The sequence below is a fragment of the Psychrobacter sp. PSi21 genome (assembly GCF_054960615.1).
The window spans coordinates 114,977-172,647 of sequence record NZ_JBHNYR010000005.1; the positions used below are offsets into that span (position 1 = coordinate 114,977).

A 57,671-nucleotide genomic window follows, 5' to 3' on the forward strand; every position below is an offset into this window, starting at 1 on the left:
CAATACCCACCGCGTAATCACAATGCATGAGCAAGGCTTCGATAATAAACGTACCCGAACCGCACATGGGATCGACCAGCGCATCATAATGCGGCGTGCCGTTGGCATTTTTTTGATGCCAGCCGCTGCTATATAGTAGCGCGGCGGCCAAGTTTTCTTTGAGCGGCGCGTCAGTCATGGCAACGCGGTAGCCACGGCGGTGCAAACTGGTACCGGACAAATCCAGATACAGCTCCGCTTGCTTGTCATTGACGGTGGCAAAAATAGCAAAGTCAGGATGCTTGCTGTCCACGTTAGGACGGCTTTCGTAGACTTCGTTAAAAGTGTCCGCGATCGCATCTTTGATACGCAGCATAGCAAACTGCTGGCTGACCGCCACGCGCTTATCGACAGACAAGCGGATGGCAAAGGTCTGCTCTAAGTCAAACTGCTGCGTCCAATCGACAGATTTTGCCAAACCGTACAGCTGCTCGGCCACATCGTATTCGGCATTGATGTTTTTGCGTTTGATCAGCATCAATACCCGTGAGGCCACGCGCGACCACAAGCAAATGGTATACAAATCACGTAGCGAGCCTGTGACAGTCAATCGCCCCGTACTTTTGATTTCGCTGTTGATGCCAAAGCTGGTCAGCTCGGTTTGTAGCGGTGCTTCCAAACCATCGGCACAAGTGACGATAAGATCCAGTGACAAGTCAGCCGAAGCTGCGGTCGATGTTGGGGCGGGTGATGCGGTCTGTTCGGTCATACAAATACCTGTGGTCAATAAGCCAGTCAAATAGCAAAATAGAAGCGTTAACCGATAATTTTAACATAATTCGGCTGTGCGTGGTCTAAAGCACGCCTCAGTCATTGGTATAGTGGATGCTTTATAAAAAGTCCGTTTGGTGATGCGCGCACCTGTATTATTTATCGGACTTTTGGATCACTTCCATGGTGGTGGCAAAAGGTTTGGTCTCAAAAGGATAATCGACGTCTTTTGGCATCAACAAGCGCATGTGCGGATAAGGCGTGGAAATATCGGCAGCATCCAAAGCGTATTTGATATTTTCATTGAGGCTTTCTTTGATTTTGGGCATACGGGCGACAGAGGCGGGTTTGACCCAAAAACGCACGATGAAAAACACCCCATATTCCCCAATCTCGGTAATCGTCGCTGAGGTCTCAGGGCGACTGAGTACCGCTTCGGTGTCCTCTAATACCTGCAAAATAACGGTACGTGCCACTTCCACATCCGCTTCAAAAGCAATACGGACACGGATATCAAAACGAACAAAGTTTTTGGCAGTTAGGTTAATCACCTCGGAGGAAGCCACATTAGAGTTGGGGATAATAACGGTGATGTTGTCGCGAGTTAAGATGTGGGTGGTGCGCAGCGAGATCAGTACCACGCGACCTTCGCGATCATTGATGTTGATCCAGTCGCCGACCTGAAAGGATTGCTCTAGCAAAATGGTGATGCCCGCGATAAAGTTGGCCAGCGTCGATTGTGCCGCAAAACCCACCGCCAAACCGACAATACCAAGACCTGCCACCAAAGACACAATATCAAAACCAAATTGCGCCATCACACTGGCCAGACCCAACACCAAGATCAGCACCGATAAAATGTTTTTGAGTAGCTGCTCGATAGAGGCGCTTAAGCCATAATGCTGCAGGACGCGGTGGATGATTTGCCCAGAAGAGGTCCACAATACATAATAAACCCCTGCCCAAATACTGGCCTTAGCCGTGGCCTTGACGGTATCGGGTTCAATATTAATCTGACTCATGACCGCAATCAGACTGGCCACAATCCAAATATAGCGTAAGGCAGAGCGGGCGATTTTTGCGCGCCGATCATTAAAGTGTAGACGGGTGTGATTGTGCTTTAAGATATAGTTGGCAAGCCAATAAAAAAAGCCCAAAATGGCCAGCAATATCAAAATTTTGATACTCGTACTGACCAGCTCAACCGCATGGGACTTCCAATCGCGCGAGTCTTCTTCGATGGAACCGCCAATAGCAAGGTACAGGCTGGTATGCAAATCACGAATAATCTCTTGAAAAAAATCAGTAATACCAGCCAGTGCCATTGTCTCGTCCATATCTTAAAAAACCCATGATACGCCAAACGCACGCCATTAGGCAGACATTTACCCTACAATCTTACGAGCGCTTGGTAACCAATGACGTCTGATATCTATAACGTATTAGAGACACACTCTAGCTCTGATGGCGAATATCAAGCTTGTCTTGCGCATCACGCAGTGCAGTACGTAGCCCTTCTAAAATAGTAGGGTGATAAAAAGGCGTCTCAAGCAAAGTCTTGATGCTCATCTCGTTGGTCACAGCGATGGCCAGAATATGAGCCATATATTCAGCATCTGGTGCGACCATACTTGCGCCCAAGATTTTATCCGTCTCTTTGCACGCATAAATGTGCAGCAAACCGCAGTTGACACCCATGATACGGCTGCGGCCTTGGTTATCAAAGCTGACCTCACCGATGACATAAGGTTGCTCGGCGTTTTCAATGTCATTTATTGACATACCGACATTTGCCACTTGCGGCTCACAAAACACAATCGATAGCGGAATCGAAGGTGGGCGTAAGTAAGTATCGGTTTGATCGCCGCGTACCGCATGACCCGCGCTAAAGCCTTCATCGCTGGCCACATGCAGCAGTGGTAGATGCACATTGGCATCACCGATGATATAAACGTCCAAATCCGCGATTTTACCAGTGTTTTTGTTAAGCTTTTGCGGACGGTTTTTATCATCCAGCTCAACGCCTAGATTTTCAATACCCAAATCAGCAATGTTGTTGCGGCGTCCAGTGGCGACCAACACGTAGTCACCCTCCCAGCACTGCGTACAGTCGTTGTTATCTTGGTAATGGATAACAGCTGCTATCCCTTTTTCGTTGGCCGTTGTGTTCATAGACTCAATACGGCTACCAAGCTGTAAGTCCAGCTCTTGGCTCAGGCAAGCAATCGCTTTGTTATTGATGGCCTCATCTTGGAGTCCACCCACGCGATTGACACGGTTAAATAAGGTGACCGCCACACCCAAACGGGCAAAAGCCTGTGCCAACTCAAGGCCGATAGCACCTGCACCAACCACCGCCATTGAGGCAGGCAAGTCAGGCAACCCAAAAATCGTATCTGAGGTCAACAGCGTGTCGCCAAGACCTTCAGCCCACGCCTCAGGTACGTGAGGGGCGCTGCCTGTGGCGACAATGATTTTGTCTGCTTGGATGCGCTCATCATTCACCTCAATGATGCTTTGCGTATTGATATGAGCGCGTCCTGATATTTTGTGCGCCTCAGGCCAACTTTCGACCTCTTCGGTCACATAACTGACAAAGTGGTCGCGCTCAGCCCGTACTCGCTGCATCACTTGTGCGCCATCAATGTTGACCTCGGCATGGATACCAAACGCATCAGAGTTTTTGGCATCGTGCGCGCGCGCGGCAGCAGCAATGACAAGCTTGCTCGGCATACAGCCAATCGTCGCGCAAGTGGTGGTCCAAAAGCCTTCATTAATGATGACCACGTCATCGGTGGACTTTCTGGCTTGGCGATACGCATTTTGTCCTGCTGTGCCTGCACCGATGACAGCGACGGCGACATGGCGCGTGATGGATGGGTCGTCTTGCTGAGTGTTGTTGGTCATAGTGGTCTCAAAAAATAGGCAAAAAAATAGGCACAAAGGCTGGTGACAGCGTGTAATGATGATGCCGTTTTATATTCATGGCGGCTTTATAATAGAGGTGTGCGCCATTCAATGTCTGTATTGCTGTGCGGCTGACAGTCTGTCAACCGCACGAAGCGTTGCGGGTTGCAAGCAGCGATTATTTGGTCGATAGCGTGTCAAACAAGCGCTCAGTATAGCCTTTGGCTTTGAGGTTGCGCTGAGCATGAGTAAGGGTACCGTCTTTATCAAAGACAAAGGTTGAGCGCACCAACCCCAGTGTGGTTTTGCCGTACATGTTTTTTTCACGAATGACATCAAAGTACTGGCACAGCTTTTCGTCTTCGTCACTGATGAGTGATATTTGCAAATCATATTTGTCGATAAAGGCTTTGTGCGATTCAACACTGTCGCGCGAGACGCCAATAACATGATAACCCAAGGTATCAAAGTTATTGATCTCTTCGGTAAACTCGGTGGCTTGTATGGTGCAGCCCGGCGTGTCATCTTTGGGATAAAAGTAAAGGATCAGGCCTTTACTGCTTTCGCGGTTCAGCGTCGAGAGCATGATGTCATCACTGATAAAGTGACCGTCGAGCTTGCGCACCATGGTAACAGGGAAGTCAGGTAAGGCTAGGGTTTCGGTGGTTGGTTTGGCCATGAGGCATTCCTTTTTGGCATCAATATTATTGATATGATTTTAATGGTGAAAGTATCAGTTTACACTTTGGCGAACTATTGGCAACTCCACGACACAAAAAAAGACTGACAAGGGTCAGTCTTTTTCATTTCTCAAACAGGGAGTAACCGTTACGATGATCTAGGCTGGTTTTTGCGGCTTTTTCAAGTCCAAGCCAACGGTACATTGCTGTAAATCTTTTTGCATCGCTTTGACATAAGATAGAGAGGAAGGGTCTTTGTTGCTTTTTGCGTAGCTTTCGATTTCCCACATCTGGCCGATGGTCATTTTGCTGCGGACACCAATGGTGCAGGTACACAGTTTTGTGGCAGTGTTTTTATCTGCTACTTTATATTTGACCGCACCAGACACACAGCTGTTGATGTTGTCTTGTTTAATGTCGGCGGCATTGGCTTGCGGCATAACAGCAAAACCGATTAAGGCTAAAGGGAGTAGGCGTAAAAACTTCATAAAGATCCTCTAATATGGGAAAAGCGAGATGTATCAATGGTATATGAGGTCAGCATCTGTCTGCATATGAGTGTCATAGGGCAATACAAAACATGCTGACATAAGCGTACCTACCATAGCAATTCTGACGAACAAAAAACATCGCCAGCATGCTGTATTGATGCAAGTAAATGTTACGCTTATGTATAACCCCAGCAGTTTTTGGTGTCGTCGTTACGACTGATAATGGGTCGGATCGGTAACTCCTGCTTGGGCAAAGCCTTGACGACGCAAGGTGCAGCTGTCGCAAATGCCGCACGCACGACCTTTGGCATCGGCCTTGTAGCAAGAAATGGTTTGACCATAGTCGACGCCCAAGCTAACGCCGAGCGCAATGGTTTGTGCTTTTGATAACTGCTGCAAAGGTGTTTGGATGCTCAAATGATGACCTGTCACGCCTGCTTTGGTGGCCAGATTGGCCATGTGCTCAAATGCCGCGATATATTCAGGGCGGCAATCGGGATAGCCTGAGTAGTCCACGGAGCTGACCCCGATCACGATATGATTGGCATCAGTGACTTCGGCAACCGCAAGGGCATAGGATAAAAAGATGGTATTGCGTGCAGGGACGTAGGTGTTGGGAATGGCGTTATTGTCGACTTCATCGTGCTCACTGGTAGGGAATTTGTCCGCATTGCCATCAGGTACAATCATGCTGTGATCGGTAAGCGAGGAGCCGCCCAGCTGCGCAATATCGATATCGATGATGCGGTGGTTGACCCCTGCGGTATCAGCAATCGTTTTTGCAGCGACCAATTCACTGTTGTGACGCTGACCATAGTTAAAGCTAACAGCAGTGACGCTGGCATAACGTGCCTTGGCCCAGTACAGGCAGGTGACCGAATCGAGGCCACCAGAGAGCAGTACGACAGCATTCTGCGTGTGCGTACTTGCGCCATCAGACTGAGAAGCTGTATCGGCAGCGGGTTGTGGTGTAACGTTCGTCATCGTATGCCCTGTCATCAAGTTACCAAAAACCGCCATTTTAACAAAATTGCCGCTATTACAAAACCTAAGACCCGCCCATCAAAGCGCCATAAGCTGCCTGTCTGGTCATTATCAGCAGCATTGTAGACGCGGGGAGATAATATAAATGTATCTTTTCAATCTGTTAGCAAATTTTGATATAATCAGCGCTGCTTGTAAGCCGCTGATTTGCGCCGCCTGTGTTGCGTGTACAGCCACCTTACATCCCCATTATCGTATCGACATTGAGTAACTTATGACCGCAGCCTCTTTATTTGTGCCTTCATCGGACAGCACTGCCAGCCCAACCGACCCAGAACACCAAAAAACCGCCAGCGATACGCCGCTCACTAGCGAGGAGACGGTTGCTGCTGCCGATACTGCACATTTTCGCAAACTACAAAAAAAGCTGCGCAAACAGGTATCATGGGCGATACGCGACTTCAATATGATCGAAGATGGTGACGTGGTCATGGTGTGCGTGTCAGGTGGCAAAGACAGCTACACCTTGCTGGATATTTTGTTGCTACTTAAGCGTATTGCGCCCATTCACTTTGATGTGGTCGCGGTCAATCTTGATCAAAAGCAGCCGGGCTATCCAGAAGACGTGTTGCCAAACTATCTCAATGAGCAAGGCATCGCGCATTATATTTTAGAAAAAGATACCTATAGTATTGTCAAAAGCGTGGTACCAGAGGGTAAAACTTATTGCTCCGCCTGTTCGCGACTACGCCGCGGTTCGTTATATGGATTTGCCAAGCAGATTGGTGCAACCAAAATTGCCTTAGGTCACCACCGCGATGATATGCTGGCGACTTTTTTCCTTAACCTCTTTCATGGCGGCGCGCTCAAATCCATGCCGCCAAAACTACTGAGCGATGACAAACAAAACCTGCTGATCCGTCCACTCGCTTATGTCGAAGAAAAAGACATCATCGAATACGCCAAACTCAGGGACTTCCCTATCATTCCTTGTAATTTATGCGGCTCTCAAACCAACTTACAACGAGCCATCATTAATGACATGCTGCGTGAGTGGGATGACGCGCACCCGCAGCGTTTGGCTTCTATATTCAAGGCCATGCAAAACGTCGCACCCTCGCAACTGGCTGATCGCGAGCTGTTTGACTTTGAAACGCTCACGCTGGATCGCGATGACAATGAGCGCTTGTTTGAAGGCGATAACATCCAAGCAGGGCAGGCGGGTAGCCTTGCCGATATTGGCCTACCAACTGCACCGCAGACGCAAACCTTTAATCCAAAATTTGCTGATCCGTCTGCGCAAAATAATAGCCATGCTGACGATAGCGGCGCTACCAACAAAATCCCGACCGTCAATCCGATGATTTAAAGGTGCGGGTCTAAAGATACCAAACGGTCGTCAATAGTACGACAAGGTAGCAATCAAAAAAACCAGCCCATCAGTTATCATAGGCTGGTTTTTTTTATGCATATAAGCGAATGCTATGGTTTAAGAGTCATTGGCAAAGACTTGTAGCGGATCAAAGCTGACCTCGGCGCGTGGCAATTTTGCCACATCTTGCATGCGCCAGTCATCTTTACCATCATGACTGACTTGTAAATAGTACTTTGCCTTGACCGAATCCAGATCAACCGTGGTACGGTATTCATTACCCTGAACGTGTTTGAGTACCGCATCACGGTCTTTGTGAATATCGGTTGCATGAGAGATGGACAAATCTAGCGTATCTGGATACACCAGCGGCTCACCGTTTAGCAGCTTGCCTGATTGTAAGCTTTGCTGTGGATAATTGAGATGAAAAACCACGTCACCATTATCCAAAAACTGCATATCTCCGTGCAAGTCCAAATCATAAGTGAGCTTGTCACGTGACACATCATGATAGAGGGTTTTACCATCCATGTACCAATCATCACGTACCACGCTATCACGAATCTGGTACGAGTAATACACAAACCAAATGCAAGCAACGACCACGAATGTTGGCATGCCAATGACAAAGATAATCACCATGTAGTTTTTGTACCATGGCTGACTGTCTTGATGTTTAAAATCTGGTGAAGACGTCTTTGTAGACATAAAATACCCGTTTAACCTGTCGATCAAGTCGTACAGCAGTGTATCAGTGCTGGCATCAATAACTGTCCAGTATATATCACTGATTTTGCTGCTGTTTATCCTTGGTAAATAACTATAGCCATTATAAAGCAAGCTTGTGATGATGGCTAATGTGCAACATCATATTTACTGACCTTGCGTGGTAAAGACATTCTGCTTGCTGACCTTGTATTGACCATCTTCACTCGTCACAGTGAGCGTGATGGGTGTCTGACCTGAAGGGGCAACAGCAGGATCGCCATAGATACTCACTGGCATATCAAAATTTTCACCTGCATCAAGGGGTACTTTATCAAAGCGTGTCTGTAAGCTCAGACCCTCTTGCGGCTCCAGTGTGATGGTATACGAATGTGCATCTTGCGTCTTGTTGGTCAGTTTGACAATATAGCTGTTTTCAATCATCCCTTGTGCGTTCATAGAAGACAACTGATTACGATCACGGCGAATGTCAATTTCAAGTGGCACGCGATCAACCAAAGCATAAATCATACCGCCGCACAATATGGACAGCAGCGCCAAATAAGCAAACAGACGCGGGCGCAGTAGCTTACTTTTTTGCTTTTCGGCCAGCTGGTGTTCTGTTGTATAGCGAATCAAGCCACGTGGATAGCCGACTTTGTCCATGATTTCATTACACGCATCAATACAGGCCGCGCACTGGATACAACCCACTTGCAGGCCGTCCCGAATGTCAATCCCTGTTGGGCAGACCTGCACGCACATCGTACATTCGATACAATCGCCCAAGTTGTCAGGGTGGGTGCCTTTTTTGCGTGCGCCGCGTGGCTCGCCGCGCTCGTAGTCATACGAGACGATCAGCGTATCTTTGTCAAACATCACACTTTGAAAGCGGCCATAAGGACAGATTTGTACACACATCTGCTCACGCATATAACCAGCATTGGCGTAAGTGGCAAAGGTAAAAATAAACATTGCCACCCATACCCACGTTGGCCAATCAGGAAGGGGTAAAAAGCCCATCATCTGCCAGCTGCCATAGAGCGATTCTGTACCAGCCACATAACTGACAAACGTGGCGGCAGTGATGAGGGATAACACAAACCAGATAAAATAAATAAGACCGCGTTTGAATATCTTGCTTCCACTCATTGGCGCTTTATCAAACTTGACCCGCTTGTTACGATCACCAATCACCCATTTTTCCACATGCTGATATAGATGCGTCCAAATGGTTTGTGGACACGCATAGCCACACCATACTCGCCCTGCATAAACGGTTACCATAAACAAGGCGAATGCCGCAATGATGGCAAAAATGGCGATAAAGTAAAAATCTTGGGTTAAGAAGGTGACGCCAAAGATATAGTAATGCTGCGAGGGGACATCAAACCAAATGGCTTGCCTGTCATTGTAACGTAGCCATGGCAAGATCAAGAACAAGGCCAAAAAAAAGTACATGCTGATCACGCGAATATTCTGATAAAAGCCAGTCACAAAACGCGGGTGAATGCGTTTTTTATCGGCGTTCAGATCAACTTGATGTACAGGAATTTTATTGGGTGATTGTGCTGACATAAACGTGCCTCTTCAAAAAAAGATTCAGTCTGCTGGCATGAGTAACAAACATTTTTGAGTAAAAAAACGCGTGGACTTACTATGTTATCAATGTCAGTAAATAAAAAATAAATGATCGTAAGGAGTCGTAAGGATAAGTTGGAAAAACAAAAAGGGAGAACTGTTATCACAGCCCTCCCTCTACTACTTATCATCCTATGATATTGCGACTGACGCTAAAGGTTTGCAACTAAATGCTTAGTTTGCCGACGCTTCAGCATCAGTAGTGGCTACTGCCTGCATGGCTGCTGGCTGGCCAGTCTTGTCTGATAATGAGTAGACATAGGCGGCGAGGAGCATGATCCGCTCGTTACCCAGCTTGGTCTCCCACTCAGGCATCACACCAGCACGACCGTAGCGTAGTGTCTCACGGATAGTCTCGCGATCACCACCATACAGCCAGATATTATCAGTGAGGTTAGGTGCGCCTGCTGAGATCATACCTTTACCCTCAGGGCCGTGGCATAGTACACAGTTGGTTGGCTCATGGAAGATACGATCACCTTGAGCAACCATGGTTTGATCAAGCTCGTAGTCGTTTTGGTTGCCAGACATTGACAAGACGTATTCAGCAACGGCGCGTATACCATCTTCACCGATCTGATCACGCCATGCAGCCATACCGCCAACACGGCCATTATGTAGCGTGGTCAAAATGTTCTTAGGCTCGCCACCATACAGCCAGTCATTATCGGTTAGGTTAGGATAGCCAGGTGCGCCCTTAGCGTTTGAACCATGACAGACCGCACAGTTTTGCAAAAACAAACGGCTACCAATTTTTAGTGCATTAGGGTCTTGAGACAGCTTTTGCACGTAAGGGCCAAGGTCAGCCACTTTCATATCAATTTGTTCTTGCAAGTTTGCTGGTGGATTGTCACTACGACGTAAAGTCGTTTGTAGTTCATCCAGCTCATGCAGTGTGGCTGTCGCCCCTGCCGCATTGGCATTGACCAAGATATCGTCTTCAAAGTTCTTAGTAAAGACAGCGTTGTTCTTCTCAAGATCACTATATAGCTCGTTCTCTGAAGTCCAAGGCACGGTTTCACCATCGACTTCTTCTGTAGCAAGTCCGTCCCAATGATCGGGAAATATTGCAGGATAAAATACCCAGTAAGCGACACCCCAAACGATGGTGCCAAAAAAGATCATTACCCACCACTTAGGTAACGACTTATCATATTCTTGAATACCATCGTAGGTATGTCCTGTCGTGCCATCTTCTTCTAGGGTCGGTTTGTATTTGAGAACAAATAGCAAAACACCAAGAATGAAAAGCCAACAGCAAATACTGATTACAGTAATCCAAGACATCCAAAAAAATGTCATCGTTCATCCTTATTGCGCTGCTTGTCAGACGAGGATTCAATCATCTCGTCATCAAGCGCAAGTTGTGCATCTTCTTCGAAGCGTTTTTTGTTTTTTGGCGAATACGCCCACCATGCAACACCTATAAAAGCAATAAAAGCAGAAACAGTCGCAATTGTTTGTAGTTCACCAATGCCCATTAGCGCTGTCCTTCCATTGCGGTACCTAGCTGTTGAAGATAGGCAACCAGAGCATCAAGCTCAGTGGCACCCATCACCGCATCAGGAGCGCCTTCGATTTGTTCTTCAGTGTACGGCACACCAAAACGATCGCGGAATAGACGCATTTTGGCTTGGATTTTTTCACCATCAACTTCGTTGGTTGCAAGCCACGGGAAACCAGGCATCACTGATTCTGGCACCAATGAACGCGGGGCGATCAAATGCTGTTTTTGCCAGTCTTCAGAGTAGCGGCCGCCAACACGTGCCAGATCAGGTCCAGTACGTTTTGAGCCCCACAAGAAAGGGTGATCCCATGCAGACTCAGCAGCGCGTGAATACGGCCCATAACGCTCAACCTCAGCACGTAGAGGGCGTACCATTTGCGTATGACAAACGTGGCACCCTTCACGGATATAAATATCACGACCTTCAAACTCAAGGGCCGTCCAAGGTTCCATTGAGGGCAGGGGCGTATTCACGCCGCCTTCTTCAGGGGCATTTTGATCATATATCAACGGTACGATTTCAACCAGCGTTGCAAAGCTAATTGCGATAACGATAAAGATGACCAACAAGCCTGTATTTTTTTCAATAATTTCATGCGGTGTACCAGCCATGATTGCTCCTTATACGTTAGCTGTCTGTGGTGCATCAACACTAGATTTATGATCAGTCGGATCAGCGCTATCGACAGGCTTACCTTCTGGCATCTTAATCGTGCGGTAGCAGTTGTAGGCCATAACAAACATACCTGATACATAGAGTAGACCACCAAACGCACGGCCAATATAAGGACCATGTGAGAATGCTACGGTATCTACAAAGCTATATACCAAAGTACCATCTGGGTTGGTGGCTTGCCACATCATGCCTTGGCCAATACCTGAAATCCACATGGATACGATATAAAACACGGTACCAGCTGTCGCAAGCCAAAAATGCGTAGTGATCAAACTGATAGAGTACATCTTAGGTTTGTTGTAGACACGAGGTAACAAGACATATAGTGAACCGATAGTGATCATACCAACCCAGCCAAGTGCGCCTGAGTGTACGTGACCGACTGTCCAGTCTGTGTTGTGCGACAAGGCGTTAACCGTCTTAATCGACATCATTGGGCCTTCGAAGGTAGACATAGCGTAGAACGACAATGCCACAATCATAAAGCGAATGATCGGATCGGTACGCAATTTATCCCAGCTGCCTGATAGTGTCAAGACACCGTTAATCATACCGCCCCAAGAGGGTGCGAATAGGATAATAGAGAAGACCATCGCTAGAGACTGTGTCCAATCGGGTAGCGCTGAATAATGCAAATGGTGACCACCAGCCCACATATAAGCGGCAATCAGTGCCCAAAAGTGAACGATAGACAAGCGGTAAGAATAAACAGGACGACCGATCTGTACTGGGACAAAGTAATACATCATGCCCAAGAAGGCAGCTGTCAGATAGAAGCCAACCGCGTTGTGACCGTACCACCACTGCACCATGGCATCGGTTGCACCACCAAATAGCGAGTAAGACTTAAAGGCACTGACTGGAATGGCCATGCTGTTAACGATATGTAGTAAGGCAATCGTAATAATAAACGCGGCAAAAAACCAGTTGGCCACATAGATATGTGAGGTTTTACGTTTGATGAGTGTGCCAAAAAATACGATGGCATAAGATACCCATACCAGTGCAATCAAAAGATCGATTGGCCACTCAAGCTCTGCATACTCTTTAGAAGAAGTTAAACCTAGTGGCAGTGTGATGACCGCAGATACGATAACCGCTTGCCAACCCCAAAAGGTAAACCACGCCAAATAAGGGGCAAATAGACGTGTCTTACAGGTACGCTGAACAATGTAATAAGAGGTTGCGAACAGGGCACAGCCACCAAACGCAAAAATGACCGCATTGGTATGTAGCGGTCTTAAACGACTAAATGTCAGCCATGGAATATCAAAGTTCAATGCTGGCCATGCCAACTGTGAAGCAATGAACACCCCAAGACTCATGCCGACGATGCCCCATACGACAGTCATGACAGTAAAAAATCGAATAATAGTGATTTCGTATTCACGGTCAATAGAGGCAAATGCTGTGTTTTGTAAACTCATTGGATGATTCCTTTACAGCCCGAATTATCAACAGAATTAACCAACGCACCGCCATATTTATGCTATAAACAATAATGATATGATTTTAAACACGAATCACATCCAGCATCCTATGGTTGCGGTACACGCTGCTATCAGCCTCTTACTACCGTAACGGTTTATTAACTATCAGGTTGTCTCTTGTAGGCCCATTGGTGCCCAAAAAAACACCAAGCAAAATAATGCAAGTACAAGTTTGCGATAGCAAGACAATTGATATATCGTTAAGGTGAACAAGAAAAACGCCGTCTTTTTGCATCGAGTCTCTACCCTAGGTCAGATATGATGGCAAAACGCTGACATCAAATTGCAGAGCAAAATGACCTGATTGTAATAGAAAGGTGCTAGCGGCGGCTGACAAAAAACATGTTTACGTAACGTTTGGTTAAAACTCCCGACTCTGTTTAAGGTATTGTAACGCAATCTTAATCAAATATCATCAGAACTCTGCGCCAAAATACAAACTCTTTAGTAAATAACGCGGCCCAACCTGACCCCTCACGTCATTAAAAAATCATGCTAAGCGGCCTTAATCAGACAAATGCCAAGGCTTGAAGCAGCCGACATATGCGCCTTTAGATGATGCTATCCCTTTGCAGGGACATCAGTCATAAGATAAGTATCCGTCACCGATGTGACCATAATACTTAACAGGTCTGACTTATCATAACAAATACTGTGAACATATCAACACAATATGTAAGGAATTAAATGTTGATGGTCAGGCACCTGTAACAGACCACCAAACGACGCTTTGATATGGCCGATGGTCAACCTATCAAAACCCTCATCGAAAGATAATAAATTGTTACCATTTGCCAAATAGCGGCAGGTTTGGGTTTCACTTCTATTAAAAGCACGCCATAATAACGCGCAGTAGCATTTATGCCTGCTCAATTATAATCATCAGATTTGAGGAATATTATTATGGCCGTTTTTTTAACCGATGAGTGGTTTCAAGAAGTCGATCAACTGGCAAACGAAGCGGGCGAGCTGAACTTGCCACCTGCGCTTGCTAACATGATTGTGAATCTAAAAGTTAATGATAGCGAACAAGATGTTGAAGCCAATTTTGCTAACGGCTTACTCAATCGTGGTCTTAACCCTAATGCGACGACTACGTTGCTGCTTGATCGTGATGTGTTGCAGTCCATCATTACCGACTTTGATACCAATGAAATCATGGGTGCCTTTATGAGCGGTAAAATACGTGTAGAAGGTGACATGTCTCAGTTGATGGCGCTACAAACGGCGCGCCCAAGTCCAGAACAAAAAGAATTGTTTAAGCGTATTCGTTCAATGACAACGATGGCATAATAATATCTATTGATTTGTGATGATGGCGCTAGCCAATTTAGCCATCATCAAGTCATAAAAAGCCCCTAATCGTAGTTAGGGGCTTTTTTTAGCGCATGACTTTTTTTGCTGATAAGTGGTCGGACAAACCATCAGCTGGCTTTTGACACGGTATCTTGATTTTCTTTATAGATGGCGGCTTGTAGCCAGATGTTGGCTTGGATATAATCGTTAACCTCGATATTTTGAGTCACATTGTCTTTGCGTGCGCCAAGACGAACCACAAAGGGGGTCGCATCCTGCTCGCGCAGTACCACCACATCAAACAAAATGATCGGCTGACCATTAAAGCTGGTTTCTTGTTTGCCCAGAACTTGGCCTTGGCACCATGCCTCGTCTTCTTGTCCTAAGGTATCGCCAAACAAATAGGCGCACATGTGACCTAGATTGATCTCAACAGGCGCCATTTGCGCGTCGGTTTCTGGTTGCCAGTTTTTAATTTGTTCTTGCAAGTCTTCAGGGACTTGACCATCGTTGGCCGCGACAATGTCATTAAAGGCGCGGTGATAGCGAATGGCTTCTTGATCTTCAATAACGATAATTTCTGACTGCTCGCTCAAGCTGATCTCGTGTGCCCAGCCGCTAAAGTTAACAAAATAAGAGGCATTTTGCTGATACAAATGACGGTTGGTGGTATAGAGCTGATCGAACGCATAAATGATGCTGCCATCAGCGGTGCGCAGACGCAAAACGGCATCTTGTGACTGCTCGTTGACAATCATGCGCTCAATAGTGCAAGTGAGACCATAAGGGCCATCAACGCAAGGATAAGCGTTAATAAAGCATTCCGGTTTGCCATCTTTCATCGCCAGCACTTGGTTGATATGACAAGGCTGGTTTTCTGATAGTAGCAGGCGGTTATCTTGGGCGCTCGTATTGGTGTTTAGACCTTTTGGCATGGTCGCCTGATCAATCATTTGTTGCAACCACTGGGGTACATCACGGCCCATGTCGTCTGTCAAAATACGCCAGTGATCAGCATGGCCCGCTGTCTGCTCATTGGTTAGGGTAACTTTGGTAGGGGCTTGTACGTTTTTGTACTGATAGTTGATAGTCATGAATATACTCAAACTCAAGTCAGCTATGACGTCTGGGCGCTAAGCGCTTGTTGCTCACTGTCGCCATTTATGTGATAAATCACTAACATAAGCACATATCAAAGCAATACTTATATGCAAAGTACCATGCTAAGGTATGCCGCAACGAGGAACCAAACGACAAGGATGGGTTAATAACAGTTGTCCTTTGCCTATAATATATAGGTATGGCGGTGAGCAATAGCAAGCCCTGCCCAAAAAAATAATAACACAGCTTGGATATTTGCTAGAAAATACAGGCGGTTTTTGCTAATGATTGGCACATGTTAGGCAAATTGTGTCAAACTATCCACTTTTTGACAGCCAGTGTGGCAGGTCTAAAACCATATTTGTGAGTTGATATTGCCAGCTTTGGCATTTGCCACAGTTCTTTTTATAGGCTGGTGATTGAGTATCTGCTATCGCTCATGGATAAGATAAAGAGTTTGAATATGTTTCGTCCCTTAGCATTATTTATCGGCTTACGCTACACCCGAGCAGAGCGCAGTAATCGCTTTATCTCCTTCATATCCTTAATCTCGATGATTGGCTTGACCCTTGGGGTGGCGGTACTGATTACCGTCTTATCAGTGATGAATGGCTTTGATCGAGAATTAAAAACCCGTATTTTGGGTATGGTGCCACAAGCAACCATCACGTCAGCGGAGGTTATCGGCGATTGGCAGCTGTTGGCTGATCGTATCGTCGAAGATGACCCTGAGGTGGTCGCCGTCGCGCCTTTTATTCAGCTCCAAGGCATGCTGACTTCTAATGGGCAGGTGGCTGGTATTATGGTCACTGGTATTGAGCCTGACTATGAGAAAAAAGTCTCTATTATCAATCAGCATATGACCCAAGGCAGTATTGATACGCTTCAAAGTGGTGATTTTAGTATTGTGCTGGGCGAGGGGATGGTACAGTCACTTGGGCTACAGATTGGTGATAAGGTGACGCTGGTGTTACCAGAAGCCTCGCCCTCTCCTGCTGGCGTGATACCAAGGTTTAAACGTTTTACCTTGACGGGCGTGTTTAGCATCAGCCCTGAAGTCGATAGTTTGATGGCGTTTATTCCAATGAATGATGCGGCCAAACTGCTGCGCCTGCCAGATGGGGCACAGGGTATTCGTATGAAGCTTGATGATATCTTTAATGCGCCAATGGCAGCACAAAAAGCAGCAGCACTGGCACCAGCGCAACTATATCCTAATGATTGGACACAAACCCATGGCAATCTGTTTGGCGCGATTCAGATGGAAAAAGCGATGGTCGGTCTGCTGTTGTTTTTAATCATTTTGGTTGCCGCGTTTAACATTGTTTCAAGTTTGGTGATGCTGGTTACCGATAAAAAGGCAGACATTGCCATTTTAAAGACCTTTGGTGCGTCGCCGCGTTTGATTACGCAAGTGTTTATGGTGCAAGGTTTGGTTATTGGCGTGATTGGTACGGTTGCAGGAACCATATTGGGAGTGATTTTTGCGCTGAGCATCAGTGATATCTTAGGCTTTATCAACCAAAGCTTTGGCTTGCATTTGTTCGATGCTTATTTTATCAACTATCTACCGTCGCAGCTGCGGGCGCTTGATGTGATACTGATCACAGGTGCCTCATTTACGCTCAGCTTTTTGGCGACCATTTACCCTGCACGCCGTGCTGCTAAAATCCAGCCAGCACAAACGCTGCGTTACGAATAGTCGTGAGGCCGAGCGCAATACAAGTCAACGAATGATAAAAGTATGAATCAAGGAAGCGGTATGGCTGCCATTTTAGAAGCAAATAACGTCAGTAAAATATATGATGAAGGTGCGGTACGTACGCAAGTATTGACGGGGTTGGATTTGACGGTCAACGCAGGCGAGCGTATCGCTATTGTGGGCACCAGTGGCTCAGGTAAAAGTACGCTCTTGCACTTGCTTGGGGGGTTGGATACCCCAAGTAGCGGCGAGGTGTGGTTACACGGGCAGTGCCTTAACAATATGAATGAAACTGAGCGCGGCGCCATGCGCAATCGATACTTGGGATTTATTTATCAGTTTCACCATCTGTTATCTGAGTTCACAGCGGTTGAAAACGTGGCGATGCCGTTACTGATGCGTCCGAAAGTGTCACCAAAAGAGGCCCGTATCGAAGCGACCACGTTGCTTGAAAATGTGGGTTTGGGTCACCGTTTAAACCACCGTCCAGGTGAGCTATCAGGTGGTGAGCGTCAACGTGTGGCCATTGCTCGGGCACTGGTGACCAAGCCCTCACTCATCTTGGCGGATGAGCCGACGGGTAACTTGGATTATGATAATGCACAAAGTGTGTTTGGACTGCTCTCTGAGCTACAAAGCACCATGCAAACCGCGCTTTTGATGGTGACTCATGATCGTAGTTTGGCTGCGCTGGCTGATCGGCAGCTGCTATTACGTAATGGGCACTGGGAGGCGTATTAGGTCTTTTTTACGCTAAGAGTAGATACTGAAATTTGAGTTATGGGGCGTCAGTCGACTTTGTTTTTGAGTCGTGCTGGCGCTTTTGCCATGTGGTGATGGTCTTGTAACGCCAGATAGCCTTAAACGCAAGGCCACAGATGATGCTTGAGATGATGGCCAGTATGGTCAGACCCAGACAAAACGCCGTTAACGATACTGCGCCGCGATAGGTAATAAAGGGGTTGGGCCCATTGGTGAAAACCCATAAGCTAAAAGAGGCCAGCATTTGGCCAATCAAGCGAAAGCTGATCATGGGTACATCAATAATAAGGGCGCCAATATAGTAGCCTGCATAAAACAACGGTAGGGTGGTTAAGGGATTGGTAATCCACGTCAGGCCAAGTGCCATGGGTACGTTGGCACGAAAAATCAGCGCGCCAATCAAGGCCAGCAGCATCTGCCCTGGCAGCGGAAAAAAAGCACTAAGCACCCCGATATAAACGGCTTTGTTCAGACTGTGACGATTAAAGTGCCACAAGCGGGCATCGACCAGATGCGGCGCAAACAATCTTAACAAGCGGCTTTCTAAAACTTTTTCAGGTGTGGGCAGTAGGTTTTTAAGACGTTTTTTGGGCACAGGGTCGCCTTTTAGCATTAACTACAGGACGCTCAACCTATAGTAAGCGCCGCTGTGTCACAACATCAGTAAAAGAAACTATCGACACTTTTAGGTAGCGATAACAGTCACAATATAGGGCGCATGGTAGGGGTAATATGAGCACAAAGCCATGCTATTACCACCGTCGCGATACGTGCAATTAGTATAGGGCAATCACGTTTAGAATGCTATCGTTAGCCATTTTGCTGTTATCGATGCTGTTATTATGTTATAAAACGAATGTTTGTTAATAAGGGTGTCAACTGGTTCGTTGAATACCAGTCTGGTGCCTTTCTATTTAGATCGTTTTAGTCGTAAAATAGGACGGATAGCAAGAGTGTACTGGTTGGTCGGTAGCTTAATAGTAGTGATCATGATGGGTGTACTGGCAACTGCTGAAACGACGACAGTGCCCGTAAGTTCACTATTGGGTCTTGATGCGGCGTTAATGATGCTGCCTTTTTTGTTGATATTAATCGCGGCCTGTTTATATTGGCTACTCGCGCGTGGGCAGCAAAAGGCATCACGCGCTCGGTTTGGCCGTGATACCTTGCTTATTGGCACTATGCTTTTACTGATTGTGGGTAGCGGCTGGCAGGCTCTAAACCATCATGCCAAGCGAGAGCAAAGCCGTATTCAAGCGCCGATACGAGTACAAGCACTGGTGACGATCAAGGGCATTAGTGATAGTGTCTATGATACGAACATGAATAGTGGCTATCGCCAAGTGGCGGTGCTCAGTCACATCACGCCTTTGATATCCAAACAGACCGCTCAAGACTTAGATCAACACACGCTTGCGCAGCATATGGCACAAACCGCTGATGGTGTTACGGATCATACCTATCGTGTTCTGTTAAATGCTTATCCAAAAAGCAATCAGGCGTCTGACTCTGAGCCAGGCGATCCGTGGTCAGCGCTCAATCAACTACAGCCTAATGAGCAGCGGCTGATGACATTGGCGCTAAAACCACTGAGCAACGCCCAAGTGGTGCATGACAATCAATCAGGATTTGACAGTTATCGCTGGCTGCGTGGTCGTGGCCTTGACGGTACGGCTGATATTTTGGCCTTTGCTACCACAACTAAACAGCTACCAAATCGTGCTACGCTCACGGTTATCCAGCGCTTGCGCGTTAAGATCGACCAGTGGCGTTGGCAACTGCGTCAGCACTTTTATCAAGATTGGACACAAAAGACCGCTGCAGAGCAGCAGGCAGTAGCTGTTACGCTCAGTTTGTTGACCGGTGATCGCAGTTTGATCAGTCGAGAGACAAAGGACTTATACCAGTTGGCGGGTATTTCACATTTATTGGCCATCTCGGGCACCCATGTTTTGTTCTTAGCGATCCTATTGGCAGGGGCAGCAGTGCTGCTGTGCAATAAGCGCTGTCCGCAGTTGTATCGTTATATACCGCGCTGGCAATTACGCTGGTGGGTGATGGTAAGCGCGGCGCTGATATATGCGCTATTTACGGGGTTTGATGTGCCCGCCGCCCGTACGGCGTGGATGCTCATTGCAATTGGTCTGGTGAGGTTGACCTTACTGCCGATCAGTACAATGCGAGTATTGATTGCGCTGGCGGTGATGATGGCATGGCTTGACCCGTATGTGTTGTGGCAGGCGGGTTACTGGCTGTCTTTTGTCGCGGTGGCATTGCTGCTTAAATATGATACTGCCTACGAATCTCAGCCTGCTGTCAGTCGACCGCCTCAGCAACCAATCACCGCATCTGAATCGTTATCGGCGACAACGATAATGGCTCGGTTGGGCGCGATATTCTGGCGGGTGGTCAAGCTGCAGTGTTGGCTGTTTATTGCTTTGTTACCCATCACCTTATTGCTGTTTGGTAAAGTGTCGCTATGGGGGTTGGTGGTCAATATATTTGCAATCGGGCTGTTTGGTTGGGTGATTGTACCGCTTAATTTGTTGGCGGGGCTGTTATATATCGTATTGCCAGCGGCGGCGGATATGGTTTGGTTGCTGGTCAGCGCTTTGGTGGCGGCACTGCATAAGCTGCTTATATCATTGACCGCCACAACGTCAATGGATGGCGCATGGCTTTATACGCCAGTGACCACAGGACTACTGCTGATCGCATTTTTGGCATTATTGCCGTGGCTGATACCACGCGGCGTGATCAGTCGCTGGTTGACTGTGCCGCCGCTGGCACTTCTGATGATGAGTGTGTACGCCAAGCAGCAACATACGGCGTTAACCCCCACGCTCTATATACTGCCAACGGGTGATCGCCAATTAAGCGCGGCCTTGTTGCAGTATCCGATTGATGACGAGACTGAAAACACCGCGCAAGCAGATAAGGTCAGCTGGCTGTTTTTGACTGATCATAGGCTTAAGGCGTCGCGCAGAACCCCCAGTCACCTAACCGCACTGCAGCTGTCAAAGACACTTATTCAGCAGCTGCGCACTTTATCTACCGATCAGTTAGATGGCATTGTGGTACAAAGCAGTATTCCCAGCAGGATGACACATAACAGTAAGAATGCTCAGAAAAAATCGCCGCAGTACCACCGTGACCTGATGTTACCTGTGACGGCTATGTACATCAGCCAGCACTTGCCAACGCATAAATACTGGCAGGCAGGCGATTATGAACGTTTAGCTGAAGTTTCTGTGGCGAACACGCCCAGCACTGCGATCATCACGCCGCAGCCTTGTGAGCAAGGCAAACGCTGGCAGTTGGACAATCAAGCACTGTCTGTGCAGGCAGTCACTGGCTGGCGGCAGATTGATGATGCCAAGGTTTGGGATTGCGCGCTGAGTATTGATAGCGACCAGCCGATACAAGTGGTACGCTATGATGCCAGCAAGCCGTTACAGCCTGCGCCAATCGCTTATCAAGTATCAACGGTTGACAATGAGTCAGAAGAAAAAGGCCAATCGCGACTGCTGCTTGATGTGGCTACCCATGAGTATGGCTGGCAACTGTGGTCATTGTTGTGCGATGCAGATCCAAGCCTTATAGGCGCGCCACATACAATAGGTCAAACGACTTGGCTCAGTCACAGCCAGTCTGCTGTGCCCGCGACCATATTGCGCCAATATGACGTAAACAAAGTGGGCACTTATGATGACAAGCCACTTGCTGGTGCACAAACGGTCAGCCTGCCGCCTTAAACGCACAGATAAAAGTAAAGATTTCACCGTTTCACTATTGAACCGTAACCCAAATAGCACCATACTTGACGCAGTGTGCGTAGCAGCCCGCCAAATCGCGGCTGACGCCCTGTTTTTTTGATTTTTCTTGTTTTAGTTTGTCTCTAACTTAGGAAGTGATATGCCCAATTGGCCACCAGACCCTAACAAACGTCCTGATCATACAACGCCGCAACCTGCACCAATACAGCAAAGCCCTCAAAACCAGCCCAGCGGACAAGAATGGCGTCTTATTGAAAAGACCTTGTTGGCCAGTGTGCAAGAGCAGCGCCGCGCACGGCGCTGGAGCATTTTTTTTAAACTCTTGACCTTTGGCTATATTTTATTAATATTTTTGACGCTAGGGCGCAGTTGCAGTGATAAAACTCCGACAGGGATTGATGGCGTCGATACCAGTATGCCGCATTTAGCAGTGGTTGAGCTCCAAGGAGTCATCAGTAACGATGATCCAGCGAATGCTTATGATGTTAACAGAGCCTTGACCCGTGCATTTGAAAATCCTAACTCTGAAGCAGTGGCGCTGAATATCAATTCGCCCGGTGGTTCACCGGTACAGTCGGATGAGATATGGCAAAACATGATGGATCTACGTAAGCAGTATCCTGATAAAAAGCTGTATGCAGTTATCGGTGATATTGGTGCGTCTGGCGCGTATTATATTGCCTCTGCGGCTGATGAAATTTATGTTAATCCATCAAGCTTGGTTGGCTCTATTGGTGTCATTATGCCCAGTTATAATGTTGAGGGATTAATGGATAAAGTCGGCGTGAAAGACCGTACCATCACTGCTGGCGAGTATAAAGATATTTTAAGCTTAACGCGTCCGTTGACCGAGTATGAGGAAAAACACGTTAAAGGAGTACTGGCCAACACACACAAGCACTTTATCAATGCAGTTAAAGAAGGCCGCGGTGATCGCCTCAAAAATCCTGAGCAAAACAAACTGTTCTCTGGATTGTTTTGGACAGGTGAGCAATCAATTGAGCTTGGCTTAGCAGATAAAAATGGCAGCATCACCAGCTTAGAAAAAGAGCTTAAACTGGACAATGTGATTAATTATACGCCTAGTGATCCGTTCCAGATGTTTATGGATCGCTTTGCGGTCAAGATGGGTGCAGGCTTGGGGTCGAGCATGAGCCTTGATTTGTTGCCAAAAGAGGATGGTAATGCAGAAATGCGTTAATCCTGTCGGCGTGTGACCTGTGTTAATGACTGTATGGTACCCAAAAGACTGAGCCGAACTGCTCAGTCTTTTTTTATGACAGCTCATTAATATATAGTTGTTATATTATGATGATGCCACTTGGTCATATCAATCTGACCGCACATGCACTGCTGCATTGCATTATTGTCCGTACTAGACTCATGATGACGCCTAGCGATGAGTCCCTGTCATGATGACTTGATGTCATACTGCCGCCAGTTTTTGAGCCATTATTGTGTGTCTTGTTTTTTTTACTGTGAGAATCTGTCATGAATCCAATCTGTATGCAAACCTTTGCCGCGTTGCCTGTTTCTCAAACAACACAAAAGCCAGTGCTGCATTTTGCTCATGCTAATGGCATACCAAGTGCCGTATATGATGCGTTTTTTGCAGGTTTGGAGGCATTGTTTACCATTGAGTATATCGATATGCTGGGCGTGCATCCGCAGTATCCCGTTGATAACCATTGGTGCAGCTTGACACAACAAGTGGTGGACAGTGTGGCGGCAACCTGTGAGCGTCATGGAGTCGCGCAGGTAGTGGCGGTAGGGCATTCACTGGGCGCACTGTGTACTTTGCAAGCGATGTACCAGCAGCCTGATTATTTTAACCAAGCGGTACTGCTAGATCCGCCGTGGATTTATGGTAAGACCAGTTTGGTTTGGCATTTGGCAAAAGTCACGGACAAGCTACCACTGATGAACCATCGATTGATGGACAAGCTGTCGCCTGCTGGTATCTCAAAGCATCGACGCGATGTGTGGGACAGTCGCCAAGATGCGGCTGAAAAACTGCGCCCTAAAGGGTTTTTTAAGGATTTTGATGACCGTAGCTTTCAAGGCTACCTACAGCATGGCTTGCATAAACGCGCTGATGGCAAGGTAACCCTTGCTATCCCTAAAGACGTAGAGGTGTCTGTCTTTCGCACCAATCCATCGCTATATTGGCTGACCCCGCAGCAAGCACCGACACCGCCCGTGACCTTGATAATTGGGGAAGACAGTCTCTTTTTGCAGCGGGAATTTCCGCAGCAAGTCCAAGCGCGTTTGGGTATTGCCTATCAGACGCACAAAGGGGGTCATATGTTTCCGCTAGAATATCCAGACTCGGTAGCTGCGCGTGTTTTGGCGGTGATCGCACAGCAGTTACCAACCGCCCAAACCGTGTGAACAATTTTTTATACCGACCGCCGCTATTTGTAGTACAGTAGTTTGGTTTGCGGCGTGCCCTCTGGTGTCGCTTTTTTATCATCACCATAGTGATTACTGATGCCTAAATCTGTACAAACCATACATTGCCCTACCGACGCTGATACTACCTTGCCTCGTCCACTATTTTCGCGTGCTGGAGTCGTGGTGCTGACTGTTGGCGTGGTAGCGGCTTTTTTTATCAGTCAACTGCTTGGCGTTTACCTTGCAGGAAAGCTGGTCTTAGCTGATGCCAGCACCATGACGGTCGGTGACATATTCTTTTTTGGTAGTACCCAAGGCACGGTGGTGAGTGGGTCGGTGATCATCAGCGCATCTTTTATGAGCTTACTGACGGTTGCACTGGTGCGAATCAGAGGTGGCACGGTCGTCCAGTATTTGGCACTCAAGCCATTCTCAGTTAGGGCGGCGCTGGGTTTACTTGGGATATGGCTGCTGTTTATGATTGGCAGTGAGGCATTGACGTATTGGCTGGGCAAAACGCCACTGGACTTTGTAGACCCGCTGTATCAGTCGGTCAGCTCGGTATGGCTGCTGATTGCGGTTATGGTGATTGTTGCGCCTCTTTATGAAGAGCTGATTTTTCGCGGACTGCTGTGGTCGGCGATAGCAGAGCAGTTTGTCGATGCTAAACGCGGCATACTGGTGGCCAGTTTGGTCACCAGCGTCATTTTTGCACTGATTCATATGCAGTATGGTATGTATGAGATCAGCACCATCATTGTGCTGGCACTGATATTTTGTTATGCCCGTATCAAATCAGGATCGCTGATACTGCCGATGCTACTGCATGTCTTAAATAATGGCGTCGCCATGTGGCAGTACCTCTCACAAGCGGCCTAATTTTTGCGTTTGCGAGCATTACGCGTCAGGATTGAGTGTCAATACCTCGCTTGCTGCACGTTCAATGTCTGCTACTGTCAGCTGCGGTTTGCCGCTTAACGCTTGTCGCCATTTGCGCGCGCCCGTGAGACCTTGGAACAAGCCTAGATAGTGCCGCGCCATAGTGGATAACGGCTCACCTTGCGCTACTTGCTGACGTAAATAAGGATACAATTGCGCCAAAATTTCTGAGCGCCTAGGGACAGCCTGTCCCCATAATGCGTTGGCCTCAGCCAGCAGATAAGGCGTGTGATAAAATGCGCGCCCAATCATCACGCCATCGACGTGTTGTAAGTGGCTTTTGATATCTTTGATGCTGCCAATACCACCATTAATCTCGATCTGAAGCGCAGGAAAGTCTTGTTTGAGACGGTAAACATCATCATAGCGCAGCGGCGGTATCTCACGGTTTTGTTTTGGACTTAAGCCTTGTAGCCAAGCAGTACGGGCATGCACGATAAAACGCGTACAACCTGCCGCCATAACCGTCTCAACGAAGCGATGCATAAACTCATAGCTGTCAAAATCATCAATGCCAATGCGGTGTTTGACCGTTACCGGTATGTCCACTGCCGCTTGCATATGTTTGACCAGCGCCGCCACGGTATCAGGCTCTGCCATTAGGCAAGCGCCGATTTTGTTGTGCTGCACACGATCAGATGGACAACCAACATTAATGTTGATTTCATCATAGCCATGCGTTTGTCCCAGCACTGCGCACTGCGTCATCTCTGCGGTGTCCGCACCACCAAGCTGTAATACCAATGGATGCTCATTATCATCAAAGCGCAAATGACGCTCACGTTTGCCATGCAGCAGTGCGCCTGTGCTGATCATCTCTGTATACAAATAGACGTGCGGATTGAACAGGCGGGCAAAATACCGATAGTCGGTAGTGGTCCAATCTATCATGGGTGCGACCGAAAGGCGCTTTTGTTGCATATCAAGCGTCATGAGATACAGCCTTAACTTTTTATGGGGATGAGCAATAGCAATGTGTACCAAACATGGGCAGACGGCCCATGTTTAGATTAATGATTTTACAGGATATGGCTATAAGATATGATCAATCTTTTTAAATTCTGGCAGACGGTAGAAATAAATACCCATCAAGATACCGATAACCCCAACAAAGGCAATATATAGTGCGGGTGAAAAGCTGATCTGGCTGGTAAAGTAGCTCAAAACAAACGGCATAACACCACCCACAAAAGCGTACATGACATTATAAGAGATAGATAGCCCAGTCAGGCGTACATTGGTCGAAAACAGCTGAATAAAAATCGCGGGCACTATGCCAATAATACCTGCAAAAAAGCCCAGCAGGGCGTACATAATCAAAATGTAGTCGCCGCCCGCTTGCAGGTGATAGTAAAAAGCAAACATCTGTCCAATTAATAAAACTGAACCAGTGATAAAGATTTTGCCAAAGTTTTGGTAATTGGAAATCAAGCCATAAAAGATACAGCCGAATATCATAAAGATGATACCCAGACTGTGCGAAAACCCAAACAGATCGTTATCGAGCACAAACTTCATTTCAATCAAGTCAGGCAGTAGCAATACCACAACTAGAGTGATACTTGAGATCACAAAGGTCAGCATCATGGTAATAAAGACCGCATGACGGCAGTGTTTGGCTACCAAAGTGATGGGTTTTGGCTTGTGGTTTGCCGGCTCGCGGCTTTTCATCTCTACAAAAAACGGTGTTTCTTTGATAAAGCGCCAAGTGAGCAAAGGCAAGCAGGTCAAGGCTGCGGCGATTAAAAACGGAATACGCCAACCATAGGTAATCAGCTCTACAGGCGTCATAGACGCAGTCAGCCAGTTAAAAAAAGCGTTAGAGAACAAAACGCCTACCAAAAAACCTGCCGTGACGTAACTACAGCCTACGGTCAAATATTGCCGCGGCAAATGCTCAGAGACAAATATCCACGCAAGCGGTACGTACACGCCAAAGGTCATACCCTGTATCAAGCGTAATGTAATAAACAGGAGCGGCGCTGCTATACCCCACTGCGCATAAGTTGGTAGCATGGCCATGGCGCCCATACTAGCAGCGGTGACCATCAAAGTCGCTATCAATACTGGTCTTCGGCCTAAGGTGTCACCAAAGCGACCAAAAAAGATACCACCGAGTGGCCGTGCAAGATAGCCTGCGGCGAATAGTCCCAGTCCTTGTAATTTGGTAAAGTGATTATCCAAATCCGCTGAGAAAAAAACAGTCGAGATGATATCGGCAAGATATAAATAAATCAGAAAGTCAAAAAACATGATCGCGCTGCTGACACACGCAAACATGACCATGTTTTTGTCTTTAGTGGACATCAAAGCGTATTGGGAACGATTGGGCATAAAGGACACTTATTTACATATTCAGTGGAGCATTAAAAGAATCACCCTAAGGCCATTCCTCGTCATATATAGTCATGAGTAAAAGAGGGTAACACAGTGATCGATCGACTCTATAATAACCAGTCAATAGGCAGCCAAGACATGATGGTCAGCCAGATATGATCGGCCAGATCCACGCGCGGCTCACTTTCATACACGACTGCTTTACCATCTTCTAGGGTATGCCATTCTAAGCTTTTATCGTCAACCAGCTTGACCTCATAGGCCTGAGATAATAGGTCATCTCCAAGCGCTTTGTGCAGCTGGCGCGCCAGTTCGTCATCATTAATGATGACTCCCATCTCCGTATTGATATTGGCGGAGCGCGGGTCAACATTATACGAACCAATAAATACTTGATGGTCATCAATGGCAAAGGTTTTGGCGTGTAAACTGGTCGATGACTGGCTGCGTGCTTTCCACAGTTTGTTATCACGTTTTTCTTCGCCTGCCGTTGATTTTAATTCATATATTTGTATACCAGAGCGTAGCAGTTTGGGGCGCCATTGACTGTAGCCTGAATGTACAGCCGTGACATCGGTGGCATCAAACGAATTGGTCAAAATTTTAATTTTAATACCTGAGTCAGCCAGCTCAACCAAGGTATCGACGCCATCTTTGGTTGGCACGAAATATGAAGAAATGATGGTCAATTGTTTGGATGGACGTCCGAGTAACGTGCGCAGCTGATGTACCAAGTTGGTATCGGTAGGGGCGGTTTTGGTCAGTTTGCCCACGTCATCGCTCAAAAACTGCATATCGGTCCAGCGAAAGGGCACCCGCTTGGTGATAAGGTCGGTATCAATGGTAGAGTCTTCAATCGCTGACTTGTAGATAGACAGACTGCTTTTTGGGTTTTGCTTGTCGTCACCATTGACCTTATCAAGATTGGCCAAAAAGTCAGATGACTGTTCGCTGTCTGGGGTGACCAAAGTTTCGATATCAAAAGAGAGATCAGAAGACCAGTAGCTGACAAAGCTGTTATCAATGTCAGCAACCACCTTGCCAATCAGTAACACGTCTAAGTCGGCAAATTGGCTGTTTTTATCATTACTCAAATATTCATTGCCAATATTACGGCCACCAATGATGGTGATTTGCTTATCAAAAGTCATGCTTTTGTTATGCATGCGTCTGTTGATACGCGGTAAGCCAGTAACAAAATTGAGGGTTTGAAAGTTACGATACATCAATGGGTTGACAATACGAACGGCAATATTAGGATGGTTTGAAAAACGCAGCAATTGCTGATCAAGTTTGGCGTTACTGTTAAAATCATCGAGTAACAAGCGTACGATCACCCCGCGTTCGGCAGCGGCCCATAAATCTTTGAGCAGCAGTTGCCCCGCTTGATCGTCATGCCAAATGTAGTACTGTACATCGATGGTACGTGTGGCCATATCGGTTAAAATACTACGGGCGGCAAAGGCATTAGACCCTGTAACGATAGGGTGATAACCAGATAAGTCAGGGTGGACTTCGTTTTGTTCACTGATTGCAGCGACCAAATCAGTATCAGCGATTGTAGAGGACGAGCGGTTTTTAGCATTACCATCTTTTTCGTACAAGGTGTTGATACGTTCAGATAACTGCTGACTGTCGGCCAAGTGCGGCTCTACTGGCAAATTTTGACAGGCACTCAGACCAAAAGATAGCGCAAGCATAACGCTCAGCGACAGCTGGCTGGAATGAGGATTGAATATCGACATGGCTGGGTTACCTTAATATGCTAAACGTGTAATCCTAGGCTTAGGAGGTGTGGTCGGAGACGCTTAGACGCTATGAGTTGACCACGATAATGATAGATATAAACCATTGTGACGAAATACTGGTCGGTAAACAAGACGCACCCCATGACCCTTATTAATGGCTTTGATAAAAGTCGCTACGCATGCGCGCTACCAGTTTAGTCATAATCGTAGCCTTAATGGGCGATAAACCATACTAAATCAAGCGCTGCTAAGCTTATCAGCTGACTGCTGATCTACCTATGACAAATACGTTATTTTTCTTAGTCGGTGCCACCGATTGCAGCTTGTTCATTACTTGACATGTTTGGTATAGACGGTGTTTGGCCAAAAGGTTTGCTATGACAAAGTTGTAGCCAATAGGTGCCCCAAATAAAGCGGCGTGCTATGATAAACCTCAAGATTTCAGCTGCTACTACCCAGCAGGCTACAAAAAATTGATGTATTTCAATATATAATGGTCGCTATTTTAAAGCACTAATAATAGTAATGGAAATATTATGAGCAAGTCGCAAGCACAAGATGAACATCCTTTAGATATCAACTGGCGCACAGATGCCTTAGATCTAGAGCAAGACTATGGTATGCAGACCATCGCGGTACGTGCAGGGCAGCACCGTACGGATGAGGGTGAGCATTCAGAGCCGATTTTTACCACCAGCTCTTATGTTTACCGCTCAGCAGCAGACGCGGCGGCACATTTTAATGGCACCAAGACTGGCAATGTCTACTCGCGCCATACCAATCCCAGCGTGCGTACCTTTGAGCGCCGTTTGGCCGCATTAGAGAACGGTGAGCGTGCGGTAGCCACTGCCTCAGGTATGGGCGCTATCTTGACCATGTGCTTGGCGTATCTCAAAGCAGGCGATCACCTGCTGGCAGCCAATCAGTTGTTCGGTTCGTCTATTGGGCTATTTAATAACTACATGGCCAAGTTCGGTGTAGAGGTTAGCTATGTGGATTGCTTTGACAATGACGCATGGCAAGCGGCCATTCAGCCAAATACCAAAGTCATTTATTGTGAAAGCCCAAGTAACCCGCTGGCACAGATTTGTGACATTGGTTATTTGAGTGCGCTGTGCAGAGCCAATGATATATTATTGGTCGTGGATAACTGTTTTGCGACCCCTGCATTGCAGCGTCCGCTGGATTTGGGCGCGGATGTGGTTATTCACTCTGCGACCAAATATTTGGACGGGCAGGGGCGCGTACTTGGCGGCGCGCTGGTTGGTAACGATAAACTGATGCAAGAGGCGTTTACCGTGGTGCGCTCAGGCGGTATCAGTATGAGCCCCTTCAATGCGTGGGTGTTTACTAAAGGTCTGGAAACGCTCAAACTGCGTATGCAAGCGCACTGCGCCAATGCCAACCAAGTGGCACAGTTTTTGGCCAATCACCCCAAGGTGAGCAAAGTGCATTTTTCAGGTTTGACCGATCATCCTGCACATGATTTGGCAACGCAGCAGCATCACATGAAAGACGGCTATGGCGCGATTATGGGCTTTGAAGTCAGCGCGAGCGAGGCGCGTGATGCCAAAGCAGCCGCATGGCATGTGATTGACTCGACGCAAATGGTATCAATCACCAACAATCTTGGCGATGCCAAAACCACTGTGACCCATCCTGCGACCACCACCCACTTTCGCTTGACGCCAGAGGCGCGAGCAGAAGCAGGTGTAGAAGATGGCTTGATTCGCTTGTCGGTTGGCTTAGAAGATGTGGACGATATCATCAAAGATTTGGCACGCGGTTTAGACAGTTTATAAAGATGGCGGTATAATCGCTGCCAGTAACACGCCAAGTAGTATTTTTTACTTATTATTTTTATCAGAGGCAATTATGAACATTCAAGCACTTATGCAACAAGCGCAAACCATGCAAAAGAAAGTCGAAGCCAATGTTGAATCAGCCAAAAAAGAGCTGGCCAACAAAGAGGTACAGGCAGAAGCGGGTAGTGGTTTGGTCAAAGTGACCATGACCGGTCGTCATGTGGTCAAGCGTTTGAGCATCGATCCAAGCTTGCTCGAAGACGAGCCAGATATGATCGAAGATTTGATTGCAGCGGCGATCAATGATGCAGTACGTCAAGCGGACGAGCTATATGAAGAAACCATGGCAGGCGCAACGTCAGGCATGGGTCTACCACCGGGTATGCAGGGTATGTTCTAAACCATACTGCACGCAAAGCCGCGAAAATAGGCAGTTTTAGTCCGATAAGTCGCTGAGGTTTTATGATACCAACGCGACTGAGCGGACACATCAATGGGGTTGTTATCTGTATGATACGACCCCATTTTTATTGGTATGGTTATCTATTTTTTTGCTGATAAAGGACATGACTTTGCTTACAGCCAAATTTGATCAGCTGGTCAAGCAGCTGCGTATTTTACCCGGTGTGGGGCAAAAAAGCGCCCAGCGTATGGCACTGCATTTGCTGACCAAAAAACGCCCTCAGGGCATGGCACTGGCACAAGCGCTGGATGAGGCGATGCGTGACATCGTTGAATGTCGCCGTTGTCACAGCTTTAGTGATGAAGCGATTTGTCCGCTGTGCCAAGACCCAAGGCGCGATGACACCTTGTTGTGTGTGGTTGAGACAGCTGCGGATGTGATGGCGATTGAGCAGACCGCAGGCTATCGCGGTCGCTACTTTGTACTCGGTGGGCACCTGTCACCGATAGATGGTATCAGTGCTGATGATTTGAACATTGAGCAGTTGGTGCGCCGCGTGCGTGAAGAGCCGATAGAGGAACTGATATTGGCGACAGGAACCACGGTTGAAGGGCAGACTACGGCACATTTTATCAGTGAGGCCACAGGCCGTCATGTCAGCAAGGTCACACGTCTGGCGCAGGGTGTACCCATGGGCGGCGAACTTGAGTATCTGGACAGCATGACTTTGGGGCAAGCGCTACAAAATCGCGCCTTTTTATGATGCGGTCATATTGGCTTGAGATAATTGTCAAAAAGTAAAGCGGTATGTTGCGCCGTTTTTGGCATGCCAAGCGTATGTCTGATGTATCTGATTTGATGGTTTTTGCTTGGTTGGTCTGCCACCGAGACCTATGATGCTGTTATACTCAGCATATCCGCTACATTCAAATTGATGCGATCAGCCTTGTTTGCCAAGGCTGTTTTCTTTTCTCTAGTTATGCAGGTATCTGCCCGTGTCCAACCCCGTTACGCTTGATCCAGTTGCTCCCACCCATATTGAAAACTCGTCCACTGATGCGCCGCCAATCGATATTGATGCGCTCTTAGATGTGGCTGATGCGCTGCCTGTCACATGGGTACACACCCAAGATCAGTTGGGCGCGGTTGTCGATGCACTGGCGACATGCGGGCGCGTCGCACTAGATACCGAGTTTATCAAACGTGATACTTACTATCCGCGTTTGGCGTTGGTGCAGATGAACACCGGCGATCATATTTATTTGCTGGATGCGCCGCAACTGCAACTTGATGACGTTTGGCAAGCGCTTAGAACAGTCGATGTTGCCATTTGGCATGCTTGCGGTGAAGATTTGGGTATTTTTTATTTGCTGTCAGGGTGTCCGCCCTTGACCAATATTTTTGATACCCAAATTGCGCTGTCTTATCTGACGGGCTCGCTACAAATGGGCTATCAAAAAGCGCTCGATGAGCAGCTTGATATGCACATCGATAAAGAACAAAGCCAGTCAGACTGGTTACAACGGCCACTGTCAGAAGAGCAAGAGCAATATGCCATCGACGACGTGCGCTATCTGCCAGCCCTGTATTTGAGTATAGAGCACGCATTGAACGCACAAGGCTTGTATGACTATGTGTGGGAAGATTGTCAGTTGTACGCCCATGAGCTGTATAACGCGCAGCATATCGAAGACGATATGATGTATCTGAGTATGGCCGATTATCGCTATACCTCGCAGCAGATGGCTATTTTGCGCGCTGTTGCGGCATGGCGTGAAGCGCTAGCACGTGCAACCAATCAGCCGCGTACTTTTGTGATTAAAAAACAAGCGGTTCGTGAGTTGATTACCGAGCAGCCGACCAGCATGCGTGCCTTGATGCACAAGACCACGATGCACCGCAATATGGCACGTATCTATGGTATCGAGCTGCTGACGGTCATTAAGGAGGCCAAAGCGCTATCACCCAGCGAGCACCCAGATTGTCTGTTGCCACCATATCGCTCAAAAAACAAAGTATTGTCCAAAGCTGTGCAGCAAGCGATCGATGAACATGCCACTAGTATTGGTGTACCTACCAGTGTGTTGATGCGCAAAAAATGGCTGGGGCAATTGTATGAAGTGATCGCCTTTAACAAAGATTTCAGTGAATTACCGCGAGGGCTCAAAGGCTGGCGTTATGACTGGGTGATACACACACTTGTTCCTGTTATCAATGTCCATAAGACCGAGCTAAAGCAAGGTATGGGCATCAAGGCGTAATGCTGGAGAGTGGGGCTGTAGGGCTCAGACTGACAAGCTTACGGGTAAGCAAATGTTGCGCATTAGCGGTCTGATGCGTGTTTAAAATGCCCATGCTCTAAAAAGTAGGCGGTCTGCATGGCGACTTCTTTATTCACCAGCATGCCAGTGTGGGTGACAGGCAGTACGATGTGGTCATTGGCGCAATCGAGATGCGTTTCGGTCACATAAACCGTGCCATCATGAGCCTGTGTTGCGCCGCTTTGATTGGCGTCTGCTTCGCCTTTTTTATTCAATTTACGATTGTGATAGCCCAAAAACAGCTGACCCACACCGCGCGGCTTATCACCTGCGATCACGCCAAGGCACACATGTTCAGGCGGCGGTGCAAGGCTGCCGTCTAGCGCATCGACGTAGGAGCGCCCCACCACGGCAGGGGTCAGTCGCCACACATAATCGGCGCAAATACTGCCCACATGCGGTGTCCCCAGCGTCACGCAGCGTCCAATTTGCCACTCAGGATAACGCGTGACAAAATCCCGAATAATCAAACCGCCCAAGCTGTGCCCGACCAAGTCTATCGGCTGATCGGGGTGGTGGTTGGCTTTTAGCCACTCATGTAATCGCTGGCTATTGGTTTTGATACCATCACGCATACTGCGATAACCATACTGATGGGTGATAAAGCCCAGCGCTTGCAAACGTTTGGCCAAGGGACGCATGACCCACGCCGTTTGGTGCAAGCCGTGGATAAGAATGACGCGGTTTTTTTGTTTTGGCATGTCTTCTTGCGTATTTTTTCGCTGTCTGTCTTTGTGTTGCATAGTAGTGTCCAAATAGTCAGTATCATCAATTCTTCTATCGACTATTATCTATTAAAAAAAGTATGTAGACAAATATCGCGCTTTGGGCACAAAAGCTTTTAAGTTATTTCTATAGGTGCCATAAACGTGTTGTTAATTTATTAGGTAAATTGATGGTAACGTCCTAACTTGAATCACTGTTTAGCATACTTGTTGTATAGTCATTAATTTGCTTTATTCGCCTACCTCTAACCCCATAGTTCCTATGCCAGCTACGGAATCTTGCCAGCAAACACCTTTTCTTTTCTCTTGAATTTTGCGAAAACTGCCATTTGTGGATACCTGCTGACCCATCTTAATACTCTTTCCTACAACAGTTAATGTTTGACTATCCTCGTTCCAATCAGTTACCCCAGCAGGTAAAATTGGTGTAGTGATATCCCCATAATCATTAATAAATATTAAGCAATCATTCTGATAATAAAACTTTCCTGAAATTCCTGATAACAATTGACTAGCTTCAGGATAAAAAGGCACGAGTTTTATTTTTGAAAAATAGTAGTCTTGCTCATATGAATAAGATGATGATTCTTCTACGGCTACTTTATTAACTATTGGATTGTTACTACTTATATTCTTAGAAGCACAAGCTGTAGTTAATATAATAGTGCTTACTAAAAGTAGTGTCTTACTAAAGTGATTCATAGACTCAATTCTCAATAATTTAATTAAAACTCGGCTCTAATAATACACTTTAAATCTCTTACCGCATAACCGATTGACGCAATTTTGATATTTGAGCATGTCCTTTATTTATCGCTATACATGCTTAGCATAGTATATAGTGTTCTAAAATCGTACTTTTACCAGCTATCAGAATAGCATCTCCGGCAGCTAATTGAACGGTTAAGTCTCAGTTGAATTTAAGCAATAATGAGAAAACTTGATAATACACACAAAGCAAAACCGCCAAGTCAGTTACTGATTTGGCGGTTTTTTAGACAAAAAGGGCAGATAATGAAAATGACAATTACATATAGTTTTCGATGCTTGGGCAAGAGCACATAAGGTTCTTGTCACCATAGACATCATCAATACGGGCAACACTTGGCCAAAACTTATTGTTGCGGATGTACGGTAGCGGGAATGCCGCAACATCACGGCTGTATGGATGCGTCCATTCACCATCGGTAATCATCGAGGCGGTGTGCGGCGCATTGACCAACGGATTGTCTGTCAATGTCCAACCATCCTCACCTGATTTGGCTTTGATGGCTTCGGCTTTGATAGCTTTCAAGGCACTGATAAAACGGTCTAATTCTTCAACTGATTCAGATTCTGTTGGCTCGATCATCAGCGTGCCAGCAACAGGGAAACTCATGGTTGGTGAGTGGAAACCGTAATCCATCAAGCGCTTAGCGATATCGCTTTCGGTGATGCCAGTCGCTTCTTTAAGCGGACGAATATCGATGATGCACTCGTGCGCCACTTGACCGTTTTTACCCGTATAGAGCACTGGGTAGGTGTCTTTGAGCTGTGCCGCAACATAGTTGGCGTTTAGCAGCGCAAGCTCAGTCGCTTTTAGCAAACCGTCACGACCCATCATGGCAATATACATCCATGAGATGGGCAAGATGCTGGCCGAACCATACGGCGCTGCTGATACTGCTGAACAGTCTTGTTGCGCGTTGTGTACTTGGCTGACGCTATGATTGGCCATGAACGGTGCTAGATGCGCCTGCATACCGATAGGGCCCATACCAGGACCACCGCCGCCGTGCGGGATACAAAAGGTTTTGTGCAAGTTCATATGCAGTACATCTGCGCCCACGTCGGCAGGCTGCATGATAGCGACCTGTGCGTTCATGTTTGCGCCATCCATGTAGACCTGACCGCCATGCTGATGAATCAGATCACAAATACCGCGAATGCCTTCTTCAAACACGCCATGCGTCGATGGATAGGTGATCATCAATGCGCCCAAATGCTCGCTGTATTCCTCACATTTGGTGGTCAGATCATCGACATCGACGTTACCGTTGTCATCGGTTTTGACCACAACCACTTTCATGCCCATCATCATCGCGGTAGCAGGGTTGGTACCATGCGCTGACTGAGGAATCAAACACACATCACGATCGGTCGCGCCTAGTGACGCATGATAACGACGAATGGCCAATAGGCCTGCGTATTCACCAGAGGCACCTGAGTTTGGCTGCATCGACACATCATCAAAACCTGTGATGGCCTTGAGCTGATCTTGCAAGCTGTCGATCATCTCGATGTAGCCGGTGACTTGGTCGCGCGGGGCAAACGGATGAACATTGGCAAATTCAGGCCAAGTGATCGGTAGCATCTCGCTGGTGGCATTGAGTTTCATGGTGCAGCTACCAAGCGAGATCATGCTGCGGTTCATTGCCAAGTCTTTGTCTTCTAATGACTTTAAGTAGCGTAGCATTTCATGCTCGGTGTGATGCGAGTTGAACACAGGATGGGTTAAGATATCATCGGTACGCAAGTGCGCGTCTGCCAATGACAACGTCGCCGCTTTTGGCAATGCTTGTGCTTTGTTAACAAACAACTGAGTCAATACCTGAAAATCGGTCTGGTCGCCGGTTTCGCTAAACGATACGCTCAATTTGGTGTCACTGATGCGCCACAAGTTATAGCCAAGATTGTCAGCATTGGCGAAGATTTGCGTGGCGAGAGATTCTGAGCCGCAATCGATAACTACCGTATCAAAAAACTGATCGTGTACCACGTTCAGCTCGCGGTTATCGCTATTACGGATGGCATCAGCAAAGGCTGTGGCAAAAGCGTGAATGCGGGTAGCAATACGCTTGACACCACTTGGCCCATGATAGACGGCATACATCCCAGCGAGATTGGCCAGTAATACTTGCGAGGTACAAATGTTAGAGTTGGCCTTTTCGCGGCGGATATGCTGCTCACGCGTTTGTAGTGCCATACGCAGAGCAGTGTTACCTTGTGCGTCTTTTGATACGCCAATGATGCGGCCAGGGGCTGAGCGTTTGGCCTTGTCAGAAAACGCAAAATAAGCGGCGTGCGGGCCACCAAAGCCCATAGGAATACCAAAGCGCTGGGTGCTACCAAGCGCCACGTCTGCACCCATGTCAGCTGGTGATTTGAGCAGTACCAAGCTCATGATGTCGCTGACAACGCTGACGTAGGTTTTGTTTTGTTTGACCGCACTGATCACGTCAGTTAGGTCTTGTACGTCGCCTTCCTTACCCACGTATTGGAATAGCGCACCGAAGTAATCGCCTGATTTGGCGGTGTCAAAATCACCGACCACCACCTCCCAACCAAAGTATTTGGCGCGGGTTTGGATAACGTCTAGGGTTTGCGGATAGACGCGCTCATCGACGAAATACTGTGTGGATTTACTTTTGCTTACCCGCTTTGACATTGCCATGGCTTCTGCCGCTGCCGTTGCTTCATCAAGTAGCGATGCGCCAGCCAGCTCCAGACCAGTTAAGTCAATACAGACTTGTTGGAAGTTGAGCAGTGCTTCTAGGCGACCTTGGGCGATTTCGGCTTGGTAAGGGGTGTAGGCGGTGTACCAGCCTGGGTTTTCGAGCACATTGCGCTGGATAACCGCAGGCATGCGTACAGGCGAGTAACCTTGTCCAATATAGCTTTTGTTCACCGTAATGTTGTCTGCCATGCCGCGTAGTTTGGCAAGGGCGGCGTGCTCACTCATCGCAGGCGGTAGATCAAGGTCTTTGTGCAAACGTACGGGCTCAGGTACGGTATCGCTGATAAAGCTTGCCATATCATCATAGCCAAGGTTGCTTAGCATGTCGGCCTGTTTGTCGTCATTGGAGCCTAGATGACGATAGATAAATTCAGCTTCATTGAACAAACCATCAAAGGTGTCGAACGTCGGTATTTGAGAAGTGGTCATGACAGTCCTTAAGAAATTCTATGATAAACGCGCTAAACACAACACACGCTGGAAGACAAATGGAAAAAAGGCGGCATGCGGACAACACCGCGCCCACGCACCATGCCAGATGATGCGGTTACTAAAGTATGAGATAGACGTTAGACGTAGAACACGCTTTGGCGCTGCGCAAAGCGAAACTGCTCATTATAGATGCCATTGTCCGCGCGTTCGCCTGCGCCTAGCATCATCACGATATGATGATCGTCGCCAAGACCCAGCAAGTCTTTCATGGCAGGCTCATCAAAGCCGCCCATCGGGCAGCTGTCAAAACCGTGAGCGCGCAGGGCCAGCATCAGATTTTCAGCCGCAAGGGCAGTATTGTTCGTCGCCCAGCCTTTGACGTCTTCAAAGGTATAGTAAGGCGACTTTATCGGGCCTTTGACGCGTCTGACCGCCTTTACAGCACTCCATTTGGCCGCCGACAATACATTGATAGGGCCACGTAAAAAGTCGAGAGTGACCACCTTGGTATAATAGTCTTTGACTTTTTTGGGTACAGGTTGCTGCGGATATTCGCGCAAAATTTGCCGCGCATGGTCGTGCCACGTGTCAGTACGGGCGACTACCGCGATTAAGCGCGCCGCCGTCTTGGCCGCATTTTGTCCCATGCAGTTTTTGACGGCTTGCTGGCGTGCCTCACTACTATCAATGACGTAAAACTCCCACGGCTGCAAGTTGCTTGAATTGGGCGCAAGCATGGCAAGGCGCAAACAATCGCTAAGCACCTCATCAGGAATGGGCGTATCGGTAAAGCGGCGCACAGAGCGGCGCGACTCGACGACTTCACAAAAGGCTTGCAACTGCGGTGTATAGGTTGGAGTTGCAAGCTGAGGGCTACCTGTTGATGTCACTGTGGTGTTACTTATAGCGCTTTTAGTATCTTGGGCTGGTGCATCACTGGCCACCCGATCACCTACAGCATGTTGCGCGTCTGCGCCGTCAGGGTGCTGGTCGTTCGTATGGGTATTGGTGTCACTCATATATGGCTCCAGACAAGATAGAAAAAGTGCTCAGATGATGCAACGTTATAAACAGGTCAGACTGTAGGGGTCATAGGCGCCGCTGATAACACCTATAACCATAAGCTGGCAAATCAAAAAGAGGGGCAGATACCAAAGTGGCTCTGATATCTGCAGTCCATCTGCATGACGATAATACGGCGGCACACAGATGAGGTATATCGTAAAGGGATAAGCGCGCCAAATGACACACGCGCCATATCACTGGATATTACAGCTCGTTTTGGTACTCTTCAGCACTCATCAGCTCTTCGTAGTCATCGACATTGAGCGGTTTGATTTTAAAGAACCAGCCATCGCCGTAAGGGTCTGAGTTGATGATTTCAGGATCGTCTTCTAGGCTTTCATTTACCTCGACAATTTCACCTGAGATGGGCGCGTATACATCAGACGCGGCTTTGACTGACTCAACCACAGAGATCTCGTCATCAACCGCGACGTTGTCGCCTACTTCTGGCAACTCAACGAAGACCACATCGCCAAGCAAATCCTGCGCATGATCGGTAATACCGACGGTGATGGTGCCATCTTCTTCTAGACGTAACCATTCGTGGCTGGCAACGTATTTTAATTCTGCTGGGACATGACTCATAAGAGACTCCTTTAGGGATAATAAACAAAGAACAAGAACAAAAATGACAAGGTCATCATAAGGGGTTGTCATTGATGCTTAAGCGGTATGTCGCTTAAGCATCAATCAGACACTATTCATGAAATATCGTCAAGACGAAAATCAGTCAAATTGCGCTTTGCCGTTACGGACAAAGGGCAGTTTTAGGACGCGCACATCGACAAATTTGCCTTTGCCGCGCAGATCAACTTGTACGTTATCGGCGTCACTGACGCTGGCAGGAATACGTGCGATGGCGATAGAGTGTTTAAGGCTAGGGGAGAAAGTGCCGCTGGTGATAATGCCTGTTTGCTCATTATCTGTGCCTTGATTGATGGTAACGACCATGCCTTCACGCAGCACGCCACGGGTGGTGAGTAGCAGGCCGACTTGCTTCATGGCAGTGCCATTGTCTTTGGCGTCTTGATGACGACTGACCATTGCTTGACGACCGACAAAATCACGCTCGTCTTTGAGCGCTAGTGTCCAGCCCATGCCGCACTCGTAAGGGCTGATGGTTTCATCCATATCGTGCCCGTATAGGTTCATGCCCGCTTCCATGCGCAAGGTATCGCGCGCGCCAAGGCCAGCAGGGCTCACGCCATTGGCTTTTAGGGTGTCAAAAAAAGCAGGCGCATCATCACCATGCATGATGACCTCGACGCCATCTTCACCGGTGTAACCTGTACGCGCCACAAACCAATCATCGCCTTCGATATCGGTCAAATCAGCACCGACAAACGGCTTGAGACCCGCTAATGTCTCTGCCCAGTTGGGTTTGGCTTGCGACAATTTTTCGATGGCATTAGGGCCTTGTACCGCCAGCATGGCAAGCTCTGGACGCTCGTTTAACTGAACATCAAAGCCTTCTGCAACGGTATTAAACTGGATCAGATCTTTTTCGCGGGTCGCGGCATTAGAGACGATACGGTAGGCGGTTTCCTCACTGTTCATCAGATAGACGATCAAGTCATCAATCACGCCGCCTTGCTCGTTGAGCATGCCTGAATATAAGGCTTTGCCGACCGTTTTGAGTTTGCTGACGTCATTGGCGAGTAGTTTGTGTAGCCACGCTTTGCTGTCTGCGCCTTTAACATCGACGACCACCATGTGTGAGACATCAAACATGCCTGCATCACTGCGCACGGCGTCATGTTCTTCGATTTGTGAGCCATAATGAATGGGCAATTCCCAACCAGAAAAATCGACCATTTTGCCGTCACTGTCAACATGAGACTGATAAAGCGGCGTGCGCTGAGGGGCTTGAGTGGTGGTATTGTCTTGTGCGTGAGTATCGGTCATAACAAATCCTTATGTAGATATCAACAGGCCGCTGTAAGCGCGTTGATGATATCAAATAATAATGGAGCACAATGTGAACTCAACCAGTTAAATCATTGAGATATCACTGCGGCAAAGGGTGACACAAAAAAACAAAGCGGTGTGCTGACACCAACGCAGCCGCGTCAATATCAGCAAAAGCCCCATCTGTCCTGTGACCTGAGATTTTCAACAGTTGCTACGCTAATGGCGGTATCAATGTGATGCGCGCTAAATATGGGTAGCCTGTTTTCTCCCCTTCGGTGGGTAAGTCGTCGTCCGTACTTACCACTCTCCAGATTTGTTATGCCGTTCTATGGAAGCTTGCAATGCGCAAGTATAAAGATAGAGGGCATGCGTTATTCAGTCCGTTTACCTGAGCGATTGGCAGGGTGGATGCGCCTTCGGTGGTTTTGTGCTCAAGCTGGCTGACACAATACATGTCGCAGCTGGTGACAAAACACTCTCCTGAAAAACGCTTTTATTATGAAAGGTTCATGGTTATTTTACAAGGCATCAAACCAAGGAATTGCGATAAATTTTGGAAATGATGGGTCTTTGGGGGTTGTTTTTCTGTGATTGCCCTCATAAATTGAGCACACTTAATGGCTTATTGAGTGATGACACGCATGATTTTGCGTGCCAAGCACAGTTATGATATGGCCTGATATCAGGTGCAGTAATCAGTATGAGCTATGGTAGATAGATCAAGACCAGTTGTCATTACCGAAACTTACTACTGGTCATCAGGCAAATTGTGCTAGGCTAAGCGCCAATAAGAAGCGTGCCCCGCACACTTAATACCGTCTTAATATCGTATAGTTACGAGTATTTTTTAGCGTTTGACAGGTTATTTTATGCATTGTGATATTTATAAGTTTCCCAAACATGATGACATGTATGTGTACATCGCCCGTCCTGATTATCCAGATGATACTGAGGAAGTCAGAGACTGGCTTGGTGTGTTACCAAAAGACTTTCGTGCAGGTTTAGGTCGCAGCCAGTTTGTCATGCATCTGGATTTGGCGGCAACGCCTACGCTTGCCCGTGTGGACAAAGCAGAGGTGCTAACAAAGCTGCAATCTCAAGGATATTTTGTGCAAATGCCGCCGCAAGAGGTGATGCGCCGTCAAGCTGAGCTGCGCGCTCGTGAAGCACAAGATAACAAATACCACTAAGCGCTACATAGTCGGCATGCATTTTGGCATAAAGTCGTGATAAACTAGCGACCTATTGGGTGTGCATACTGACTTGACGTTTTGGCAGCGATCCTTATCATCGCACTGCCTATCATATAAAAATGATAGATCAGCAAACGTCAGCTGGCACGCGACTTATGAATGCAGGTAGCTAAACACGCATGGATTGGTTAAAAAGTATTTTAAACTTCTTACCACTGGATACGCTCAGTGACATTCTCGGCGAGATTGTTATTTGGTGGAGTCAGATGGTCAAAAACGTACCACCCGCTGATTTGCCCATGTACGCCTATCTTGGCGGTACCATTGTGGTATTGGCACTTTGGGTGTTGGTGGCGCGTATATTGCCGCGTCCGCTTGGTGGTATGACGTGGATGGCTTTATTTGCAATACTGCTTGCACCTGGCACTGCACTTGATGATCCCAGCACGATGGCGCCTGCGAGCATCAGTGTCGTCTATGCAGTGATGATGAAAGATATGGCAGGCGCAGTATCCAACGCGATACCTGTACTGGTCGTGTTGGTACTTGGGCTGTTTATTGGCTTTATTTGGCAGCTGATACGCGGCGCTTTTGAATCCAGCTTGGATCAAGCCCGTCGCCGCAGCGCTGAAGACACCGCCGCTAATATGCAGCTGGCAGGTGGGAACTATATGGCAGAAAAAACGGTCGATGAGCCTGTGATACTGGAAAAAATCCCTGCCAAAGCAGACCCTGAGCCTGAGGTTGATCTGAATAAAGAAAGTTCAGCAAAAGACAAGGTCAAGGCCAAAATAAAAGGCTCAAGCAAGTAATCAATAGCGCCTGATACCAAAAAGACACCATAGCGTGTCTTTTTTTGTGCCTGACTTTTGGGTAGCGCTTGGTAGATAGCTGTTGGATCTATCGTCGTGGTGTGGTGACTGGGTTAAAAAAGTGCGACTTCATGAGTATTTTGGCAATGCGTCAGGCTGTGCTACTCTGATTTATCATCAAATTATTAAGCCCCTATGTTTCCAAAGTTTCCAAACCCCTAAATCGATAACCATTCACCTATAACAACAATCGAGACCTGATTATGAGTAAGCAAACCTTTACTGGTACCCAAAGCTACATCGCAACAGACGATTTACAACTGGCAGTCAATGCAGCCATGACCTTACAAAAACCACTTTTGATCAAAGGGGAGCCGGGTACGGGCAAAACTTTACTTGCTGAAGAAGTGGCTGAGAGCCTAGGCATGCCGTTGATCACATGGCACATCAAGTCGACGACTAAGGCCGAGCAAGGGCTCTATGAATACGATGCGGTATCGCGCCTGCGTGATTCGCAGTTGGGTGATGACAAGGTGTATGAGATTGGCAATTACATCAAACCCGGTAAGCTATGGGATGCTTTTACCAGCACTGAACGCAGCGTGCTACTCATCGATGAGATTGATAAAGCAGATATCGAGTTTCCCAATGACTTGCTGCATGAGCTGGATAAAATGTCGTTTTATGTATATGAGACGGGCGAGACCATTACCGCTGAGCAGCGTCCTGTGGTGATCATCACCTCAAACAATGAAAAAGAGCTGCCCGATGCGTTTTTGCGTCGTTGTTTTTTCCATTATATTGATTTCCCAGAAGAGCAGACCATGCGCCAAATTATCGAGGTGCATTTTCCCGATATTCAAGAAAAACTGGTCAACGATGCGCTGGATATCTTCTATAAACTGCGCAATATTAAAGGGCTTAAAAAGCCACCATCAACCTCTGAGCTGGTCGATTGGCTCACCTTATTACTCGCTGATGACATGGTGCAGGACGAGCTAGAAGAAAACTTACGTGGCGAAAAATCTATTCCGCCGCTGTATGGTGCGCTGCTCAAAAACGAAGCGGATGTCAATTTATTGCAGCGCTTTGCCAATATGATGCGTCGCTAAGCGTATCTAGGTGTTTAGTACTTTTTTCATCTTACGTCAATTAGTGGTGCGTCTCTTATGTTCATAAAACTATTCTATACCTTGCGGACTTACGGCGTACCAGTCAGTACGCGTGAGCTGCTTGATCTCAACGCGGCGTTAGATAAAGGGTTGATGATGCAGCCGCATCCTGAAGACCCGACACTGACGACTTTTGCGAGCCGTGATGACATGTATCGGTTAATTCGGCTGTGTATGGTCAAAGATGAGCGCCATTTTGACAAATTTGATCGCGCCATGGCGGATTACTTTGAGGGCGTGGATAGCCTCGATATGGATGCGCTGCTGGCGAAGCTGACGGATGTGCCCAAAGAGTGGCTGGATCTAAAGCTCGATCCCAAAAACCTGACTGAAGAGCAAAGACGCCTGCTCAAAAAATACGGCTCGCTAGAGGAGCTGATGAAGGCGTTAGAAGAACGGCTAAAAGAGCAAAAAGACCGCCATCAAGGGGGCAACAAATGGGTAGGGACGGGCGGCACCTCGCCATTTGGCGCTTATGGCGATCACCCAGAAGGGATACGTGTTGGCGGAGAGTCGCGTAAACGCAGCGCGGTCAAGGTCTGGGAGCAGCGCAAATATCGCAATCTCGATGATGACAATCAGCTAGGCACGCGCCAAATTCAGATGGCACTACGTAATCTGCGCCAATTTGCGCGCACAGGCAGTGCCGATGAGCTCGATATTTATGAGACCATCAAACGCACCGCCAAAAAAGGTGTGCTGGATATCCATATGCAAGCGGAACGCCGTAACCGTGTCAAAGTGTTGATGCTGTTCGATGTGGGCGGCAGTATGGATGTCCATGTCGAGGCGCTCGAAAAGCTATTTTCGGCGGCAAAAAATGAGTTTAAGACGCTAGAGTTTTTTTACTTCCATAACTGCTTGTATGACTATGTGTGGAAGGATAATAACCGCCGCCACAGTGTGCCAATGACCACATTTGATCTGCTCAATACTTATGGACGAGAGTATCGGGTTATCTTCGTTGGTGATGCGTCGATGTCACCTTATGAGCTGATGACTGTCGGCGGTAGTGTCGAATACAGAAATAATGAAGCGGGGATTGTCTGGCTCAAGCGGGTGCTGAATCATTTTGACAAAGTGGCGTGGCTCAATCCTGAAACCCCAAGCTATTGGCCGTACACACAAACCATCGTGGAGATTAAAAAACTGTTTGAAGATAAGATGTATCCGATGACTCTACATGGTGTTGAAGAGATGACCCAATATATGGCGCGGTAGTATAACTTTCTACTCAGTGGCTAAAAACATTTGCTTACTTATCAAACAATTACTAATGATTACTAAAGCATCGACTTTCACATTATTTATTGCTACAGTAATTTTGATTTTAGTGTCTGCTGCATGGCTTTGCAGAGCGCTTTTACCCTCGCTCATGCTTTACCCTTGTTTTATATGTGACGTATTTATACCCTGACCTCAAGAGCTATCCGAGACCCGTTATGATGTTAAAAAAGCAATATCTGGCCATCCTACCTGTGTTATTTGCCGCAGGCTGCGCCACTCAGTCAACTGTTCAACAACAAAAGCCTGTTCGTTATGGCAATGTAGAAATCACCGAAAACCAAACGGTACAGGTTAAGCCCAAGCCCGTCGTGGTGCCGCCAAAACCTGTGACGCCCGCCCCAAAGCCAAGCTACAGCAGCTTTGAAGATTGGAAGGCAGACTTTTCAAGACGTGCCATTATACAAGGCTATAACGCATCAGATGTGCAGCGTTTATTAGCATCAGCGTCGCTTAAGAGCAGTGTCATCTCGCTCGATGCTGGTCAGCCTGAGTTTTCTAAAATGCCATGGGAGTATGCTGATTCAGCCGTATCTGATGGTCGCGTGAGCCGTGGTAAGAGCAAATTTGCTGAGCAGCGTTCATACTTGTCAGGGCTTGAGTCACGCTATGGGGTTAACGCCGAGATTGTGGCTGCAATATGGGGTATGGAGTCGGCCTATGGCGCCGTTACTGGCAGCAGTTATTTGCCCAGTGCGCTGGCAAGTCTTGCTTATGACGGTCGCCGTCAGGCGTTTGCTGAAAAACAGCTGTTGTCTTTAATGACCTTATTGCAGCGCGGTGATGTGTCGTGGTCGCAGCTTGAAGGCTCATGGGCAGGCGGTATGGGTCAAACGCAGTTTATCCCTGGGACGTGGTTACAAGAAGGGGTAGATGGTGATTACAATGGGCATAAAAACCCATGGTCAACGGCCGATGCGCTGGCCTCAACCGCCAGCTATCTGAGCAACTCAGGTTGGGTGCGTGGTTTGGCTCCTTTTTATGAAGTGACCATTCCAGCAGGGTTTGATTATTCAGTAGTCGGTACCAAGCAGTCGGCGGCGTATTGGGCCTCGGCAGGCATCGATACCATTGATGATGTGTATCTTGATGCTGGCACGCCGATGGAGCTGTGGTTACCAGCAGGCAAAGACGGCCCTGCGCTGCTTTTGAGCAAAAACTTCGATGTCATTAAAGTGTACAACAATTCATCAAGCTATGCGCTTGGCGTCAGCTTGCTGGGCAAAGCGATTGCTGGACAAAGTGGTCTGCGCAAATCATGGCCGCGCTATGAGCAGCCGTTATCAACGGCGCAGGTCACGCGCTTGCAGCAGCGTTTGACTCGTGCAGGTTATGATACCAAGGGCGCAGATGGCATCATCGGTACCAATACCAAAAAGGCATTCCAAAACTGGCAAAAAGACAATGGTCAAACGCCAGATGGCTTTATCAGTCAGCGTAGCGCGGCGTCTTTGGCATCGTGGTGAAAGGGTGAGGGCGCGCTGTTGCAGTTGGTCAAAAGTTTAACCCGTTATATTGAGTCTTTGTTTTAGATGGTGTGGGCGGCATAACAGTGGAGAGAAACTGTTATGCCGCCTTAATTTGATAGCTTTTAGAAGTGACTTGAGACATATAGAAAGAACAGGCGTGTCACATACTTGCGTGTAAGCAAGATTTTACAACTTCAAGCCTAATCTTTTCTGATGGCTCAAGTATTCCATTTAGCCAAAAATCGTTATCTAATTTATCTGTATGGCTTTCAGTTTCTCTCCAGCGCTCTTTTTTAGAACCAAAATCTTTTAACCTAATTAAGGTATGGTTCTTTTTCTCATCCTTGCTAAGCATCGCCTCAGGAACCCAGCCGTTTATAGTTATTGTATGGTTTGAATTAAAATCAATATCAAAATTCAACCAATACTGAGTTTCATCGCCTTTATCCGATAAATATCTCAATACACAATTATTCTTACAACGAGAAACGAATCCATCTGTGGATTTTAAAAAATACCAAGTTAAGTCCAGTAGCTCTCGACAACGTTCAATATTGGGCGGTGATGCATCATTATGCTCAATATCATTCCTAATAGTCATTAGCTGCTTTAACATATAAGGTCGAACCAAATCTAAAGACTCTAAGTATTCCAGATATCCCTTTGGTGAATCAGACGAAGCAATTTTCTTGAGGGAATAAACGTATTCTATAAATTTAAGCCTTTGGTTTAGACAGCGTTTTAAATTGGATACGATGTCTACGCGATTAAACTCGTTTGCATCGCCTGCTGCAATTAGTTCAGCATGTTGCCACAGTTTGTAGGCTTTGAGGCGATCTTCTACGCTGGTATAACTAGAAAATTGCATTTCAGCGTACCAGTGTAAAAACGAATTACTCAACCAAATGCAATTTTTTTCCATATCATGTTGCTCATGTTTTTTGACTACTTTTGCAACTGATTATACAGTCATATTTATAAAATACACCACACCAATGCTTTTTAGATGAGGGATAGCTTGGTTGCATACTACTGACGCCTTATTCAGTATCTTAAAAATTGATAGTCAGCCTGAAAAACAATAACAATACCCACTACGGATCAACCATAGTGGGTACTGATGAACATTCAGAATGACGTATTGATCCGTTACTCTTTTGCCCGCTTGTTATCCAGTATCAGAGCCTTTAACAAGCTGATCGCCATGAGGATAATGATAAAGGAGAAGGGGATGGCCGCGACCATCATTGCCGAGGTAATCGCATCCAGACCACCTGCCAAGATCAGCGCTCCGATAACGGCGGTGAGTGCCACACTCCAGACGATGATGTGTTTACGGCTGTTTTCGACCTGTACTTTACCTGCGGCATTGACCATATTGATGACCAGTAACGCCGAGTCCGCAGACGTAATCAGATAGGTGAGGAGCAGCACTACCACCATGCAAGACAACGCGCCCGCCATCGCAGGGTCGAGCATAAAGCCAATGATGTCAAACAGTTGCGCGGTCAAGCCTGAATTATAAATCTGACCACCAGCGACGCCGCTTAATTCTAAATCAATACCCGTACCGCCGATAAAAGAGAACCAAATAAATAAGGTCAAGCTCGGTGCAACAATACCAATCAAGCCAAACTCGCGGATGGTACGGTTTTTAGAAATACGCGCTAAGAACATGCCGACAAAGGGCGCAAACGCAATCCACCATGCCCAGTAAAACACGGACCAGCTGGTTTGCCACGTACCAAGCTCGGTATTGGGATCCCACACGGTAAACATCATCGCAGGCAAATGAATGACGTAAGAAAAGATACCTTTGCCCAGCATCTCAAGCGCAAACATTGACGCGCCAAACACTAAGAAAAAGGTCAAGAGCAAGAACGACAGCACCATGTTGATGTTACTGAGCCATTTTACCCCGCGTCCCACACCAGACAGCGCTGATACCATAGATAAGCACATCACCACGAATAAAGACAACAGTAGCGCGCCTGTGGTGGGTTCAGGGCTGGCGGGGTCGGTTACCAGCCACGTGATACCCGTGATGCTGTATAAGCCTGAGGCAAAAGAGCTAAGACCAATACCAATGGTTTGGGCAATACCAAAGATGGTAGCAATCACTGCTGAAATATCAATAATGTTGCCCAACGGCCCTTCCAGCGTACGCCCAAATAATGGCGTGAGGGCGGAGCGCATGGTCAAGGGCAGATTGCGCGAGTAACAAAAGAACGCCAAACAAATCCCGACCAGACTGTAGGTCGCCCATGCGTGAATGCCCCAGTGAAAGAATGAATAACGGTAAGCGGCATCGAGTGCGGCTTCGGTCTTGGGGACGACAATACCATCAAGCGCAGGTATGGTATTGGCTGCCACTTGAGACTGATAAAGGGCAAAAACATCCGCATCTTGGGGAATCGCAATATTATTGCTACTCAATGAGGCAACAATCATATCTTTGGCCATGATGGTGTCGGGGTTGTTAGCGAAATGCCACAGCGGTTCGGCCGCGCTGTAGGTCAACACGCCAATACCAATACCTGCCCCAAAAATCATCGAAAACCAAGAAAAGTTGGAAAATTCAGGCTTGCCATTGGGGTCTGAGCCGAGCTTGGTTTTGCCGAATGATGGCCAGCAGATCACCACCAAACACACCACCACATAGAAGGCCATCGAGTAGGTGTAGTAACTGTTCAAGTTGGTAAATGACCAGTTCTTCATGGCTTCTAAAATGGCACCAGAGTTTTCAATATCGCTTAAAATCCAGATGACGACCAGCGTTACCAAGATTTTGGATGTTACTGTGACTGAACGATTAAAACCCTTATAAAATCCCTTGTCATGGGTTTTGATGTTCAGCTCTTTGATCGGGGGACGAATAGGCATAGTGTTTTCCTCAAAATGCAACGTTCCTTATTGCATTTGCTTGATTGACTACCGCATGACGAATGGATTGGCCATTGGCTCTGCCGAAATGTTAATCCATGTCGTTTTGGTACGTGTGTATTCCAGTACTGAGTCACTGCCTGCTTCGCGACCATAACCCGATTGATTGTAGCCCCCAAATGGTGAGATGGGAGAGACAGCGCGGTACGTGTTGATCCAGCAGATACCTGCCTTGATTTGCTGCGACACGCGGTGGGCGCGGGCAAGGTTTTGGGTAAACACCCCTGAGCCGAGGCCGTATACGCTATCGTTCGCCATGGCGATGGCTTCTTCTTCGGTATCAAAAGCGACCAATGACATCACAGGGCCAAACATCTCGACGGTTTGGGTCTCGATGTCGGTGTTTGGGCACTCGACTAGGGTCGGACAAAAGTAATTGCCGTTGGCCAGCTCAGGGTCGGTCGGTGCCTGACCACCAAAACGAATGGTCGCACCTTGTTCAGTGGCCTTAGCCAACGTGTCTTTGATGCGATTGACTTGCGCCTTGGTACACAAAGGGCCGACGTGGGTACTGGCATCAAGCGGATTGCCAATGACGATGTCTTTGGCTTTTTCTTCGATACGTTTGATGATCTCAGGCAAAATGCTGCGTTGTATAAAACCGCGAGAGCCTGCGACGCATGACTGTCCAGACGCACCAAAGTTACCCGCGATTAAGCCATTGGCTGCACTTTCCAAATCGGTATCTTCAAAGACAATAATGGGCGATTTTCCGCCAAGCTCAAGGCTGGTGACCGCAAAGCTGTTGGCGGAGTTTCTGACCACGTGACGCGCTGCTTCTGGCCCACCCGTAAAGGCGATTTTGTCAATATCAGGGTGACTGGTCAGCGGAATGGCGCAGTTTTGTGCGTCCCCTGTGATGACCGAGACCACGCCTTTTGGAAAGCCTGCTTGCTCAATCAGTTCGGCAAAGACAAACATCGGACATGGTGCCATCTCTGAAGCTTTCAAAATAATGGTACAGCCAGCTGCCAGCGCAGGGCCGAGCTTGGTCGCGGTCAAAAACATCTGCGCGTTCCAAGGGACGACCGCTGCCACCACGCCAATCGGCTCGCGGCGGGTAAAGACGTGCATGTCAGGCTTGTCAATCGGTAGGGTTGCGCCTTCGATTTTGTCGGCAAGCCCTGCATAGTAGCGATAATAATCGCCCACATAGCGGGTCTGCGAGATGGTCTCATGCGCCAGCTTACCGCTGTCGGTGGTTTCGATCTGTCCGAGTCGCTCGGCGTTTTGCTCGACCAGCTCCGCCAAGCGGTACAGCAGTTTGCCGCGATTGGTGGGGCTCATCTTTGCCCATTCTGGGTTGTTTAGTGCGGCGCGTGCGCCTTGTACCGCGCGTTCGACATCGTCGGCATCGGCGCACGCAAACGTCGCCCATGCGTCACCTGTCGCAGGATTGATGGTATCTAGACGCTGGTTGCTGCTGCCTTCGCACCATTCTCCGTTGATGTAGAGTTGATAATGAGGCTTCGTCATGGGGATTCTCCTGATAATAGGGGTAAGCTACTCAGTCCTTACTCGCGCAAGAACTGAGATGTATACGATTAGGCAAAGGCAGGCATCACATCGTTAATAAAACGCTGTAGTGAGGCGCGCTTTTGCTCATGACTCATGCTGGTATCAATCCAAAATGAGAACTCATCATAGCCTAGTGCTTCATAATATTTGAGCTTTTCAATGACGGTATCAGCCGTACCGATGGGCATATTCGCTAGCATTTTTTCAGGCGCGTACATGTCGATGGCAGCCATTTCTGCTTCGCTGAGCGGCTCGATGATGCCTTGATGAATGGGGCGCTCGTTTTTAAACCATGCGCCAAAATGACAATAAAAGCGACTGATAGATTGTGCTGCTTCTGCAACATCGTCTGCATTACTGCCGACATAGCCATGTTGTAACAGCATGATTTTTGGGGTTTTGCCCTCACCATGCGCGGCTTTGGCGTCATTAAAGCGCTGCATTAAGGTCTCAATCTCTTCAACACCTTGCCATAGCGGGGTGACTTGGACATTACAGCCGTTTTCGATGGCGAAGTTGTGGCTGTTGGGATCACGGGCGGCAATCCACATCGGCACGCCACCTTGCTGCAAGGGTTTGGGTGCAGAGGTGGTCTTTGGAAACTGAAAGAACTTGCCATTATGGACGTAGTCGCCTTGCCACAGCTCTTTGACCGCAGGCACCAGCTCGCGCATACGGCCGCCTGCTTCCATCGCGTCCATACCAGGCATCATACGCTCGTATTCAAAGTTATATGCGCCGCGCGCAATGCCCAGCTCAAGGCGACCTTTGGTGATGATGTCAGTCATCGCGGCTTCGCCCGCTAAGCGAATCGGATGCCAAAACGGCGCGATAACTGTACCTGTGCCCAAGCGCACATTTTGCGTGTGGTTGGCCAAGTCAATAAGGTTTAAAAAAGGATTGGGCGCGATGGTGAAGTTCATCCCATGATGCTCACCTGTCCAGACAGCGTGCATGCCGCCTTGGTCAGCGATCTGTGCCAGCTCAATAAAATCTTTATACAGCTGCTCGTAGGTTTGCGACTCGTCTGTACGTTCCATGTGTAGAAATAATGAAAATTTCATAGTGTCAGTCCTTTGCTATAGGGTAGTACGGTGTTTGGTATTGCCATCTTACGGGTTGTTGTGTTTACTGTTTTGCTTACGGTTATGACAAGTATGGTCGCTAAATGCAGGTGTGGTTAATGCACTTTGCCCGTATCCTCTTTACCGACATAGACGCCATACAAACCGTTTTTGCTCTCGGTCATATAGCGCGTCATCATCGACTGTATCGCTGAGGTGGCAAAGGTGTGCTCGGTGAGCGCTTCAATGGGCACGTAGTTGCCCAGCCCTTTGGTGTCATCATTGGTCGCGGTGGCGCGGTAGACGATATAGTTGTTATGGGTTTTGCTGTTTTCATAAATGGAGAATACCGCTCCCAGCTGCGCATCAATGCCGTGCTCATTCAGGAATTGCTCAATGGTGCTGACCGCGTTGGTATTGTCGTCGGTCATTAGGCTTGGCAAGGCCGCTTTGCCGTCATGTTCGCTCAGCAGTACTTTGCCTTCATGCTCGATAATCACCCCGACATTGACGTGTGGTTGCTGGACGCTGATTTCTGCCGCTTCGCGTTCCATGCCCAGACTAAAATATCCCCCAGCAGAATAGCCTAAGCCATGTCCTTCACGAGAGGCAAAATCCAGCACTTCGCCAACCAATAAATGATGGTCGCCTGCTTCGATATTGCGATCGGTTTTACAAGAAAAATGCGTCAGGGCACCTGCAATAATGGGATTGCCATGCGTGTCGGTATGCCAGTCAATCTGTCCAAAGCGGTCGTCTTTTGAGCCTGCAAAGATATTGGAGATGTGCTGCTGATCTTCGCTTAAGATGTTGACCGCAAAGTGACTACAGGTGGCAAACACATCAAAGCTGGATAAAAACTTAGACGGACAAACCAGCAGTAAGGGCGGCTCAAGCGACACAGAGGTAAACGAGTTGGCGGTAAAGCCAACAGGCTGACCATCGTCGGTCATGGCGGTAATCACTGTCACCCCAGTCATAAAGCTGCCAAAGGCTTTGCGGAGCATTTTTGGGTCAATTGGTGTCATGGGAACCTCGTGTTTGATTGGGCGTGCATCATCAAGCGTGCGGTTCGCTGGTGAGTCACACTGCGTAAAAAATGTCGCCAAAGCTGCATTGACAGCACTGGCATGAGTCATCTGAGTCATGTGCCGTGCGTCAGGCACGATGACGGCGTTGGCGTTGGGCAGCAGTTCAGCCATGCGCCGTGACATCTCAGGGCTGGAGTTGGCGTCCAGCTCACCTGTAAGCAGCAGGGCAGGGACGGCGATGGTCTGCAAATCGGTTGCGCTGATGCCGCGCAGCTTGGCAAACATCTGATAGGCGCGGGCATAACCAAGGCGATTGCCTTTCTCCAGCCACAAACGGCACAGATCCGCCTCGGTCTGATACTGCGGATTGCCCGCAAACCAGCGCGCAATAGGGCGCTCGCTGACGTCTTGATCAAGGTCATCAAGGAGCGACTGCGCGCGTCTTTGCACCTCTTTTGCTGCCGCATCAGGACGGTCGTAAATGGCATTGAGCGCTGCCACACCGCGTACCGCGCTTGGATAGCTGATCGCCAATTGGAGCGCAGTCATTGCGCCAAGCGAATGACCAACGAGGATGACAGGCTTGCCAATCACGGTCTGAATAAAGCCATGTATCGCCGTGGCAAAATCCGTGAGCGTCACGGTATTGGCCTGCAAAAGGGCGCTGTCGCCATGGCCTGGCATATCGAGCGCATAGCAGTGATAGCCAGCAGCAAACGCAGGCAACTGCGCAAGCCAGCTCTCGGTGCGTAGGCCGACACCGTGGATAAACACAACAGGCACCGCGTCGTCATGAGTGTTGTCATTGTCATAATAGGCAATGCCGTTTGCGATGTTGCGAGACCATTCCATGGTGAACTGCTCCTTATACGTGATACTTAAACGGCGGCTGGATTGTTCAAATCATGACCCAGATTTTTGAGATCTTGATAACGGTCACCAATGCGGTGGTGCGGACGACCCCCTGTCGCCCCGCCTAAAACGATGACCACTTCGTCATCACGCGGCGCGTCAGGAATGGCAAATTGAATGGTGAGATAATGTGAGCGGCGGCCTGCGTCATCTTTGTCCATGAGCGGCACCATGATGGGCGTGTTGGCCGTACCACGGGTATTGGTAAAGGACAGATAGCTGCTGGCAGATAGCGCTTCGCGGTAAAAGTTACCAAAATGTAGGGTATGAATCAGACCTGAGGCATGTTCGATTTCGCCGTTTAGACCCACAACAGCGGCTTTACCATAAGCTTGGATTTTGTCCGCGCCGCCTGCAACCTCGATGATTTTATCGGTCAACAATTTACCAAGTACGGGCGCAAAGGCTTTGATTTCAGGCTGTAAGTCTTCGACATAGCGTCCTGCCCATGGGTTGGTGACTATCGCTGCTACCGCAAACATGCGTAATGGCGTGTCGGCAGATTTGTAACCCTCGATGAGCGTTTCTTCCTCAAAAGTGACGATTTTTCTGATTTCTAGCTGTGACATAAAAGCGCTTCCTTTAGGTGTAGGGTAATTCCATATCTTCTTGGTATACCATAATACTATATTCGGTAAATTACCAGCATTTTTTTAATACCGTGATATGGTATACCATAATACAATATTTACGAGTACTTTATTTTTATCAAATAGGGTCTATAATTGGCTTTTGTACTAAAGAGATAAAGCGCTGATGTTAGAAAGAGTTGAGAAGCCAAAAACCTTAAAAGAAACGGCGTTGGAGCAGTTGCGATTGGCGATCATGATCGGAGAGTTGGCGCCAGGCGAGCGTCTGGTGGAACGTACCTTGTGCGAGCAGCTGGGTGTCAGCCGTACGGTGGTACGCGAATGTATCCGCCATTTAGAAAGTGAGCATTTGGTCACGCTGTCCTCAGGTGGCCCGTCGGTGGCGATACTAGAGCGTGATGAGATTCGTCAGATATATGAGCTGCGCGCGATGTTTGAAAGCGAGGCCGTTCGCCACTGCGCCGAGCAAGCCAGTCCCGAAATCGTCGCGACACTACAAGAATCCGTGACTCAGATTCGCGCCGAGTTGCTGGCAGGGGAAGTGGTCAAGGCGTTGGGCAACAGTTACCTGTTTTATGAGTGCCTGTTTTTGACCGCTGGTATGAGCGTGGCGTGGGAGCTGACAGACAGGCTCAATGGCCGCATTGGTCGCCTGCGCTTTTTGACTTTATCGACCAAAGAGCGCGCTATTAAAGGCCCTGATAATTTACAAGAGATCGTCAGCAATATCGCCAAAGGTGATAGCGCGGCGGCAGTGAAAGCCTGCCAAACACATATTCAAGAAGCGTGCCGTACTGGCCTGCGTTTGGATAAACAATAGGATGGATCACCATACCAATCACAATGAGGATAATGCCATGGATCAGCAACGATTTGAACTGGGACTGAGTAAGCGCAAAGCCACCTTGGGCGCAGAATATGTCGAAAAAAACCTAGAAGCCGCTGATGCGTTTAATCAGCCGTTTCAAGAAGCGATGACCGAATGGTGCTGGGGCTTTGGCTGGGGCGATGAGGCCATTGATGCCAAAACGCGCTCGCTGATGAACCTAACCATGATTGCGGCACTGGGCAAAATGCACGAATGGGAGCTGCATTTAAATGGTGCGATTACTAATGGCTGCACGCTCGAAGAGATTCGCGCTGCCATTCATGCCATCTCGATTTACTGCGGCGTCCCGCAAGGCGTGGAATGCTTCCGAGTCGCGCGCCCTGTGTTGACCAAGCGCGGCATGCTGTAACGGCAATCAAAAGCGACAATCGAACGCCATAATCAAACGATAGTGAGGCAGGGCATACCGTTGTGCACTGCCTTATTTTTTATGTAGTAAAGACCATCACGCATTCACGCTGGCTTGTATGTGTGTCCACTTGCTCATGCGTGACCACAAACCCTTACGCCTTATAAAAACCGACGCCTGCTTGGAAGCTTGTCGCCAAATAGACAAAATGGTATCGGATCGTGTGTGGTAGCTGGCTTGATCATGGATTGGTACACAATCTATATTCTGACTCAAGAAAGAATGGCACGTCTTTTTCTAGCTCGAATCTGACAATAAACGCCGTTGACGACGTTATCAATGCCGTTGCGGTGTCTACTTCTGCTTGCGTCAGCGTGACACCCCGATCATTAGGTGTTGCAAATCTAGAAAAAACGGTTTCGCGTTCTGCCAATGGCTTAGCCTCACAATACATTTTGCGCAGCGGTGATGCAGTCTCTACATCCTTTAGCGTCACGACCATGCCGTATTCTGGTTCAGTAGTCAGACCGATTGCCGTAATTTTGTCACCAAATTCAGCGCGCATCTCGGCACTAGCCGCACTATTATTGTGCTGTATGAGTATCTGGCCCATGGCCTCCAACAAGCGAGTAAAGTTTATGCCAGTAGCACATTATAATGCTGTAATACTTTTATTTAGGATTTATTATATAGCAAAAAATGTTTGCTCTTTTTTAGAACTATGGTACAGTGAATTGGGTGATCTAAAGGAGTGGATCGTCACTATTCTATTTAATTAGACACTGAGTTTTTGATTAGATTAACTTAATAAGGATATTATTATGGCTTTATCACAGTTTTTTATACCTTCTAACAATTTAGTCGGCGAAGGTGCTTTGGAAAAAGGTATTGAACAGCTAGAAAAGTTCAACTGTAAAAAGATATTCATCGTTACTGACAGTATTCTTGAAAAGATTGGTGTTGTAAATCAAGTCACAAAGCCCCTTGAATCAAAAGGTATAGAAGTTAAAATTTTTACCGAAGTTCAAC

At 47.7% G+C, this 57,671-nt stretch carries 50 protein-coding genes and 2 riboswitches (2 of these 52 running past the window's edge); of the genes, 20 read left to right on the top strand and 30 right to left on the bottom strand.

Features of this window, described 5'->3' with window-relative positions; genetic code table 11:
- The 6 genes from rlmKL to queC all read right to left on the bottom strand — a co-directional run.
- A protein-coding gene (gene rlmKL, locus ACFI32_RS05150; protein ID WP_462625434.1) for a bifunctional 23S rRNA (guanine(2069)-N(7))-methyltransferase RlmK/23S rRNA (guanine(2445)-N(2))-methyltransferase RlmL crosses the window boundary here: on the bottom strand, nt 1-748 show its beginning. It extends 1,556 nt beyond the left edge of the window; the window shows 748 of its 2,304 coding nt (coding positions 1-748); the start codon lies at nt 746-748; its stop codon lies beyond the left edge, outside the window.
- A gap of 157 nt (nt 749-905) precedes the next feature.
- Complete coding sequence (locus ACFI32_RS05155; RefSeq protein WP_462625435.1) at nt 906-2,087, bottom strand: mechanosensitive ion channel family protein; 1,182 nt, start codon at nt 2,085-2,087, stop codon at nt 906-908.
- Between the two features lie 118 nt (nt 2,088-2,205).
- Nucleotides 2,206-3,657 (bottom strand): dihydrolipoyl dehydrogenase, encoded by a 1,452-nt coding sequence (locus ACFI32_RS05160; RefSeq protein WP_462625436.1) that lies wholly within the window; start codon nt 3,655-3,657, stop codon nt 2,206-2,208.
- Nucleotides 3,658-3,835: 178 nt separating this feature from the next.
- Nucleotides 3,836-4,336, bottom strand: a complete 501-nt coding sequence (locus ACFI32_RS05165) for a peroxiredoxin (RefSeq protein ID WP_462625437.1) — start codon at nt 4,334-4,336, stop codon at nt 3,836-3,838.
- Nucleotides 4,337-4,495: 159 nt separating this feature from the next.
- Nucleotides 4,496-4,825: a hypothetical protein gene (locus ACFI32_RS05170; protein WP_462625438.1), complete on the bottom strand. Its 330-nt coding sequence runs from the start codon at nt 4,823-4,825 to the stop codon at nt 4,496-4,498.
- Nucleotides 4,826-5,038: 213 nt separating this feature from the next.
- Nucleotides 5,039-5,812 carry a 7-cyano-7-deazaguanine synthase QueC gene (gene queC, locus ACFI32_RS05175; protein ID WP_462625439.1) on the bottom strand — a complete coding sequence of 258 codons (774 nt, stop codon included), beginning with the start codon at nt 5,810-5,812 and terminating at the stop codon, nt 5,039-5,041.
- 274 nt (nt 5,813-6,086) lie between these two features.
- Here queC and ttcA point away from each other — a divergent pair, with 274 nt between their 5' ends.
- The gene (gene ttcA / locus ACFI32_RS05180; protein WP_462625440.1) at nt 6,087-7,181 is read left to right on the top strand and encodes a tRNA 2-thiocytidine(32) synthetase TtcA; all 1,095 of its coding nucleotides are present in this window, start codon (nt 6,087-6,089) and stop codon (nt 7,179-7,181) included.
- A gap of 120 nt (nt 7,182-7,301) precedes the next feature.
- On the opposite strand, the gene ACFI32_RS05185 is transcribed toward ttcA, so the two are convergent.
- The 6 genes from ACFI32_RS05185 to ccoN all read right to left on the bottom strand — a co-directional run bounded on the left by ACFI32_RS05185 (nt 7,302) and on the right by ccoN (nt 13,140).
- Nucleotides 7,302-7,892: a FixH family protein gene (locus tag ACFI32_RS05185; RefSeq protein WP_462625441.1), complete on the bottom strand. Its 591-nt coding sequence runs from the start codon at nt 7,890-7,892 to the stop codon at nt 7,302-7,304.
- A 165-nt stretch (nt 7,893-8,057) separates the two neighbouring features.
- A complete protein-coding gene (ccoG, locus tag ACFI32_RS05190; protein WP_462625442.1) occupies nt 8,058-9,467 on the bottom strand; it encodes a cytochrome c oxidase accessory protein CcoG in 1,410 nt (469 codons plus the stop codon).
- A 237-nt stretch (nt 9,468-9,704) separates the two neighbouring features.
- A complete protein-coding gene (ccoP, locus tag ACFI32_RS05195; RefSeq protein ID WP_462625443.1) occupies nt 9,705-10,832 on the bottom strand; it encodes a cytochrome-c oxidase, cbb3-type subunit III in 1,128 nt (375 codons plus the stop codon).
- Nucleotides 10,829-11,011 (bottom strand): cbb3-type cytochrome oxidase subunit 3, encoded by a 183-nt coding sequence (locus tag ACFI32_RS05200; protein WP_462625444.1) that lies wholly within the window; start codon nt 11,009-11,011, stop codon nt 10,829-10,831. Before ACFI32_RS05200 ends, ccoP begins: the two co-directional genes overlap by 4 nt.
- A complete protein-coding gene (ccoO, locus tag ACFI32_RS05205) occupies nt 11,011-11,649 on the bottom strand; it encodes a cytochrome-c oxidase, cbb3-type subunit II (RefSeq protein WP_462625445.1) in 639 nt (212 codons plus the stop codon). The genes ACFI32_RS05200 and ccoO overlap by 1 nt, the downstream gene beginning before the upstream one ends.
- 9 nt (nt 11,650-11,658) lie before the next feature.
- The gene (ccoN, locus tag ACFI32_RS05210) at nt 11,659-13,140 is read right to left on the bottom strand and encodes a cytochrome-c oxidase, cbb3-type subunit I (protein WP_462625446.1); all 1,482 of its coding nucleotides are present in this window, start codon (nt 13,138-13,140) and stop codon (nt 11,659-11,661) included.
- A gap of 966 nt (nt 13,141-14,106) precedes the next feature.
- On the opposite strand from ccoN, the gene ACFI32_RS05215 reads away from it, so the two are divergent.
- Nucleotides 14,107-14,496: an SCP2 sterol-binding domain-containing protein gene (locus ACFI32_RS05215; RefSeq protein ID WP_462625447.1), complete on the top strand. Its 390-nt coding sequence runs from the start codon at nt 14,107-14,109 to the stop codon at nt 14,494-14,496.
- 131 nt (nt 14,497-14,627) lie between these two features.
- Here the strand turns inward: ACFI32_RS05215 and ACFI32_RS05220 are convergent, their stop codons facing one another.
- On the bottom strand, nt 14,628-15,593 hold the full coding sequence (locus tag ACFI32_RS05220) for a hypothetical protein (RefSeq protein ID WP_462625448.1): 966 nt from the start codon (nt 15,591-15,593) through the stop codon (nt 14,628-14,630).
- 470 nt (nt 15,594-16,063) lie between these two features.
- Here ACFI32_RS05220 and ACFI32_RS05225 point away from each other — a divergent pair, with 470 nt between their 5' ends.
- Together ACFI32_RS05225 and lolD are read left to right on the top strand one after the other, a co-directional pair.
- Entirely contained in the window at nt 16,064-17,302 is a 1,239-nt protein-coding gene (locus ACFI32_RS05225) for a lipoprotein-releasing ABC transporter permease subunit (RefSeq protein ID WP_462625449.1), read from the top strand.
- Between the two features lie 60 nt (nt 17,303-17,362).
- Nucleotides 17,363-18,043, top strand: coding sequence for a lipoprotein-releasing ABC transporter ATP-binding protein LolD (gene lolD, locus ACFI32_RS05230; protein WP_462625496.1), 681 nt, complete (start codon nt 17,363-17,365; stop codon nt 18,041-18,043).
- A 37-nt stretch (nt 18,044-18,080) separates the two neighbouring features.
- On the opposite strand, the gene ACFI32_RS05235 is transcribed toward lolD, so the two are convergent.
- Entirely contained in the window at nt 18,081-18,659 is a 579-nt protein-coding gene (locus ACFI32_RS05235; RefSeq protein WP_462625450.1) for a DUF2062 domain-containing protein, read from the bottom strand.
- Between the two features lie 394 nt (nt 18,660-19,053).
- Between ACFI32_RS05235 and ACFI32_RS05240 the strand changes: the two genes are divergently transcribed.
- From ACFI32_RS05240 to ACFI32_RS05255, 4 genes are all read left to right on the top strand, one after another.
- On the top strand, nt 19,054-21,819 hold the full coding sequence (locus ACFI32_RS05240; RefSeq protein ID WP_462625451.1) for a ComEC/Rec2 family competence protein: 2,766 nt from the start codon (nt 19,054-19,056) through the stop codon (nt 21,817-21,819).
- A gap of 160 nt (nt 21,820-21,979) precedes the next feature.
- A complete protein-coding gene (gene sppA / locus ACFI32_RS05245; protein ID WP_462625452.1) occupies nt 21,980-23,041 on the top strand; it encodes a signal peptide peptidase SppA in 1,062 nt (353 codons plus the stop codon).
- A gap of 290 nt (nt 23,042-23,331) precedes the next feature.
- Nucleotides 23,332-24,231 carry an alpha/beta fold hydrolase gene (locus ACFI32_RS05250; protein WP_462625453.1) on the top strand — a complete coding sequence of 300 codons (900 nt, stop codon included), beginning with the start codon at nt 23,332-23,334 and terminating at the stop codon, nt 24,229-24,231.
- A gap of 99 nt (nt 24,232-24,330) precedes the next feature.
- Nucleotides 24,331-25,113: a lysostaphin resistance A-like protein gene (locus ACFI32_RS05255; RefSeq protein ID WP_462625454.1), complete on the top strand. Its 783-nt coding sequence runs from the start codon at nt 24,331-24,333 to the stop codon at nt 25,111-25,113.
- Between the two features lie 18 nt (nt 25,114-25,131).
- Here ACFI32_RS05255 and dusA read toward each other — a convergent pair whose 3' ends face one another.
- From dusA to ACFI32_RS05270, 3 genes are all read right to left on the bottom strand, one after another.
- Nucleotides 25,132-26,106 carry a tRNA dihydrouridine(20/20a) synthase DusA gene (gene dusA / locus ACFI32_RS05260; RefSeq protein ID WP_462625455.1) on the bottom strand — a complete coding sequence of 325 codons (975 nt, stop codon included), beginning with the start codon at nt 26,104-26,106 and terminating at the stop codon, nt 25,132-25,134.
- 99 nt (nt 26,107-26,205) lie between these two features.
- The gene (locus ACFI32_RS05265; protein ID WP_462625456.1) at nt 26,206-27,507 is read right to left on the bottom strand and encodes an MFS transporter; all 1,302 of its coding nucleotides are present in this window, start codon (nt 27,505-27,507) and stop codon (nt 26,206-26,208) included.
- 110 nt (nt 27,508-27,617) lie between these two features.
- Nucleotides 27,618-29,255, bottom strand: coding sequence for a phospholipase D-like domain-containing protein (locus tag ACFI32_RS05270; protein WP_462625457.1), 1,638 nt, complete (start codon nt 29,253-29,255; stop codon nt 27,618-27,620).
- Between the two features lie 539 nt (nt 29,256-29,794).
- On the opposite strand from ACFI32_RS05270, the gene ACFI32_RS05275 reads away from it, so the two are divergent.
- The 4 genes from ACFI32_RS05275 to ACFI32_RS05290 all read left to right on the top strand — a co-directional run bounded on the left by ACFI32_RS05275 (nt 29,795) and on the right by ACFI32_RS05290 (nt 33,727).
- Nucleotides 29,795-31,060 (top strand): O-succinylhomoserine sulfhydrylase, encoded by a 1,266-nt coding sequence (locus ACFI32_RS05275; RefSeq protein WP_462625458.1) that lies wholly within the window; start codon nt 29,795-29,797, stop codon nt 31,058-31,060.
- A 73-nt stretch (nt 31,061-31,133) separates the two neighbouring features.
- The gene (locus ACFI32_RS05280) at nt 31,134-31,463 is read left to right on the top strand and encodes a YbaB/EbfC family nucleoid-associated protein (RefSeq protein WP_439274131.1); all 330 of its coding nucleotides are present in this window, start codon (nt 31,134-31,136) and stop codon (nt 31,461-31,463) included.
- A gap of 172 nt (nt 31,464-31,635) precedes the next feature.
- Nucleotides 31,636-32,229, top strand: a complete 594-nt coding sequence (gene recR / locus ACFI32_RS05285; RefSeq protein WP_462625459.1) for a recombination mediator RecR — start codon at nt 31,636-31,638, stop codon at nt 32,227-32,229.
- A gap of 232 nt (nt 32,230-32,461) precedes the next feature.
- Nucleotides 32,462-33,727, top strand: coding sequence for a ribonuclease D (locus ACFI32_RS05290; RefSeq protein ID WP_462625460.1), 1,266 nt, complete (start codon nt 32,462-32,464; stop codon nt 33,725-33,727).
- Between the two features lie 62 nt (nt 33,728-33,789).
- Here the strand turns inward: ACFI32_RS05290 and ACFI32_RS05295 are convergent, their stop codons facing one another.
- The 6 genes from ACFI32_RS05295 to gcvT form a co-directional block, all read right to left on the bottom strand.
- Complete coding sequence (locus tag ACFI32_RS05295; protein ID WP_462625497.1) at nt 33,790-34,488, bottom strand: lipase family alpha/beta hydrolase; 699 nt, start codon at nt 34,486-34,488, stop codon at nt 33,790-33,792.
- 255 nt (nt 34,489-34,743) lie between these two features.
- The gene (locus tag ACFI32_RS05300; RefSeq protein ID WP_462625461.1) at nt 34,744-35,214 is read right to left on the bottom strand and encodes a hypothetical protein; all 471 of its coding nucleotides are present in this window, start codon (nt 35,212-35,214) and stop codon (nt 34,744-34,746) included.
- Nucleotides 35,215-35,539: 325 nt separating this feature from the next.
- Nucleotides 35,540-38,437, bottom strand: a complete 2,898-nt coding sequence (gene gcvP, locus ACFI32_RS05305) for an aminomethyl-transferring glycine dehydrogenase (protein WP_462625462.1) — start codon at nt 38,435-38,437, stop codon at nt 35,540-35,542.
- A 140-nt stretch (nt 38,438-38,577) separates the two neighbouring features.
- Nucleotides 38,578-39,459: a nitroreductase family protein gene (locus ACFI32_RS05310; protein WP_462625463.1), complete on the bottom strand. Its 882-nt coding sequence runs from the start codon at nt 39,457-39,459 to the stop codon at nt 38,578-38,580.
- 250 nt (nt 39,460-39,709) lie between these two features.
- Complete coding sequence (gene gcvH / locus ACFI32_RS05315; protein WP_462625464.1) at nt 39,710-40,090, bottom strand: glycine cleavage system protein GcvH; 381 nt, start codon at nt 40,088-40,090, stop codon at nt 39,710-39,712.
- A gap of 141 nt (nt 40,091-40,231) precedes the next feature.
- Complete coding sequence (gene gcvT, locus ACFI32_RS05320; protein ID WP_462625465.1) at nt 40,232-41,410, bottom strand: glycine cleavage system aminomethyltransferase GcvT; 1,179 nt, start codon at nt 41,408-41,410, stop codon at nt 40,232-40,234.
- Between the two features lie 176 nt (nt 41,411-41,586).
- Nucleotides 41,587-41,737: riboswitch (glycine riboswitch) on the bottom strand.
- A gap of 45 nt (nt 41,738-41,782) precedes the next feature.
- Nucleotides 41,783-41,909, bottom strand: a riboswitch (glycine riboswitch).
- Nucleotides 41,910-42,285: 376 nt separating this feature from the next.
- Here gcvT and ACFI32_RS05325 point away from each other — a divergent pair.
- The 5 genes from ACFI32_RS05325 (at nt 42,286) to ACFI32_RS05345 (ending at nt 47,343) form a co-directional block, all read left to right on the top strand.
- Complete coding sequence (locus ACFI32_RS05325; protein ID WP_462625466.1) at nt 42,286-42,606, top strand: YcgL domain-containing protein; 321 nt, start codon at nt 42,286-42,288, stop codon at nt 42,604-42,606.
- Nucleotides 42,607-42,788: 182 nt separating this feature from the next.
- The gene (locus tag ACFI32_RS05330) at nt 42,789-43,421 is read left to right on the top strand and encodes a hypothetical protein (protein ID WP_462625467.1); all 633 of its coding nucleotides are present in this window, start codon (nt 42,789-42,791) and stop codon (nt 43,419-43,421) included.
- Nucleotides 43,422-43,684: 263 nt separating this feature from the next.
- A complete protein-coding gene (locus tag ACFI32_RS05335) occupies nt 43,685-44,533 on the top strand; it encodes an AAA family ATPase (RefSeq protein WP_462625468.1) in 849 nt (282 codons plus the stop codon).
- Nucleotides 44,534-44,590: 57 nt separating this feature from the next.
- On the top strand, nt 44,591-45,814 hold the full coding sequence (locus ACFI32_RS05340; protein WP_462625469.1) for a vWA domain-containing protein: 1,224 nt from the start codon (nt 44,591-44,593) through the stop codon (nt 45,812-45,814).
- Between the two features lie 221 nt (nt 45,815-46,035).
- Nucleotides 46,036-47,343, top strand: a complete 1,308-nt coding sequence (locus ACFI32_RS05345) for a lytic murein transglycosylase (RefSeq protein WP_462625470.1) — start codon at nt 46,036-46,038, stop codon at nt 47,341-47,343.
- 163 nt (nt 47,344-47,506) lie between these two features.
- Here the strand turns inward: ACFI32_RS05345 and ACFI32_RS05350 are convergent, their stop codons facing one another.
- From ACFI32_RS05350 to ACFI32_RS05375, 6 genes are all read right to left on the bottom strand, one after another.
- A complete protein-coding gene (locus tag ACFI32_RS05350) occupies nt 47,507-48,268 on the bottom strand; it encodes a hypothetical protein (RefSeq protein ID WP_462625471.1) in 762 nt (253 codons plus the stop codon).
- A 227-nt stretch (nt 48,269-48,495) separates the two neighbouring features.
- Nucleotides 48,496-50,229, bottom strand: a complete 1,734-nt coding sequence (locus ACFI32_RS05355; RefSeq protein WP_462625472.1) for a BCCT family transporter — start codon at nt 50,227-50,229, stop codon at nt 48,496-48,498.
- 48 nt (nt 50,230-50,277) lie between these two features.
- A complete protein-coding gene (locus ACFI32_RS05360; protein ID WP_462625473.1) occupies nt 50,278-51,765 on the bottom strand; it encodes an aldehyde dehydrogenase in 1,488 nt (495 codons plus the stop codon).
- A 68-nt stretch (nt 51,766-51,833) separates the two neighbouring features.
- Nucleotides 51,834-52,871, bottom strand: coding sequence for an LLM class flavin-dependent oxidoreductase (locus ACFI32_RS05365; RefSeq protein WP_462625474.1), 1,038 nt, complete (start codon nt 52,869-52,871; stop codon nt 51,834-51,836).
- Nucleotides 52,872-52,987: 116 nt separating this feature from the next.
- A complete protein-coding gene (locus ACFI32_RS05370; protein ID WP_462625475.1) occupies nt 52,988-54,754 on the bottom strand; it encodes an alpha/beta fold hydrolase in 1,767 nt (588 codons plus the stop codon).
- 26 nt (nt 54,755-54,780) lie between these two features.
- Nucleotides 54,781-55,383 (bottom strand): amino acid synthesis family protein, encoded by a 603-nt coding sequence (locus ACFI32_RS05375; protein ID WP_462625477.1) that lies wholly within the window; start codon nt 55,381-55,383, stop codon nt 54,781-54,783.
- A 187-nt stretch (nt 55,384-55,570) separates the two neighbouring features.
- Here ACFI32_RS05375 and ACFI32_RS05380 point away from each other — a divergent pair, with 187 nt between their 5' ends.
- Together ACFI32_RS05380 and ACFI32_RS05385 are read left to right on the top strand one after the other, a co-directional pair.
- Nucleotides 55,571-56,224 carry a GntR family transcriptional regulator gene (locus tag ACFI32_RS05380; RefSeq protein ID WP_462625478.1) on the top strand — a complete coding sequence of 218 codons (654 nt, stop codon included), beginning with the start codon at nt 55,571-55,573 and terminating at the stop codon, nt 56,222-56,224.
- 37 nt (nt 56,225-56,261) lie between these two features.
- The gene (locus ACFI32_RS05385; protein ID WP_462625479.1) at nt 56,262-56,642 is read left to right on the top strand and encodes a carboxymuconolactone decarboxylase family protein; all 381 of its coding nucleotides are present in this window, start codon (nt 56,262-56,264) and stop codon (nt 56,640-56,642) included.
- Nucleotides 56,643-56,883: 241 nt separating this feature from the next.
- On the opposite strand, the gene ACFI32_RS05390 is transcribed toward ACFI32_RS05385, so the two are convergent.
- Nucleotides 56,884-57,255 carry a hypothetical protein gene (locus ACFI32_RS05390; RefSeq protein ID WP_462625480.1) on the bottom strand — a complete coding sequence of 124 codons (372 nt, stop codon included), beginning with the start codon at nt 57,253-57,255 and terminating at the stop codon, nt 56,884-56,886.
- A 208-nt stretch (nt 57,256-57,463) separates the two neighbouring features.
- Between ACFI32_RS05390 and ACFI32_RS05395 the strand changes: the two genes are divergently transcribed.
- On the top strand, nt 57,464-57,671 hold the beginning of the coding sequence (locus ACFI32_RS05395; RefSeq protein WP_462625481.1) for an iron-containing alcohol dehydrogenase. It continues 944 nt past the right edge of the window; 208 of the gene's 1,152 nt are visible here — the first part of the coding sequence; the start codon lies at nt 57,464-57,466; its stop codon lies off the right edge, out of view.

Coding starts and splice junctions, on each gene's coding strand:
- ACFI32_RS05155 (WP_462625435.1), bottom strand. CDS start 2,087: ATGGACGAGACAATGGCACTGGCTGGTATTACTGATTTTTTTCAAGAG.
- ACFI32_RS05160 (WP_462625436.1), bottom strand. CDS start 3,657: ATGACCAACAACACTCAGCAAGACGACCCATCCATCACGCGCCATGTC.
- ACFI32_RS05165 (WP_462625437.1), bottom strand. CDS start 4,336: ATGGCCAAACCAACCACCGAAACCCTAGCCTTACCTGACTTCCCTGTT.
- ACFI32_RS05170 (WP_462625438.1), bottom strand. CDS start 4,825: ATGAAGTTTTTACGCCTACTCCCTTTAGCCTTAATCGGTTTTGCTGTT.
- queC (WP_462625439.1), bottom strand. CDS start 5,812: ATGACGAACGTTACACCACAACCCGCTGCCGATACAGCTTCTCAGTCT.
- ttcA (WP_462625440.1), top strand. CDS start 6,087: ATGACCGCAGCCTCTTTATTTGTGCCTTCATCGGACAGCACTGCCAGC.
- ACFI32_RS05185 (WP_462625441.1), bottom strand. CDS start 7,892: ATGTCTACAAAGACGTCTTCACCAGATTTTAAACATCAAGACAGTCAG.
- ccoG (WP_462625442.1), bottom strand. CDS start 9,467: ATGTCAGCACAATCACCCAATAAAATTCCTGTACATCAAGTTGATCTG.
- ccoP (WP_462625443.1), bottom strand. CDS start 10,832: ATGACATTTTTTTGGATGTCTTGGATTACTGTAATCAGTATTTGCTGT.
- ACFI32_RS05200 (WP_462625444.1), bottom strand. CDS start 11,011: ATGGGCATTGGTGAACTACAAACAATTGCGACTGTTTCTGCTTTTATT.
- ccoO (WP_462625445.1), bottom strand. CDS start 11,649: ATGGCTGGTACACCGCATGAAATTATTGAAAAAAATACAGGCTTGTTG.
- ccoN (WP_462625446.1), bottom strand. CDS start 13,140: ATGAGTTTACAAAACACAGCATTTGCCTCTATTGACCGTGAATACGAA.
- ACFI32_RS05215 (WP_462625447.1), top strand. CDS start 14,107: ATGGCCGTTTTTTTAACCGATGAGTGGTTTCAAGAAGTCGATCAACTG.
- ACFI32_RS05220 (WP_462625448.1), bottom strand. CDS start 15,593: ATGACTATCAACTATCAGTACAAAAACGTACAAGCCCCTACCAAAGTT.
- ACFI32_RS05225 (WP_462625449.1), top strand. CDS start 16,064: ATGTTTCGTCCCTTAGCATTATTTATCGGCTTACGCTACACCCGAGCA.
- lolD (WP_462625496.1), top strand. CDS start 17,363: ATGGCTGCCATTTTAGAAGCAAATAACGTCAGTAAAATATATGATGAA.
- ACFI32_RS05240 (WP_462625451.1), top strand. CDS start 19,054: ATGATGGGTGTACTGGCAACTGCTGAAACGACGACAGTGCCCGTAAGT.
- sppA (WP_462625452.1), top strand. CDS start 21,980: ATGCCCAATTGGCCACCAGACCCTAACAAACGTCCTGATCATACAACG.
- ACFI32_RS05250 (WP_462625453.1), top strand. CDS start 23,332: ATGAATCCAATCTGTATGCAAACCTTTGCCGCGTTGCCTGTTTCTCAA.
- ACFI32_RS05255 (WP_462625454.1), top strand. CDS start 24,331: ATGCCTAAATCTGTACAAACCATACATTGCCCTACCGACGCTGATACT.
- dusA (WP_462625455.1), bottom strand. CDS start 26,106: ATGACGCTTGATATGCAACAAAAGCGCCTTTCGGTCGCACCCATGATA.
- ACFI32_RS05265 (WP_462625456.1), bottom strand. CDS start 27,507: ATGCCCAATCGTTCCCAATACGCTTTGATGTCCACTAAAGACAAAAAC.
- ACFI32_RS05270 (WP_462625457.1), bottom strand. CDS start 29,255: ATGTCGATATTCAATCCTCATTCCAGCCAGCTGTCGCTGAGCGTTATG.
- ACFI32_RS05275 (WP_462625458.1), top strand. CDS start 29,795: ATGAGCAAGTCGCAAGCACAAGATGAACATCCTTTAGATATCAACTGG.
- ACFI32_RS05280 (WP_439274131.1), top strand. CDS start 31,134: ATGAACATTCAAGCACTTATGCAACAAGCGCAAACCATGCAAAAGAAA.
- ACFI32_RS05295 (WP_462625497.1), bottom strand. CDS start 34,488: ATGCCAAAACAAAAAAACCGCGTCATTCTTATCCACGGCTTGCACCAA.
- ACFI32_RS05300 (WP_462625461.1), bottom strand. CDS start 35,214: ATGAATCACTTTAGTAAGACACTACTTTTAGTAAGCACTATTATATTA.
- gcvP (WP_462625462.1), bottom strand. CDS start 38,437: ATGACCACTTCTCAAATACCGACGTTCGACACCTTTGATGGTTTGTTC.
- ACFI32_RS05310 (WP_462625463.1), bottom strand. CDS start 39,459: ATGAGTGACACCAATACCCATACGAACGACCAGCACCCTGACGGCGCA.
- gcvH (WP_462625464.1), bottom strand. CDS start 40,090: ATGAGTCATGTCCCAGCAGAATTAAAATACGTTGCCAGCCACGAATGG.
- gcvT (WP_462625465.1), bottom strand. CDS start 41,410: ATGACCGATACTCACGCACAAGACAATACCACCACTCAAGCCCCTCAG.
- ACFI32_RS05325 (WP_462625466.1), top strand. CDS start 42,286: ATGCATTGTGATATTTATAAGTTTCCCAAACATGATGACATGTATGTG.
- ACFI32_RS05330 (WP_462625467.1), top strand. CDS start 42,789: ATGGATTGGTTAAAAAGTATTTTAAACTTCTTACCACTGGATACGCTC.
- ACFI32_RS05335 (WP_462625468.1), top strand. CDS start 43,685: ATGAGTAAGCAAACCTTTACTGGTACCCAAAGCTACATCGCAACAGAC.
- ACFI32_RS05340 (WP_462625469.1), top strand. CDS start 44,591: ATGTTCATAAAACTATTCTATACCTTGCGGACTTACGGCGTACCAGTC.
- ACFI32_RS05345 (WP_462625470.1), top strand. CDS start 46,036: ATGATGTTAAAAAAGCAATATCTGGCCATCCTACCTGTGTTATTTGCC.
- ACFI32_RS05350 (WP_462625471.1), bottom strand. CDS start 48,268: ATGGAAAAAAATTGCATTTGGTTGAGTAATTCGTTTTTACACTGGTAC.
- ACFI32_RS05355 (WP_462625472.1), bottom strand. CDS start 50,229: ATGCCTATTCGTCCCCCGATCAAAGAGCTGAACATCAAAACCCATGAC.
- ACFI32_RS05360 (WP_462625473.1), bottom strand. CDS start 51,765: ATGACGAAGCCTCATTATCAACTCTACATCAACGGAGAATGGTGCGAA.
- ACFI32_RS05365 (WP_462625474.1), bottom strand. CDS start 52,871: ATGAAATTTTCATTATTTCTACACATGGAACGTACAGACGAGTCGCAA.
- ACFI32_RS05370 (WP_462625475.1), bottom strand. CDS start 54,754: ATGGAATGGTCTCGCAACATCGCAAACGGCATTGCCTATTATGACAAT.
- ACFI32_RS05375 (WP_462625477.1), bottom strand. CDS start 55,383: ATGTCACAGCTAGAAATCAGAAAAATCGTCACTTTTGAGGAAGAAACG.
- ACFI32_RS05380 (WP_462625478.1), top strand. CDS start 55,571: ATGTTAGAAAGAGTTGAGAAGCCAAAAACCTTAAAAGAAACGGCGTTG.
- ACFI32_RS05385 (WP_462625479.1), top strand. CDS start 56,262: ATGGATCAGCAACGATTTGAACTGGGACTGAGTAAGCGCAAAGCCACC.
- ACFI32_RS05390 (WP_462625480.1), bottom strand. CDS start 57,255: ATGGGCCAGATACTCATACAGCACAATAATAGTGCGGCTAGTGCCGAG.